Genomic DNA, 56766 nt, shown 5'->3' on the forward strand with positions numbered 1-56766 from the left:
TCGTGTAGGCGCCGATCTCGAGTTTCGCCTTGCGCTCGTTTTGAAAAATACGCTCCCGGGCGAGCTGCTTGGCCGCCTGCACGCCCCATCCCAGATCCGGGTGGCAAAGCTCCAGCAGATCCTCACCCAGCGTGCCGCTCAACAGCGCCTGTTCGTTTTGCACGAACACCGACGCCACTTCGTTGACTGCACGCTCCATGGCCGCCCCGCGTAAAAGCGCGATGCGCCGACGCTGCGAGACGTTGCGACTGAGCATATCGTCGTACTCCGGCGGAAACTCACCGGCGATCTGGCGCAGAATCTCCACGACCTCCTCGTAGCGCAAAATGCCCATCTCGAGGCCGTCTTCCAGGTCAAGCAGCGCGTAGCAGATATCGTCGGCGGCCTCGACCAGCCATGCCAGCGGATGGCGACACCAGCGCTGCTCGCCCTGGGGCAAGAGCCCCACCGCATTGGCCACTTCCGTAAGCAGCGCCTGCTCCGATTGATAGCAGCCGAACTTGCCCATGCGGCCGCCGTAGCGAACGGTCCAGGGATATTTCAACAGCGTGCCAAGGGTCGCCGCCGAGAGTCGCATACCGCCATTGAACTGGTTGTACTCGATCTGAGTAATGACACGAAAGCCCTGGGCGTTGCCCTCGAAGGTGAGCAAATCCTCACACTCTGCCTCGGAAAGCCCGTCGAGCAGCCCGCTTCCCTGGGCGCGGCGAAACCAGTCGCGAATGGCGTACTCGCCGGCATGGCCAAAGGGAGGATTGCCGATATCGTGGCCCAGGCAGGCAGTTTGCACGATCACGCCCAGATCCGCCGGGGTAATCCACTCGGGCAGCTGGTCGCTCAAGAGCTCGCCGACGATCATGCCGAGCGAACGGCCCACGCAGCCCACCTCCAGCGAGTGGGTCAGCCGAGTATGGATGTGGTCGTTCTCGGTGAGCGGATGCACCTGAGTCTTGCGACCCAGCCGACGAAACGAGCCGGAAAAGACGATGCGGTCATGATCCTTGTGAAACGGAGTACGCCCCATTTCACGGCCGGTGGTCGAACGCTTGTCGTGCAAACGACGGGGCGAGAGCAGCTGCTCCCAGCGCATGTGTGTCATGGCAATCCTCCTTGAGGCGTGCATTTTGACACAAAACGGGTAGTAGCGGGACGTGAGGTCGAGCGGGGTATAGTAAACGCAGATGTTGGCTAGCGTGCTGATTCTTTTCTGCACGCATAAAAAAATCCCCCGCCTCGGGGAGACGGGGGATTTTCGGGATGGGTGCCTGACGATGACCCGACCGGCGTCCCGGCGGCCGGCGCTCCGGCGGCCGGCGTCCCGGTACCCTCGCACGGGGGTCCTCATACGCCGCTGCCCTTTTCTCGCGCACACAAAAAACCCGGCCAGGGGCCGGGTTCTCTGCACAATAGGTGCCTGACGATAACCTACTCTCGCATGGGGAGACCCCACACTACCATCGGCGCGTTGCGGTTTCACTTCCGAGTTCGGCAAGGGATCGGGTGGTTCACGCAAGCCATGGTCGTCAGGCGTAACTTTCAATGTATATCGGCTGACGGTTTCGTGATCGTCTCGTTCGACATGAAGCCTTTCGCTTCATGCTCGTGCGTATCCGGTTCCTGCTTCGTTGTCACTGCGGGCCGAACCCCTTGGGTGTTATAGGGTCAAGCCTCACGGGCCATTAGTACACGTTAGCTCAACACCTTGCGGTGCGTCCACACCGTGCCTATCAACCAGCTGGTCTCGCTGGGCCCTTCAGGAGGCTCGAGGCCTCGGGGATGTCTCATCTTGAAGGGGGCTTCCCGCTTAGATGCTTTCAGCGGTTATCCCGTCCGCACATAGCTACCCGGCAATGCCACTGGCGTGACAACCGGAACACCAGAGGTGCGTCCACTCCGGTCCTCTCGTACTAGGAGCAGCCCTTCTCAAACATCCAACGCCCACGGCAGATAGGGACCGAACTGTCTCACGACGTTCTAAACCCAGCTCGCGTACCACTTTAAATGGCGAACAGCCATACCCTTGGGACCGACTTCAGCCCCAGGATGTGATGAGCCGACATCGAGGTGCCAAACACCGCCGTCGATGTGAACTCTTGGGCGGTATCAGCCTGTTATCCCCGGAGTACCTTTTATCCGTTGAGCGATGGCCCTTCCATACAGAACCACCGGATCACTAGAACCTGCTTTCGCACCTGCTCGACGTGTCTGTCTCGCAGTCAAGCACCCTTATGCTCTTGCACTCATTGCACGATGTCCGACCGTGCTGAGGGTACCTTCGTGCTCCTCCGTTACTCTTTGGGAGGAGACCGCCCCAGTCAAACTACCCACCACACACTGTCCTCGACCCGGATAACGGGTCGGAGTGAGAACACCAATGATGCCAGGCCGGTATTTCAAGGGTGGCTCCCTCCGAACTGGCGTCCGGAGTTCCTAGCCTCCCGGCTATCCTACACAGGCAACATCAGTATCCAGTGTGAAGCTATAGTAAAGGTTCACGGGGTCTTTCCGTCTAGCCGCGGGTACACCGCATCTTCACGGCGATTTCAATTTCACTGAGTCTCGGGTGGAGACAGCGTGGCCATCATTACGCCATTCGTGCAGGTCGGAACTTACCCGACAAGGAATTTCGCTACCTTAGGACCGTTATAGTTACGGCCGCCGTTTACCGGGGCTTCGATCAGGAGCTTCGCCCGAGGGCTAACACCATCACTTAACCTTCCGGCACCGGGCAGGCGTCACACCCTATACGTCCGCTTGCGCGTTGGCAGAGTGCTGTGTTTTTACTAAACAGTTGCAGCCACCTGGTATCTTCGGCCGGTTCGGGCTCGGGGAGCAAGTCCCTCTACCCTACGCCGGCGTGCCTTCTCCCGAAGTTACGGCACCATTTTGCCTAGTTCCTTCACCCGAGTTCTCTCAAGCGCCTTGGGATTCTCACCCTGACCACCTGTGTCGGTTTGGGGTACGGTCGCACATGATCTGAAGCTTAGAGGCTTTTCCTGGAAGCGTGGCATCAGTGACTTCCTGACCGTGGTCAGTTCGTCTCGCATCTCGGCCTTGAACGCCCGGATTTGCCTGAGCGTTCAGCCTACCTGCTTTCACCGGGACAACCAGCGCCCGGCTCACCTAGCCTTCTCCGTCCCCCCATCGCAATCATGTCCGGTACGGGAATATTGACCCGTTTCCCATCGACTACGCCTTTCGGCCTCGCCTTAGGGGCCGACTCACTCTGCTCTGATTAGCATCGAACAGAAACCCTTGGTCTTCCGGCGGGGGAGTTTTTCACTCCCCTTATCGTTACTCATGTCAGCATTCGCACTCGTGATACCTCCAGCAGACCTCTCGATCCACCTTCATCGGCGTACACGACGCTCCTCTACCGCTCATCCAGAGGATGAACCCGTAGCTTCGGTACCTGGTTTAGCCCCGTTACATCTTCCGCGCAGGCCGACTCGACCAGTGAGCTATTACGCTTTCTTTAAAGGATGGCTGCTTCTAAGCCAACCTCCTGGCTGTCTGAGCCTTCCCACATCGTTTCCCACTTAACCAGGATTTGGGGACCTTAGCTGACGGTCCGGGTTGTTTCCCTTTTCACGACGGACGTTAGCACCCGCCGTGTGTCTCCCACGCTGCACTCACCGGTATTCGGAGTTTGCCTCGGGTTGGTAAGTCGGGATGACCCCCTAGCCGAAACAGTGCTCTACCCCCGGTGGTGATACGTGAGGCGCTACCTAAATAGCTTTCGAGGAGAACCAGCTATCTCCGGGCTTGATTAGCCTTTCACTCCGATCCACAAGTCATCCAAATCTTTTTCAACAGATCCTGGTTCGGGCCTCCAGTTGATGTTACTCAACCTTCACCCTGCTCATGGATAGATCGCCCGGTTTCGGGTCTATATCCAGCGACTGGTCGCCCAGTTAAGACTCGATTTCTCTACGCCTCCCCTATTCGGTTAAGCTCGCCACTGAATATAAGTCGCTGACCCATTATACAAAAGGTACGCAGTCACAGAACGAGTCTGCTCCCACTGCTTGTACGCACACGGTTTCAGGATCTATTTCACTCCCCTCGCCGGGGTTCTTTTCGCCTTTCCCTCACGGTACTGGTTCACTATCGGTCAGCCAGGAGTATTTAGCCTTGGAGGATGGTCCCCCCGTCTTCAATCAGGGTTTCTCGTGCCCCGACCTACTCGATTTCACTGTGCTCGGATTTCGGCTACGGGACTATCACCCGCTATGGTCAGACTTCCCAGACTGTTCGCCTATCGATTGCACAACTTAAGGGCTGGTCCCCGTTCGCTCGCCGCTACTGGGGGAATCTCGGTTGATTTCTTTTCCTCGGGGTACTTAGATGTTTCAGTTCCCCCGGTTCGCCTCGTATCCCTATGTATTCAGGATACGATACCGACCTTGTGGTCGGTGGGTTTCCCCATTCAGAGATGTTCGGGTCGCAGGTCGTTTGCCACCTCACCGAACCTTATCGCAGGCTTCCACGTCTTTCATCGCCTCTGGCTGCCTAGGCATCCACCGTGTGCGCTTCATTGCTTGACCCTATAACCCGAAGGAGTCCGGGCCCGCAATGACAACGATTGCCGGATACGCTTGAGACGTATCACAAAACAATTGCGTATCGAGATCACGTCACGATTACAGGAGCCGAAGCACCCGTCACCGTATCGTCATCCGATACTGTCAGCATGATATACATTGTTAAAGAGCGACTGCCATAAGCAGTGACAAGACAACGCGTGGCGTCTGGCTTGTCACTGCTCATCAACAGCATCTGATCAGGCAATTCATTGTGGACGTTTACCGCGAGGATGACGCATCGTTTAAGGAGGTGATCCAGCCGCAGGTTCCCCTACGGCTACCTTGTTACGACTTCACCCCAGTCATGAACCACACCGTGGTGATCGCTTTCCCGAGGGTTAAGCTAACCACTTCTGGTGCAGTCCACTCCCATGGTGTGACGGGCGGTGTGTACAAGGCCCGGGAACGTATTCACCGTGGCATTCTGATCCACGATTACTAGCGATTCCGACTTCACGGAGTCGAGTTGCAGACTCCGATCCGGACTGAGACCGGCTTTTCGGGATTCGCTTGCTCTCGCGAGTTCGCTGCCCTTTGTACCGGCCATTGTAGCACGTGTGTAGCCCTGCTCGTAAGGGCCATGATGACTTGACGTCGTCCCCACCTTCCTCCGGTTTGTCACCGGCAGTCTCCCTAGAGTTCCCGCCATTACGCGCTGGCAAATAGGGACAAGGGTTGCGCTCGTTACGGGACTTAACCCAACATTTCACAACACGAGCTGACGACAGCCATGCAGCACCTGTCTCTGCGTTCCCGAAGGCACCCCGGAATCTCTTCCGGGTTCGCAGGATGTCAAGAGCAGGTAAGGTTCTTCGCGTTGCATCGAATTAAACCACATGCTCCACCGCTTGTGCGGGCCCCCGTCAATTCATTTGAGTTTTAACCTTGCGGCCGTACTCCCCAGGCGGTCGACTTATCGCGTTAACTTCGCCACAAGGTGCACAAGGCACCCAACGGCTGGTCGACATCGTTTACGGCGTGGACTACCAGGGTATCTAATCCTGTTTGCTACCCACGCTTTCGCACCTCAGTGTCAGTGTCAGTCCAGAAGGCCGCCTTCGCCACTGGTATTCCTCCCGATCTCTACGCATTTCACCGCTACACCGGGAATTCCACCTTCCTCTCCTGCACTCTAGCCTGACAGTTCCGGATGCCGTTCCCAGGTTGAGCCCGGGGCTTTCACAACCGGCTTGTCAAGCCACCTACGCGCGCTTTACGCCCAGTAATTCCGATTAACGCTTGCACCCTCCGTATTACCGCGGCTGCTGGCACGGAGTTAGCCGGTGCTTCTTCTGTGGGTGATGTCCTTCCTGACGGGTATTAACCGGCAGGCTTTCTTCCCCACTGAAAGTGCTTTACAACCCGAGGGCCTTCTTCACACACGCGGCATGGCTGGATCAGGCTTGCGCCCATTGTCCAATATTCCCCACTGCTGCCTCCCGTAGGAGTTCGGGCCGTGTCTCAGTCCCGATGTGGCTGATCATCCTCTCAGACCAGCTACGGATCGTCGCCCTGGTGAGCCGTTACCTCACCAGCTAGCTAATCCGACATGGGCTCGTCCGATAGCGGGAGCCGAAGCCCCCTTTCTCCCGTAGGACGTATGCGGTATTAGCCTGGGTTTCCCCAGGTTATCCCCCACTATCGGGTGGATTCCCATGCATTACTCACCCGTCCGCCGCTCGCCACCAGGAAGCAAGCTTCCCGTGCTGCCGCTCGACTTGCATGTGTTAAGCCTGCCGCCAGCGTTCAATCTGAGCCATGATCAAACTCTTCAGTTTAAAATCAGTGTGATTCTTGCCTGCCCCACATACGACGACATGACGCAGAGGCGAATCAATCCTGGCTCAAGGTTCAAACGAATTTACCGTGATACCTCGAAGGGTATCGCTGTGTTCGTCTGCCTTGATATAAGGTGACTTGTCACCCTCATCGGCAAACGCCCACATGAATTGCCTGATCAAATTGTTAAAGAGCTTTCGACGAACCGTTCGATGACCTGAACCGCTTGCCCGTCGAGGAAGGCGTATTCTACGCATTCCGGTGAATTTGTCAACCGCTGATTTCAGCGAGTGAAGCGAGCCATTCAAACCTGCCGAACAGTGCTCTAACTTCCTGACAAATCGAAGGTTTTCACCTTCATCCACCGCTGGAAACGTGGTCCGTCCCCGGCAGCGGATGCGTACTTTACGGATTTGGCCGGGCGAGTGCAAGCGGTTTTGTAAAAATATTTCACGGCTAATCGTCTGGCCTTTTCAAAGCATTTCGGCCCCGCCCCGGTTAACGGTTAAACTAGCGCTCTCGCCCACCATCTCCGAGGTCCTTGATGAGCCCCCACCTGCTATCCGTTGATTCATTGAACCGCGAAGGCGTCGATCATCTGCTGCGTGTGGCCGCGCAGATGGAGCCGATCGCCAGCCGCCAACAGGTCACCCGCGTGCTGGAAGGCGCGGTACTGGGCAATCTGTTTTTCGAAGCCAGTACCCGTACGCGCGTGAGCTTTAACGCCGCGTTCTGCCGGTTGGGCGGAAGCGTCTGTGATACCACCGGCTTTACCTTCTCCTCCATGGCGAAGGGCGAATCGCTTTACGATACCAGCCGCGTGATGAGTGGCTACTGCGATGCGATCGTGATGCGCCACCCGGAGCAGGGGTCGGTGGCCGAGTTCGCCGAGGCGACCAACGTGCCGGTGATCAACGGAGGCGACGGCCCGGGCGAGCACCCAAGCCAAGCGCTACTGGATCTCTATACGATCGATAAGGAGTTTCAGCGTCTGGGCAAGCGCCTCGAAGGCGCCCACATTCTACTTACCGGCGACCTGAAGTACGGGCGCACCGTGCATTCGTTGATCAAGCTGCTCTCGCTTTATGACCCGCTACGCATCACGCTGGTGTCGCCGCCGGGCCTCGAAATGCCGGCGCACCTTGTGGACCTGGTGACCTCGCGCGGCCACCGGGTCGAGATGCGCGAGCACCTGGGCACGGATTTCAGTGATCTGGACGTGGTGTACACCACGCGCATTCAAAAGGAGCGCTTCACCGAGGAGATGAACGAAAGCTTCAAGGGCGTCTCGAACGAATTCGTCGTCAACAAGGGCTTTCTCGATCGCCACTGCACAAGTTCCACGATCGTCATGCACCCGCTGCCCCGCGACAGCCGCCCCGGCGTGAACGATCTCAACGTGGACCTGAACGGTGACCCCCGACTTGCGATCTTCCGCCAGACCGACAACGGCATTCCAATGCGCATGGCGATTTTTGCCACGCTTTTGAAAGTCGACGATTTGATCGCCGAGGATCTGCGCCCGGTCCGCTGGTTCGTCCCCCATCAGACCGGCACGCTGGATCGCTAAGCAATAGAAGTAGAAAGGCTATAAAGAGACGTAGCGGTTAGAGCGAGAGACGCCCGCCGGGGAGCCCTTCCCGGTGGGCAAACCAGCCCTCCAGTATGAGCACGGCAGCGATGCCATCGACGCTCTCTTCACGGTAGTTGCCGCGGTGGCCGGCGTCGCGGGCGATGCTTTTGGCTTCCCTGGTAGAGCCGCGCTCGTCGACCATCTCGACGGGCTTGCCAAAACGCCCGTGAAGCCGATTGCCGAACTTGCGCGCGCGCCGGCTCATTTCCGATTCGCTATCGTCCATATTGAGCGGAAGCCCAACCACCAGCAGATCCGGCTGCCACTCTTTTAGCAGCGTCTCGACGCGCTGCCAGTCGGGGATGCCGTCGCGGGCGGTAAGCGGGTCGAGCTCGCGGGCGCTTTTCAAAAGCTCGTTGCCCACCGCCACGCCAATACGCCGCGTGCCGTAATCGAAGGCGAGCACCAGCCGCTGACCGGGCGTTGCCACTAGGCGTGCCCCGCGTCGCGGGTCATGAGGTTCAAATCCACGCCGAGGATGCCCGCCGCGCTCGCCAGCCGCTCGGCGGGGGGCGTGGCGAAAATCACGCGCTCGTCGCCTTCCACGGTCAGCCAGCTGTTCTCCTTGAGTTCGTCCTCGAGCTGCCCGACTTCCCAGCCGGCGCACCCCAAACAGACCAAAAACTGCTTTGGGCCTTCGCCGTCGGCGAGCGCCTTGAGGATATCCATCGAGGTGGTGAGCGCGACGTTGTCATCGACCTGAACGCTGGAGTCCCACTCCTGGCTGTCGCCGACATGCAGAATGAAGCCGCGGTCCTTGTGCGTCGGGCCACCGTAATAAACCGGCGCGTTGCGGTGCGGGCTCTCCTCACCGCCGAGCGAGAGCTGCTCGAACAGCGTGTCGAGGGTGATTTCAAGGGTGTGGTTGATGATCACACCCATGCAGCCGTTGTGATCGTGGTCGCACAGATAGATCAGACTGCCGGCAAAATTGGCGTCGTCGAGGTGCGGCATTGCCATTAAGAAGTGGTGTTTTAAGCTTTGCATGCGTCTCCTACGGCGCGCCGAACGTCAGCGCGCCTCGCTTGATAGGCAGTGAATGGCGCGGGTGACGCCTTCAGGCGCCAAGGCGGCGCTCGACGGCGTCCAGCAGGAGCCCGGCGATGTCGGTGCCGCGCTGATCGTCGATTTCGCGCACGCAGGTGGGGCTCGTGACGTTGATCTCGGTGATGTAGTCACCGATCACATCGAGTCCCACGAACATCAGCCCCTTCTCCTTGATGACCGGTTTGACCTGATCGATCAGCCAATGATCGCGAGCGGTGAGCTCGCGGGTGACGCCGCGCCCGCCGGCGGCCAGGTTGCCGCGGGTCTCCCCGGCGGAAGGAATGCGCGCCAGCCCATAAGGCACCGGCTCACCGTCGACCAGCAGAATGCGCGTGTCGCCATCCTTGATCTCGGGCAGGTAGCGCTGGGCCATGATCTGGCGCTGCCCGCGCAGGGTGAGCTGCTCGATCACGGCGCCGATGTTGCGCCCGCCGGGTTCGATATGAAAGATGCCGGTGCCGCCCATGCCGTCGAGCGGCTTGAAGATGACGTCGCCATGCTCGGCGTGGAAGGCGCGCAGTACGTCATCGCGGCTGGCGACGATGGTCGGCGCGCAGCACTCGGGAAACTGCTGGGCGAAGAGCTTCTCGTTGCACTGCAAGAGCGCCTGGGTCGGGTTAACGATCAGCACCCCTTCGCGCTCGGCAAAGCCCAGCAGGTGCACCGCGTTGATGAACTCGGCATCCACCGGCGGGTCCTTGCGCATCAGCACCGCGTCCAGGCTCGCAAGCGGGCGCGACTCGACCTCGCCCAGATCGAACCAGTGCGTCGGGTCGCGGTGAACGGTCAGCGCACGCATCCGGGCATGGGCCTTGCCTGCCTCCAGAAAAAGATCACCCTGCTCCATGTAGTACAGGGTATAGCCGCGCTCCTGGGCGGCCCACAGCATGGCCAGCGTCGTGTCCTTTTTGTAGGCAATGGCGCTGATGGGGTCCATTACGACGCCAAGCTGCAGATTCGGTTGACTCATCGGGGCACTATCCCTTCATAAACGGTATGAGAAGCAGTATGACGCACCTCCAAGGCGACGCAAACCTCACGGTCGATGCAAACCTCACTGGGTGAGCGCACCGGGCACCAGGCGGATCGCATCCGGGGCGAGGGTAATCAGCTGCTGCTTGTAAAGTCGGCCGATCGCCTGCTTGTAGGCGCTCTTGCTCACCCCGAGCCGCGCCTTGATGGCGTGGGCATCGCTCTTGTCGCCCAAGGGCAGATAGCCGCCGCTCTCTCTGAGTGCGGCGAGGATCGTCTCGCCCACCACGTCCAGGCGCGCAGCGCCCGGTGGCAGCAGCGAAATATTGACCCGGCCGTCGTCGCGGCGCTGCTTGACGTAGCCGGTCACCGACTGACCGCGACGCAGGGGTTTGGTGATGTCGTCCTGGTAGATCAGCCCCCAGTAGCGATGGTTGACCACGACCTTGAGGCCGAGATCGGTGCGGTCGGCGACGATAATGGCGACTTCCTCGCCGTTTTCAAGGCTCGAGGCATCGTCACTCAAGAAGCGGTCGAGGCGCTGCGAGGCAACCGGACGGCCGCGGTCGTCTTCATACAGCTTAACCAGCACGCGCTTGCCGGGGTCGGGGCGAAAGCGCTGCTCCCCATAAGGCAACAACACGTCCTTGGGCAGGCCCCAGCGCAGAAACGCGCCGGTGTCGTTGACGGTCACCACCGTCAAATAGGCCACTTCCCCGATGCGGGCAATTGCATCGCTTGCAGGCCCGGAGGTGGGGCGCGCGTCGTCAGCCATGAGCACTTCCTCGATAAATGAATCCTCATTATGAGCCCTGGGCCTGCCGGGGGCAAAGCGGGCGGCAGCGATGCGCCCGGCCTTGCGTTAAATGCGTTTAGGCCGAGCTGCTATGCTCAATGGGTCAATAAGAAATGGATCATTAAAAACGGATCACTCAAAACAGTTCATAAAAAAGGGGCGGCGGCATGGAAGGATTCACGCTGTTGGATACGGGGGTGCTGATCGGCTATATCGCGCTCATCGCCTGGATCGGCTCGCGCTTTGGTAAAAACCAGCACAGCCCTGAAGACTACTTTCTGGGCGGGCGCAGTATTCCCGGCTGGGCGATCGGGCTTTCGGTGATGGCCACCCAGGCCAGCGCCATCACCTTCATCGGCGCGCCGGGCTGGGGATTCGAAGGCGGCCTCGAGCGCCTGGTGACCTTTCTCAACGTGCCGCTGGCGATGATCGTGCTGATTCTGGTGCTGGTGCCGGTGTTTCACCGGGCGGGCATCTACAGCATCTACGAGCTTTTGGAGCGCCGCTTTGGCCCCAACACGCGCACGCTGACGGCGCTGTTGTTCTTGATCGCCCGCGGCCTTGCCACCGGCGTGGTGCTCTACGCTCCGGCGCTGGTGCTGGCGGTGGTCACCGGCTGGAGCGTGAATCTGACCATCGTCATCATGGCAGTGCTGGCGATCAGCTACACCGTGCTTGGCGGCATCAGCGCGGTGATCTGGACCGACGTCATCCAGATGTTCGTGCTCTGGCTCGGGGCGCTGTTGAGCGTCATCTTTCTGGTTACGAGCCTGCCCGGCGGCTGGGGCGATGTGTTCGCGTTTGGCGCCGAAAGCGGCCTGTTCAACGCCATCGACCTCTCACTCAACCCGAATGTGACCTACTCGCTGTGGGCCGGGCTTTTCGGCGGCTTTTTTCTTCACGTGGCGTACTTCGGCACCGACCAGAGCCAGATCCAGCGCGTGCTGTCGAGCCCCTCGGTGCCGGACGCCCAGCGCTCGCTTTTGATCGGCGGCTATCTGCTGATTCCCCAGATGCTGCTGTTTCTATTCGTTGGCATCATCCTGGCCACCTACTACCAGCAAAACGGCATGAGCGCGCCGGAGAACCTCAACGAGTTGCTGCCCCGCTACGTGGTCGAGACCTTTCCCTCCGGCATGGCGGGGCTGGTAATCGCCGGCGTGTTCGCCGCGGCGATGTCGAGCCTGGACTCGGCGCTCAACTCGCTCTCTGCCGTTTCGATACGCGACTTCTACAGCCGCTATATCAAGCGAGACGCCAGCGACGCTCATTATCTCAAGGCCTCGCGCTGGGCGACGGTCTTCTGGGGCGGCTACGCCACGCTGTTCGCGTTCTTCGCCGGCAACCTGGGCCCGGTGATCGAGGCGGTCAATCAGGTGGGCTCCTGGTTCTACGGGGCGCTTCTGGGCACCTTTTTACTGGCAATTTTCAGCCACCGCAGCAACGCCCGCGGGGCGATGGCGGGGCTGTGTACCGGCATGCTCGCGGTGTGGGCGACCACGGCTTTTCTAGATATCTCCTGGCTCTATAACAACACCGTGGGCGTGGTGGTCTCGGTCGCTATCGGGTATCTGGTGAGCCTGAGCGCGCCGGCGCCCAGCGCCGAGGCGCTGAGTGACGTGATCATCGACGAGTCCGCCCCGGACATGCAGGCCATTCTCACCGCCCGCGCCGGCAGCGCCCCGGAGGTTGGTCATGAGGCGCGCCTGACCCGGCGGCGCTGTTTGGGGCTGTTGGTCTGGTTCGTTTTGATGCTAATGATGCTCGCGCTGCTCCAGGGCTGGGCCAATGCCTGAGACCATCACGCTGGCCCGGCATATCGATGCCGAGGACGCGCGGGAGCGGCTCGCGCGGCTTGGGGGGTCGAACTTCGAGCCCGCCTGGATATCGCTTTGGGCGTTTGGTCTGGGCGCCTTGCACTGTGAGCCCGCCGCGTGGCTGCTGGCAAGCCAGGCGCTCGCCCGCCCGCTACTGCTTCCCCACACGGCGCTGACAGCGCAGGCCGAGAAGCCCTCGGACGAACTCACGCTCGACGGCGGCCAGCCGCCCGAGCACGCGCCGCTGTCCCGTCAGTGGTTTTGGGAGCGCATGGCCAGCCCCAAACGCTGGCCGCTGACGCTTAAGGAGTCGCCCCCGACCCTACTCTGGCTGCCCTGCTGGCTTGGCTATACCGCCCATCGCCAGCGCCGGCTGTTGGTGCTGAGCGGACTCTCGGGCCAGGCGCTGCCCCAGCTCAAGCCGCTGGTACTGAGCGCGCTCAAACGACGGGCGCGCGAAGGGCAACGTCAATCGGAAGGGGTGTTGGAGGAGAGCGGCGGTTAGCCGATATGGAAGGCGCCTGGCAGGTGAGTGAGCGCTTACAAATCGCCGAAATGGTGCTGTAGAAGCGTCAGCGCCACGACCGGCGCGGTTTCGGTACGCAGTACGCGCGGGCCCAGCGTCAGCGGCGTAAAGCCATGAGACTCGGCGGCGGCGATATCCTGCTCGGTCAGCCCACCTTCCGGGCCGATCAGAAGCGCGGCACTCGTCGGGCGCTCGGCGAGATCGAAGCGGTTACCGGTGGCCAGGTGCAGCATCAACTTTAGCGATTCATCGCGCGTGGCAAGCCAGGCATCAAGCGCCATGGGTGGATGCACCACCGGCACCGTCGCCCGCCCGCTCTGCTCGCAAGCGCTTTCGGCCACCGCCTGCCAGTGGGCGTGCTTTTTGGCTTCGCGCTCGTCTTTCAAGCGCACATCACCCCGCTCGGTATAGAGCGGGGTGATGGCGGCCACGCCAAGCTCCACGGCTTTCTGGATGGCGTAGTCCATCCGGTCGCCCTTGGAGACCGCCTGGCCCAGGTGAACCGAAAGCGGCGACTCGCCTTCGCCGGACCACACGCACTCGACCAGCACGACGCTACGCTTGCGCCCGGCCTCGACCAGGCGCACACCGGCCTCCTGGCCCTGACCGTCGAACAGCACCAGCGGCGCGCCCTCGCCCATGCGCAGCACGCGTGTGACGTGACGCGCCGGGCCTTCCGGCAGCTCCACCCGAGCGCCGACGCTGAGCGCGGCGGCAACGTACAGGCGGGGCATTTTACCGTTCAAGGCGTACCAGTCGGCTTTCATGACTTATGGGATATCCGGCTTAGTGGGTGTTTTCGGCCGCGCCCTGAGCCTGCTGCGCTTCACGCTTTTTGCGCTGGGCATACATGGCTTCGAAATTGACCGGCGCCAGCATCAGCGGCGGGAAGCCGCCCCGGTTGACCAGGTTGTCGACGCACTCGCGGGCATAGGGGAAGAGCAGATTCGGGCAGAACGCGCCGAGGGTCTGATCCAGCTGCGCCCCTTCGATGCCGGAGATACGGAAAAGGCCCGCCTGCTCCACTTCGGCCAAAAAGGACGTGGTGCCGGATTCGCTGTCGTTGACCTGGGCGGTCACCTTCACCACGACCTCGTACTGGTCGTCGTCGATTTTGGTGCTGGTGGTGTTCAAATCCAGATTGACCTTGGGCTTGAACGACTGCTTGAACACCGACGGCGAGTTCGGCGCCTCAAAGGAGATGTCCTTGACATAGATGCGCTGCAGCGAGAATTTCAGCTGCGGCTTTTCGCCTTCTGCCGCACCGGCGCCTTGCTGAGGGGCGTTGTTCTCTTCCGCCATGGGAGTACTCCTGGTCATTGTTACGTTGGATAAATTACTGCGTTGGATAAAGCGGCGCCGCAGCGCTTACTTTTTCACCACCGGCAGGCTGTCCGCCTGCCACTGCGCCATGCCGCCCTTGAGCTTGTTGGCATTGAAACCCGCCTTGGCGAGCTTGGCCTGCACCGCGCCCGCGCTCTGACCATGCTTGCACACCACGATGATGGGCTTGTCTTTCACTTTCTCAAGCTCGTTCATGCGGCTGTCCAGATTGGACTGCGGGATGTTGCGCGCGCCGGCGATGTGACCGGCCTTGAACTCCTTGCTCTCGCGCACGTCCACTATCACCGCGTCTTCCCGGTTGATGAGCTGCGTCGCCTCAGAGGAGCTCACCGCGTGGGTGGACGCGCTGCGGGTTTCATAGACGAGCCACGCCAGCAGCACCAGCAAAAATGCGCCCACCAGCAAAGGGTGGTTCATTACGAATTCGAACAGCTGATCGATCATCGCGAACACAATCTCTTGGTATATGCAAAAAAAGCGGCCAGGCCACCGTCAAACGCGACAAGTATACACGTCACGGGCGCCGACGCGCAGACCATGACGCCTAACGACTGGCTGCGTTATGATGCCCCAAGCGTACGCGGGTCGCGACCCCGACCAAAAGGGGGTATTCGAAAAGGAAACGACCCGCGCTCTTTTCGAACGCCTGGCTTGACTGGCGCGCTTTAAAACGACCACTTTGAACGACCATCCGATACGACGAGGCTTCAATGGCAACACAGACCCCGCGCCCGGTAGCGCTGATCATTCTGGACGGTTACGGCCATAACCCGGATGCCGCACACAATGCCGTGGCCGCCGCCAATACGCCGGTCATGGATGCACTTTGGGCCCAGCGTCCCCACGCTTTCGTACACACCGATGGCGAGCATGTGGGCCTACCCGACGGCCAGATGGGCAACTCCGAAGTCGGCCACATGAATCTGGGCGCGGGACGCGTGGTGTATCAGGATTTCACCCGCATCACCAAGGCAATCAAGGAAGGCGAGCTTGCGCGCATCGAGGCGCTCACCGCGCCCATCGATGAAGCAATCGCCCAGGGCCGCGCGGTGCACCTGCTGGGGCTTTTATCGCCCGGCGGCGTGCACAGCCACGAAGATCACTTTTTAGCGCTGGCCGAGCTTGCCGCCAGCCGCGGCGCCACGCGCATCTACGTGCACGCCTTTCTGGATGGCCGCGATACCGCGCCGAAAAGTGCGCTTTCGTCGATCGAGCGGGCTAACGCCAAACTGGCTGATCTGGTCGGTGCGGACAACGGCTTCGTCGCCTCGATCATCGGGCGCTTCTACGCCATGGACCGCGACAACCGCTGGGAGCGGGTCGAGAAGGCCTACCGCCTGCTTACCCAGGGCGATGCCGAGCACACCGCCGAAAGCGCCGAGGCGCTTTTGGAAGCCGCCTACGCTCGCGGCGAAACCGACGAGTTCGTCGAAGCCGGCCAGGTACGCAAGGAAGGCCAGGGCGTAGCGATTGCCGATGGCGACGCGGCGCTGTTTCTGAACTTCCGCTCCGATCGTGCCCGCGAGCTGACCCGCGCCTTCACCGACGACGCCTTCGACGGCTTTACCCGCGAGCAGCGCCCAAAACTGGCCGGCCAGGGCCTGGTGATGATGACCCGCTACGCCGCGGACATCGACGCCCCCGCCGCCTTCCCGCCGACGGATCTGACCGATACCCTGGGTGAAGTGGTCGCCAAGCGCGGGCTTTCGCAGCTGCGTATCGCCGAAACCGAGAAGTATCCCCACGTGACGTTCTTCTTCTCCGGCGGTTTCGAGGCCGAATACGAGGGTGAAGAGCGTATCCTCGTGCCCTCGCCGCGCGACGTGAAGACCTACGACGAGAAGCCCGAGATGAGCGCCTTCGAGATCACCGAGGCGCTGGTCGAGGCGATCGACGCCCACCGCTTCGATCTCATCGTGTGCAACTACGCCAACGGTGACATGGTCGGCCACACCGGCGACTTCGACGCCGCGGTGAAGGCGATCGAAACCGTGGACACCTGCGTGGGCCGCGTGGTCGAGGCGATCGAGCGCGCCGGCGGGGCCTGCCTGATCACTGCCGACCACGGCAACGCCGAGCAGATGATCCACCCGGAGACCGGCGCGCCGCAAACCGCGCACACCACCTTCGTGGTGCCGCTGGTGTATGTCGGTGAGCGCCCGGCGCGCCTCGCTGAAGGCCGGCTATGCGACCTGGCGCCCACGCTTTTGACCCTGATGGACCAAAGCGTGCCCGAGGCGATGACCGGCACGCCGCTACTTACCTTCGACGAATGAGGCCACGGCTCGCCAGGCGGGCGGCGCGCTGCGTTGCCCTGCTGAGCGCGCTAGGGCTCGCGGGCGGCGCGCTTGGCCAGGACGAGCGCGCCGCCCGCGAGCAGCTCGACGCCCTGGGCCAGCAGATCGAGTCGCTCAACACGCGGCTTTCAAACACCGGCCAGGCGCGCGACAGCGCCGAGCGCGAGCTTCAGGCGGTGGAAACCGAGCTTGCCCAGACCCACCAACGCCTCGATCGCCTGCAGGCCGAGCGGCGCACGCTCGACGACGAAACCCAAACGCTTCGCCGCCACCGCGACCGTTTGCAGGCCGAGCGCAGCGTCCAGGTTACCGCGCTGGCGCAGCAGTTCGCCGCGCTTTACCGCCTGGGGCCGACCCCGCAGCTGAAACTTCTGCTCAACCAGAGCGACCCGGCGGAGCTCGACCGCATGCAGGCGTACCTGAACCGTCTGACGCGCGCGCGCGAGGCCAAGCTCGATGAGCTCGCGCGCCTCGACACCGCGCTTGCCGACACGGAAGCCGAGCTCGACCAGCGCCAGAGCCAGCTGGCCACGCTTTCCGAGGAGCTCGAGACGCAGAGCGCGATGCTTGCCGAGACCAGCGCCGAGCGCCAGAGCGTGGTCGCCACGCTCGACGATCGCTACGAAAGCGAAGCCGACCGGCTGGCGGATCTCAATCAGACTCGCGAAGAGGCCGAGGCGCAGCTTCGCCGTATCCAGGCGGAAATGGCGCGGCTGGCCGAGGCCACGCCGACCACCCACATCGGCCGCACCCAGGGCGATCTGCCCTGGCCGGTTCAGGGCGCGATCAGCGCGGGCTTTCGCGGCCAGGACGGCGTCCACTATAACGGCATCGTCATCGAGGCCGGCGCCAACACGCCGGTCACCGCGGTGCATGAAGGCCGGGTGGTGTTCGCCGACTGGATGCGCGGCTTTGGCAATTTGTTGATCATCGACCACGGCGACCAGGTGATGACGCTTTATGCTCACCTGCAGCAGTTCAGCGCCCGGGCGGGCCAGGCCGTCGGCGCCGGCGAAGAGATCGGCCGCGTCGGAAATAGTGGCGGCCAGCGCCGCGCCGCGCTTTACTTCGAGGTACGAAACCGTGGCGAGCCGATTAATCCCGAGCGTTGGATTGCGCGCCGCTGACGGGATAAGCTGGCACGACACGATACGACGACACTTCACTACACGCGCTACCCCGGCGCCTTCTGCCTTGCGGAGTCTGCATGACGCTAACTGTGAACGAAGTACTGGCCCCCGCCAGGCGGCTGATAGCGCCCCTGCTTTCGCTTTCGCTGCTCGGCGCGCCGCTGCCGCTCTGGGCGCAGCCCGCCAACGGCGCGCCAGAGGCGCTGCCCCTCGAGGAGATCCAGACCTTCGCTGAGGTGTTCGAGCGCATCAAGCGCGGCTACGTCGAAGAGGTGGACGACGCAACGCTTTTGCGCAACGCCATGCGCGGGCTTTTGAGCGAGCTCGACCCGCACTCCGCCTACCTGGACGTCAACGAGTTTCAGAGCCTGCGCGAATCGACCGAGGGCGAGTTTGGCGGCATCGGCATCGAGGTGGGTAACGAGGATGGCCAGCTGATGGTCATTACGCCGATCGACGACACGCCCGCCTCCCAGGCCGGGCTGCTCGCCCGCGATCTGATCATTGCCATCGACGGCACGCCGACGGAGAGCCTGTCGCTGCAGGAGGCGGTCACGCTGATGCGCGGCGAGCCCGGAAGCGAGCTCACGCTGAGTATTCTGCGCGCCGGCGAGGACAGCCCGCGCGAAATCACCCTGGCCCGCGAAGTGATTCGCAGCGAAAGCGTCAAGCACGAGCTTTTAGAGCCCGGCTACGGCTACCTGCGTATCAGCCAGTTCCAGTCGCGCACCCCGGAGCAGGCCGCTGATGCGCTCTCACGCATGAGCCGCGAGCAGCCGCTTGCCGGGCTGGTGCTGGACCTTCGCAACAACCCCGGCGGCGTGCTGCAGTCGGCGGTGGGCGTGGCGGATCTGTTTCTCGACAGCGGGCTGATCGTCTACACCGAAGGGCGTCTGGCCAACACCGAGATGTCGTTCTCTGCCAACCCGGCAACACCTGCCCGCGATACGCCGCTGGTGGTGTTGATCAACGGCGGCAGCGCCTCCGCCGCCGAGATCGTGGCCGGTGCCCTGCAGGATCAGCGCCGCGGCATCATCATGGGTACCGAAAGTTTCGGCAAGGGCTCGGTGCAGCAGATCATGCCGCTGGGTAACGGCGAAGGCTTGAAGCTCACCACCGCGCTCTACTACACCCCCAACGGCCGCTCGATCCAGGCCCAAGGCATCGAGCCGGACGTCGAGGTCGTGCGCGGGCGGCTGGAAGTCGCCGAAGGGCGCCGCGAAATTCGCGAAATCGACCTCGACGGCCATCTGAATAACCAGGCCGGCGGCACGCCCGATCGCGGCGAGTTCTCCGAGCGGCTGCGCGACGACTACCAGCTCAGCGAAGCGCTGAATCTGTTGAAAGCGCTCAACGTGGTCGACCGGCGCCGCTAACCCTGCCGGGTTAGCGACATGAGCGCGGCAGGCGGCCGCGCTCGCCGGTGGCCTGACGCATGATCAGCCGCTTGAGCGGTATTGCCTGGCTCATCGCGCTCATGCCGAGGTTGCGCGCCAGCGTCAGGGCCGGCAAGCGGCTGCCAAAGAGCTGCTTGAACCCCTTCATCAAGGCGAGCATGGCGGCGTTGTCGAAGCGCCGCCGGCGCTCGTAACGCGCAAGCGTGGCGCGCTCCCCCCAGGGGGCGCCGCGCCGCCAGGCGTGCACCACCTCTTCGGCCAGCACGGCTGCATCCATCAACCCAAGATTCACGCCCTGGCCCGCCAGCGGATGTAGCGTGTGCGCAGCGTCGCCGACCAGTGCGAAGTGATCCAGCACGTAGCGTTTGGCGTGGCGCTGGATGAGCGCAAAGCGGTAAGCGTCGTCCAGTACCTCGATACGCCCAAGCGAGGGGCCGAACGTCTCCTGTAGTGCCTGGCCCAGCGCGTCGCGGGAAAGCTCCTGGAGCTGCTGCGCGTGCGCCGGCGTCGTCGACCAGACGATCGAGCAGTAGCGCGCGTCGTCGCCGTCGGTCAGCGGCAAAAAGGCCAATGGCCGCCCATCGACGAAGACCTGGCGGGCGGTGCCGCCGTGGGGCTTTTCGCAGCGCACGGTGGTCACCACCGCGTCCTGCTCCATGGACTCTTCTGCCACCTCGATACCGGCCAGCGCGCGAAGCGCCGAGCGGGCGCCGTCGGCGGCGATGACCAGCGGCGTATTGAGCTCGCGCCCATCCTTGAGCACCAGGCTGCGCCCTTTGGCCGTCGTTTGCAGCGCGGCAACCTCGGCGCCAAAAAAGAGGCTCAGCGTCGGAAGCCGCAGCACGTGGCGATTGAGCGCGGCCAGCGTCACGCCGTTTTCGACGATATGCCCAAGCACTGGCGTGCCCGCCTCGTCGGCACTGAAGTGGATGCTGCCGCTGCCCTCGCCGTCCCACACATGCATGTAGCGATACGGCGTTACCCGCGTGGCCGCCATGTCGTCCCAGGCGCCGAGATGTTTCAACAGCCGCTGGGACACCGGCGTTAGCGCGCTCACCCTTGGGGCGAGCGTGCGCGTGTCGAGGGTGCTCAACTCGAGCGGCGCAGCCTGCGACTCGACCAGCGCGGTGCGCATGCCGGCGCCGGCCAGAAGCCCCGCCAGCGCCGTGCCCACCATGCCGGCGCCGACGATGACGGCGTCAAACTGCTCGAAGGTACTGCCGGGTGACGCCTGTTGGGTCTGCATACCGCTTCCTGTCGTGAATCGTGAATCGTGAATCGTGAATCGTGAATCGTGAATCGTGAATGACGAGTATAAGCGCTAGCGCTCGAGGCCCATGGCGCGGCGCGCCAGCCCCCGGCGCAGCGGCCCGACCAAATTGAGGCCAATGAGCCCGGCGGCGCGGGCATGAGGCAAGAGCGGAAACGAGGCGCCGAACAGCCGCACCAGGCTATCGCTAAAGCGAATCACGTTGGCGCGATCCTTCGCCCGACGGCTCTCGAACGCGAGCAGCGTCTGCATGTCACCGAAGTCGCGGCCCTGCTCGCGGCCCTCTTCCAACGCCTCGACCAGGTCCATCACCGAGCGCAGCGCCAGGTTGAAGCCCTGGCCCGCCACCGGGTGCAGCGCGTGGGCGGCGTTGCCGAGTACCGCCAACCCCGGACGCACCGATTCACGAGCGGTGACCAGCGAGAGCGGATAGCTAAAGCGCTTGCCGACTTTGGTGAAACGCCCCACCCGGTCACCGAAAGCGCGCTGGAGCTGATCCAGAAACGCGCCGTCACCAAGCGAAAGCCTCGAGCGCTCCTCACCGCCCTGGTGGGTCCAGATCAGTTCCATCGCCTGGTGAGGCAGCGGCAATAGCGCAATCGGCCCTTCACTGGTGAAGCGCTCGAAGGCCACCCCCTTGTGCGGTTGGCTAATGCCGACGTGGGCGATCACTGCGGTCTGCTCGTAGGAGCGGCGCTCGCTCTGGATACCCAGCTGCTCCTTGAGCCCGGAACGGCCGCCATCGGCCAGCACGGTCAGGCGGGCATGGAGCCGATCCCCGGTGGAAAGCGCTAGGCAGTGGCCACCCTCGACGGCAGTCATGGTGTCGACCGTGGCCGGGCAGTACCAGTCGATGGAAAGCTCATTAAGCCGCTGATGCAGCACCTGCCCCATCCAGGCGTTGGGAATCACGTAGCCAAGCGCCTCGACCCCTACCTCGGCGGCGGACAGGCGAGTGGCGCCCAGGCGGCCGCGCTCGCTGATATGAATGCGCGAAATCGGTGAGGCTTCACGCTGCATCGCCGGCCAGACATCGAGCTCGCGAAAGCGCTGAGCGGAACCCGCGGCGATGGCGCTGGCGCGGGCGTCGAAGCTCGGCTGCCAGGTGAGCTCATCGGCTTTCGGCACCGCCGCGGCCTCCACGATCGCCACCCGCAGGGCAAAGCGTTCGATCAGCGGCGCCAGCGCGCAGCCAAGGCTTGCCCCCACCAGCCCGCCCCCCACGATCACGATATCGTAAGCAGCCGTTTTTAATGCATTTTCCGGCACATTCGCGGGCATCGAAAGCCTCCGTGATTAAATGTAATTTCGTAATCCTTTACATAACGGTATTTTTGGCATGTTAAAACTGATTACTTTTTAGCCATCAGCGCTTCGATTTCGTCTATCCGCTTGGGAACGTCACTGGTCAATATTTCACCGCCCTTCTCATTGACGGCCACGTTGTCCTCGATACGAATGCCGATGCCGCGGTAGGCGGCGGGCAGATCGTCGTCACTGGGAATATAGAGGCCGGGCTCGACGGTCACGACCATGCCGGGCTCGAGCGGGCGCGGCGTCTGCTCGTCGAGCCGATAGGTACCGACGTCATGAACGTCGAGGCCCAGCCAGTGGGACGTGGAGTGCAAATAGAAGCGCCGGTAGCTTTCATCGTCGATACGCGCCTGCACTTCACCGTCCAGAAGCCCCAGCTCGATCAGCCCGCGGGTGAGATCCTCGACGACACCCGCGTGGATATCGGCAAGCGTGGCGCCGGGCACCACGGCAGCGACGGCGCGCTGCTGGGCCCCCAACACCACCTCGTAAAGCGCGCGCTGAGCCTCGCTGAAACGGCCGCTGACCGGGAACGTGCGGGTGATGTCGCCGGCGTAAAGATCGAACTCGGCGCCGGCGTCGATCAGTACCAGCGCGTTCTTCTCGAGTGCGTCGGCGTTTTCAATATAGTGCAGCACGCAGGCGTTCGCGCCGCCGCCCACAATGGTGCTGTAGGCGGGACCGCTGCCGCCGTGCCAGAGAAATTCGTGCTCGAGTTCGGCCTGCAGCTGGTACTCGAAGAGCCCGGGGGCGCAGGTGCGCATCGCGCGACAGTGCGCGCGAGCGGAAATGCGACAGGCGTGGCGTAAAAGCGCAAGCTCCGCCGGGCTTTTGATCAACCGCAGCTCGTGGATCAGCGCGCGGCTGTCGAGCCAGCCCTTGAGCATCGGCTTGCCGCGGCGCTGGCCTTTTTGGGCCTGGGCAAGTGCCTCTTCGGCAATGGCCTGAGCCTCGGGGTGATCCAGCGGTGCGTAGAGCAGCGTGCGGCTTTCGAGCATTGCCAGCAGGAAGTCGTCGCGCTCGGCGTTTTCAAACGCCTGGTCGATACCGTGCTCGGCCATGACGCCCTCGGCGCCCAGCCGCCGCCCGGTCCAGGCCTCCATCGTTGGGTCGCGATCCTGACAAAACACGACGCTTTGACCCGCTTCACGGCCGGGCAGTAGCAGAAGTAGCGCGTCGGGCTCGTTGATGCCGGTCAGATAAAAAAAATCGCTTTGCTGGCGAAACGGATACTCGCTGTCGTTCGAGCGAGTCGTGAGCGAAGCGCCGGGCACGATCAGCGCTGCGCCGTCGGGTAATTTCGCCATCAGCGCCTCACGGCGGGCGCGGTACTCGTCAAGGGTGATCGCGGCGGGGCGCGAAAGCGTATCGAATGACATTGAAGCTCCTTTGAACGGCCGGAAAAACTCAGTGGACCGGGGCGTCGGTCTGCTCGACCTGGGGTTGGCCCGGGTGCTGCTCGGTGTAGAGCAGCATCGCGGCCATGCGCGCGTGCTCGGAGAGCGCGAACAGGTCGTTCTCGTTTTCCGGGCTGTCGTCGATGTCGGTCTCGATCTGGCCAAAGCTTGCGAGATCGTCGATGGCCTCCTTGAGCGGCTGCGACCAGCGCTTTTTCAGCGCCTCGTCGGCGACCTCCTCGATGACCTCGGTAAAGCCCAGCGCCCACTCCTTGAGTGCCTGAGCCTGCTCGCCGAGCGAGAAGAGCTCGTCGGGCAGCAGCGGGGCGTAGTTCAAGTCGTTGGCGCTGAGCGCGTCCAGGGTTTGCCGGCGCCAGCCGAGCAGGCGCTCGGCGCTCTGTGGATCCCTGGGCTGCTCGACGCCCAGGCTCATACAGACTTCCTCGAGCCAGCTTTCGGCGGTGACGTCACGAAGGGCTAGAAGCGCGCAGAGCCGGCCGTCGAGAAAGGCAGGCGACTGCATGCTGCCGTGAAGAAGAAAGACGTCGGCCACGTCGGAAAAGTCCTGGCGCTGCTCGATGAGGGACATGGGGGCTCTCGCTTTGGGCAGTGAACGAAGGGGTGTCGAAAAAGCGAAGGAGGATCGATGGGCGGCGCCTCGGCGGGAAAGCGCGTTGACCCCGCGCAAGCCGCTCTCTTATAGTGAACGCCGCCCCTCCTTTCTATACCGTGATGTTAACGCATTCGGGCCCTGACGTGCCCGTGCCGGAGTCTTCGATGAGTAACGCCAAGCGGCCAACCAAAGAAATTACCCTGCTGGGTCGCGGCTACATGATCGCCTGCGATACCGGCGAGCAGGCCAAGCTTGAACGCGCCGCTCGCTATCTGGACCGCGCCATGCAGGGCATTCATGCGCAAAGCAGCGTGCTGGGCAGCGAGCGCATCGCCATCATGGCGGCGTTGAACATCACCCACGAGCTTTTAGAGGCGCTCGACGAGCACCGCGCCGGCGAGGCGAGCCTTAATCGGCTGCACGACCGGCTGGAAAAAGCGCTGCAAAAAGCCCGCCCCGTCGAAAAATCCTGACGCCTTCGCACAAACCGGGCCCAAACCTATGGCATCGGCGCTCGCTCTGTTAAGATGAAGCGGTTCTCTGGAGTGTGCGCCAGTCGTTATAGTCCCTCGAGCCTATGCGCAGTACCCAGGGGGCCAAATGCTAGCCAGACCCGTGTGCATGTCCGTGCGTCGGAAAGCCTGACGGTTTGGCTGCGGCCACCCACTCTGAACCAGTAGGTTCAGGGCCAGAACGACAGCGGCACTCTGGGGAACACCATGCTTGATCCTTCCGTTACCGATACCGATCACCTCGACAAACGCGCCCTGCGCCGCGAGCTTCGCCGAAGGCGCCGTGCCTTGAGCGATGCCGAGCAGCAAACGGCGGCGACCTCGCTTTGTCAGCGTCTCAACACCCTTCCCGAGATTCAGCGCGCCAGGCGCGTAAGCCTTTATCTGCCGGTCGGCGGCGAAATCGACCCGACTCCGCTCCTTGGCTGGTTGCAACAGCGCCGGGTAACGGTTTATCTGCCGGTACTGCGCCCCTTGAGCCACAACGCGCTCTGGTTCGTGCGCTTTGACGACGACACCCCGATGGTCGAAAACCGCTTCGGCATTTCTGAGCCCTGCACGCGCTTTGGCGCGCGGCGACAAAACCGGATTCCCGCCTGGGCGCTGGATACGCTGATCGTGCCGCTGGTCGGCTTCGATGGAGAGGCCAACCGGATGGGCATGGGTGGCGGCTTTTATGATCGCACGCTCGCTTTCATGCGCCGCCCGGGCCCCAAACCCGCGCTGATCGGCGTGGCCCACGCCTGCCAGCAGGTGAATAAACTCGAACTCGAGCCCTGGGATATTCCGCTGGATGCGGTGGTGAGCGATCAGGGGATCGTTCGCCGCGGTAATGGCTGAACGCTTAATGAGCGCCACAAAAAAAGGGCCGATAGCGATCGGCCCTTTTTTTATATCGAGGTCAGCGCTGAAAGCGCCGCCCTTGCAACGATCAACTTCCTGCCAGCGCCTGTGCGTATCCGGTGACCAGTACCCCCAACAAAAAGACGACCGTCAACGCCATTACTACGTCAGGCTTCCTACGCCGCATGCCTTGTCTCCAACGTTTTTATGATGACCGATGCCCTAAAGCCAGTCATCAATAGGTGGTTTCAAGGATGGCTGGCTTGACTAATTTTCGAAGTCGACTATAGGGCCAATGGCGGGGCGTTGACAATAGCCTACGGCCCACTTTTTTGATCACCCCCCAGCATTTTCATGCACCAGAATAACGCGAACGGCGTGAAGCAGAAGGTTAGTGAGTGCTAACAAACTCAGGCCATGAAGAGCTTGTAGGCCGGGTTGTCGCTCTCCTGCCAGTAGCGGTAGCCGATGGCGTCGAGATACTCGGCCACGTGGGTGCGGTCATCGGCGGGCACCTGCATACCGACCAGCACACGCCCATAGGCGGCGCCGTGGTTGCGATAGTGAAACAGCGAAATATTCCAGTCGTGGGGCAGCTGGGTGAGAAAATTCATCAAAGCGCCCGGGCGCTCGGGAAATTCGAAACGGTAGAGCTCTTCCTCAAAGCGCTCGCTGGGGCGTCCGCCGCTCAGGTGGCGAATGTGCAGCTTGGCGAGCTCGTTATCGGTCAGGTCCTCCACCGGGTAGCCGCCTTCAACCAGCCGGTCGATGACGGCGCGGCGGTCCTCGCCGCCGGGTTTGATCTGTACGCCAACGAAGATGTGGGCATCGCTGTCGTCGGCGTAGCGGTAGCTGAACTCGGTGACCATGCGCCGGCCAAGCGTATGACAGAATTTCTTGAAGCTGCCGGGCTTCTCGGGAATGGTCACGGCGAGAATCGCTTCACGCTGCTCGCCAAGCTGGGTGCGCTCGGCAATATGCTGCAGCCGGTCGAAATTGGTGTTGGCGCCGGAGTTGATGCACAAAAGCGTCTGCCCTTCGGCGCCGGTTTGCTGAATGTACTTTTTCAAGCCGGCCAGCGACAGCGCTCCGGAGGTTTCCGATACCGCCCGGGTATCCTCGAAGATATCCTTCACCGCCGCGCAGATCTCGTCGGAGTTGACCGTGATGACGTCGTCGATCAGCGTTTTGGCCAGATTGAAGGGCACCTCGCCGATCTGCGACACCGCCACGCCCTCGGCGAAGGTGCCGACCTGGTCGAGCACCACGCGCTCGTCGGCGGCCAGCGCCGCCTTGAGGCAGGCGCTGTCCTCGGCCTCGACGCCGATCACCTTGATATCCGGGCGCAGGTACTTAACATAAGCGGCCACGCCCGCAATCAGCCCGCCGCCGCCGACAGGCACGAAGATCGCATCGAGGCGGCCGCTATGCTGGCGCAGAATCTCCACGCCAATGGTGCCCTGGCCCGCCACCACGTCGATATCATCGAAGGGCGGAATGTAGGTGTAGCCGTGCTCGGCGATCAATTCCTGGGCGTGGGCGGCGGCGTCAGAAAAGGCGTCGCCCTTGAGCACCACGCGCGCCCCGCGCGAGCGCACGCCCTGCACCTTGATCTCCGGGGTACTACGCGGCATCACGATGGTCGCCTTCACCCCCATCAGCTTCGCCGCCATGGCCAGCCCCTGAGCGTGGTTGCCGGCAGAGGCGGCGATCACGCCTTTCGCTTTCTGCTCCTCGGAAAGCTGAGCCATTTTGTTGTAGGCGCCGCGAATCTTGAACGAGTAAACCGGCTGCAGGTCCTCGCGCTTGATCAGAATCTGGTTGTGAAAGCGACGCGACAAAAAGGGGGCGGGTGAAATGGGGGTCTCGCAGGCCGCTTCGTACACGCGGGCCTGGAGGATCTTTTTGACGGTAGCTTCGAGCATGCGGATATCCAGACGGTAAAAAGGCCCAGGGGCCGAGAGAAAAGCCTTTATTGGTAGCAGATCGCACCTGGTCGCGTCCAGCGTTATAGGCGCGCATCAACAGATCGCGCCAGAAACGCTATACTGGCGCCGCCTATCACTGCCCGGAGCCTTTCATGACCCAGGACGAACTCAAAGCCGCCGTCGCCGATGCCGCCATCGACGAAATCACCCCGCACCTCGAAGCCAACACCGTGCTGGGGATCGGTACCGGCTCGACGGCGAATCTTTTCATCGACCGCTTGAAACCGCTGCGTGATCGCTTCAAGGGGGCGGTGGCAAGCTCGGACGCCTCGAAAGCGCGCCTCGAGGCGCTCGGTATCGAGGTATTCGAACTCAACGAAGTGGGATCGGTGCCCTTTTATATAGACGGCGCCGACGAAGTGAACGCTCACTTTCACATGATCAAGGGCGGCGGTGCGGCGCTGACGCGTGAAAAGATCGTGGCCGCCTGCGCCGAGCGCTTCATTTGCATCGCCGACGGCTCCAAACGCGTCGAGACGCTGGGGCGCTTTCCGCTCCCCATCGAGGTGATCCCCATGGCGCGCTCGTACGTCGCTCGGGAACTCGTCAAACTGGGCTTCGACCCGGTGTATCGTCAGGGCGTAGTGACCGATAACGGCAACCAGATCATCGATGGCTATGATCTGGCGATCGACGACCCGGTCGCGATGGAAGCGCGCCTGAACGCCATCGTCGGCGTGGTTACCAACGGCTTGTTCGCCGCTCGCGGCGCCGACGTGCTGCTGCTGGGCACCGACAAGGGCGTCGAGCGAAGCGAGCGCTAACTCACCGGGCCTTCACCATCCCGAGAAAGCAGCGCGTCGAGCCCCTTTAACGTGCGCGACAGCGCCCCCTGATGGTCGCGAATGACCTCAATGCCGGCCTGGCCCCGCGCGTTGGCAAGCGCGGGATCGTTTAGCAGCGCCGCGACCGCCGATGCCAACGCCGCCGGCGTCTCGACCTGCTCGAGCGCCCCCGCCTGCAAAAGCGGCTCGGCCACGTCGATGAAGTTCTCGAGCGACGGCCCGCAGAGCACGGGCCGGCCCAGGGCGGCGGGTTCGAGTACGTTGTGCCCGCCAAGCTTTACCAGCGAGCCGCCCACGAACGCCACGTCCCCCGCCGCGTAAAGCGTGGCGAGCTCGCCCAACGTATCGCCCAGATAGACCGCGACGTCATCAGCAACAGCGGCGTTCTCGCTTCGCCGCGCCGTTCTCCAGCCTTCTTGCTCGCAAAGCGCGGCCACCTCGTCAAAGCGCTGAGGGTGGCGCGGCACAAGAATCAAAAGCGCCTGTGGAAAACGCTGGCGCAGCGCCCGGTGGGCGCCCAGGATGAGCGCCTCCTCGCCGTCCCGGGTCGAGCCCGCCACCCATACCGGGCGGTCGCTCTTGCCAAGTAGTGAGCGCTTACTCTCTTCAAGACGGCTATCGCTGACGGCCACGTCGAACTTGAGCGAGCCGATCACGCTGACGCGCCTGGGTGCGCCCAGGGCCTGGAAGCGGTGGGCATCGGCGACGGACTTCGCCGCTAGCCAGTCGACGTTAGCAAGGGCGCCGGCCATCAGCGGGCGAATGCGGCGATAGCGCGAAAACGCTCGCTCCGAGAGGCGCCCGTTGACCACCGCCACCGGCACGCCGCGCCGGGCGCAGGCGTGAAGCAGGTTCGGCCAGAGCTCGGTTTCGAACATCAGCGCCATCGCCGGCTTCACGCGGGCGACAAAGCGCCGCGCCGCGCCGGGAAAATCCAGCGGTAGAAAGCGGTGGGCCAGCCGCGGCCGCGTTGTCTCGGTTTGAGCATCGATCAGCGCCTGTACCTGGCCGGCGCCGGTCGCAGTCATGGTGGTGATCAAAAGGCTGTGGCGCGGGTAGCGCGCCAGCAGCGCCTCGATCAAGGCTTTTGCGGCGCGCACCTCGCCAACGGAGGCGCAGTGCAGCCAGATCCTGGGGGTGGGCGGGAGCACGCCCAGGCCAAAGCCCAGGCGCTGGCGGCGCGGGTGAGTGGGCACTTGCTCACGCCAGATACGCCGAAAAATCAGCGGAGAGAGCGCGTAGAGCGCCGCCGAATACAGCCCCCGCGCCAGCCGCTGACGGGCGCCGGACTCGGTCGGCGGCGCGGGCATCAGCGCTCGCGCTCGAGGATGGTGTCGATCATGGCGGAGGTGGAGACGCCGTCCTCGAAGCCGAGCACTTTCACTTCGCCGCCGTTGGCCAGCACCGCCTGATGGCCGGCGATCTCGTCCACGCGGTAGTCGCCGCCCTTGACCAGAATGTCCGGCAGCACCTCCTCGATCAGCGCCTGCGGGGTGTCCTCGCTAAAGGGCACTACCCAGTCCACCGCGCCGAGTCCGGCCAGCACCTGCATGCGCCGCTCGAGCGGATTGATCGGGCGCTTCTCGCCTTTCAAACGGCGAATGGAGGCGTCGTCGTTGACCGCAACGATCAGCCGGTCACCCAGCCGCTTGGCCTGTTCCAGGTAGCTGACGTGGCCGGCGTGCAGAATATCGAAGCAGCCGTTGGTCATCACCACCCGCTCGCCGCGGCCGTGGGCGGCGCGTACGGCCTCGCAAAGCGCCGTCTTGTCGGTCACGCCGAACTCGGCGGGCCGGTCGCCGTAGTGGGCGCGCGAAAGCTCCTCGACGCTGAGCGTGGCGGTGCCGGGCTTGGCGACGACGAGCCCCGCGCCCAGGTTGGCCAGCATCATCGCGTCCGGAAGTGTACTGCCCGCCGCCAGCGCCAGCCCTAAAAGCGCGATCACGGTGTCGCCGGCGCCGGTCACATCGAACACCTCCTGCGCCCGGGTGGGCAGGTGCAGAGGCGCTTGGTCGCGGCGAATCAGCGTCATGCCTTTTTCACTGCGGGTGATCAACAGCGCCTCGAGTTCGAGCTCGGCGCGCAGCGCCTCGCCCCGGCGCTCCAGCGCCTCATCCGAATCGCACACCCCGGCCACTGCCTCGAACTCGCCCAGGTTGGGCGTGATCAGACTCGCCCCGCGGTATTTGGTGAAATCGACCCCCTTGGGGTCGATCAGCACCGTCTTGCCCAACCGGTTGGCCATCTGGATCAGCCGCTCGACCTGGTTGAGCGTGCCCTTGCCGTAGTCCGAGAGGATCATCACGTCGACGTCCGCCAGCGCCGCCTCCACCCGCCCAAGCAGCTCGTCGGTGTCGGTACCGGCCAGCGTTTGTTCGAAATCGAGGCGAATGAGCTGCTGGTTGCGGCTCATGACGCGCAGCTTGGTGATGGTGGGAAGCGCCTCGCTTACCTGGAAGTGAGTGCTCACACCAGCATCAGACAACGCATTGCGGAGCAAAATGGCGTGCTCGTCGCGGCCCACGACGCCGGCAAGCGACACCTGGGCGCCGAGCGAGGCGACGTTGAGCGCGACGTTGGCCGCCCCGCCCGGGCGGTCGTCGGCGCCGTCCACGCGGACCACCGGCACCGGCGCCTCCGGCGAGATACGCGAGGTGCTGCCGTGCCAGTAGCGGTCGAGCATGACATCGCCCACGACCAGCACGCGGGCGCGGGCAAGCGCGTTGAGATCAACTTTCATTGGTAGGCCCCGTGGTGGTGGGTCGGGTGTGCTCGAGCAGCGCGTCGAGCTTTTCGATAACCTCGTCGGTTCTGATCAGGTCCATGGCGTCGGCGTGACGTACGCGCTGACCCCAGCTCACCTCTCCCACCGATTTATTCAGATAGGCACGCACCGCCTGGGGGTAGGCGTTGACGGCGAAATCGCGCCACAAATAGGGCGCGGCGCGCTGCGGATTGGTCGTGGCGTAGAGCCCGAGGGTCGGCGTGCCCAAGGCGTTACCCATGTGCGCCGGGCCCGTGTCCGGGGCGATCACCGCGCACGCCTCATCGATCAGCGCCAGCACCCCTTTCAAGGAGGTGCCGCCGATCGCGTTGACGACGCTGCCGGGCTGGCAGAGCGCCTCGATCGCATCCCCCATTTCACGCTCGGCGGCGCTGCCGCCGCCAGTCAGCACGCTTTTCAAGCCGTGGTGGGTAAAGGCGTGCTCGATGACGCTGGCATACCCTTTCACCGACCAGTTGCGAAAATTGCGCAGCCGCGGGTTGCTGCACGGGTTGATGACGATATAGGGCGCCTCGCCCGCCAGCGCCCGCGCCTCCTGGTAGGCGGTGTCGGGGATGGCCAGATCCCACATCAGGCGGTCGTCACTGACGCCGAGCAGGCGGGCGAAATCCATGAAGGATTCGAGCACGTGAGGATTGTTGCGAGGTGTGATCTGGCGCTGGGTGAACCAGTGCTGGAAATCCTTGGCGCGGGCCTTGTCAAAGCCCACGCGGACCTTCGCCTTGAGCCCGAGCGACAACACGCTTGCGCGAATCGCCTGCTGCATGTGCAAAAGCACATCGAAACGCGTATCGGCGAGCTCGCGCCAGATCCGGCGCATGCCGGCCAGACCCGTGGCCTTGTCGAAGACGACGAACTCGACCCCGGACAGGCCCGCCAGTAGACTGTGCTCGCCTTTACCGATGATCCAGGTAATGCGCGCCTTTGGCCATTGGCGCTGCAGCGCGCGCACCGTGGGCACGAGATTGCACACGTCGCCCAGCGCGGAAAGGCGCAGGATGGCAATATGACGAGGATCCTTGGGCAGAGAGGGCTTCATGCGCTTAGCGGCACTCCGGCAAAAAAATTGGCTGATTCTACACGATGTGGACAGTTTAAGTGACGACGCGGCGCCACACCAACCCGGGCCCGCGCTCTTCGACGGGCAAGCGTGGCGCCGGGCGGGGCTGGTCACCGGCGAGGCGCCGGGGCGCGGCGAAAGCCTGTTCATCGACCGCGGCAACGAGCAGTGGGTGCTGCGCCCTTACCGGCGCGGCGGGCTCGTCGCCCATCTGTGCCAAAAGCGCTACCTGTGGCTCGGCGTCGAGCGCACCCGCGCCTTTCGTGAACTGCGCCTGACCGCCGCGCTTTATGATCAGGGCCTACCGGTGCCCCGCCCGGTGGCCGCCGGGGTGAAGCGCGAAGGTCTCGTCTACCAGGCCGCGCTGATCACCGTGCGCATCGAAGGCGCCCGGGCGCTGGCGTCGCGCCTGTCCGAGGAAAGCGTCGATGAAGCCCTGCTCGAACGGGTGGGTGAGATGATCGCGCGCTTTCACAAGAGCGGGCTCGACCACGTCGACCTCAACGCTCGTAACATCCTGATCGACGAAGAGAATACGCCTTGGCTGATCGACTTCGACCGCTGCCGGTTTCGCCAGCCGGGCAGGTGGCAGACGGACAATCTCGAACGACTGGCGCGCTCGGTGGCCAAATTCAGCGCAGCGACCGACGCCGTTCTGGCGGCGATTTCGGCGGGCTACGCCAGCGCGTCGTAGTAGCCCATCAAGCGTTTGACGTGCTGCCTGTTGCTGAAGTGGCGCTCGACCCGTGTACGCGCCGCCGCCCCCATCGCCCGGCGGCGCGCATCGTCTTCAATGAGCGCGGCCATGGCGCGTTGCCAGGCGTCGACATCGAAAGGCCCCACCAGCACGCCCGAGTCCGCGTCGACGAGTTCGGGCAGCGAGCCGGTATTGGAGCCGATGATCGGCATGGCGCACGCCATGGACTCGATGATCGTCAGGCCAAACGCCTCGTTTTCCGAGGGAATGCACACCAGATCGAGCACCGGCAGGATCTCGGTGAGATCCGAGCGGTGGCCTAAAAAGCGGATTTTGTCGGCAAGCGGTGTGCCGTCGATCAGCTCCACGAGCGTTTGATAGAACTCCTCGGTGCCGCCGGAGGCGTAGTCGGTCCCGCCAATCGAGACCGCGAAGAAGTCGAGCTCCTGGGGTAGCGCCAAAAGCGCCTTCACCCACACGTCCTGCCCCTTGCCTGGCGTCACCCGCCCGGGCAGCCCGATCGCCACCGCTGATTCGGGAATGCCGAGTTCGGCGCGTTTGGCGGCGATGCTCGCCCTATCCGTTACCGGGTGGTAGGTATCGATATTGACGCCGTGGGGCAGGCAGATCACGCGCTCGCGCGGCACCGGCAGGTTGTTGACGTTGCGTGCGTGGGTTGCCTGACTGATGGAGAGCACGTAGTCGACGTTTCGATAGGCGAAGCGGTGATAGGGGCTTTTCTTGGCGCGCTGGCCGCCCACGTGGTCGGTATAGAGTACGCGAAGGTTCGGCAGCAGCAGCTTCAAAAGGGCGGTCAGGCGCAAGTCGCTCGACTTGTGACAGTGGACGATGCGTACGTTTTCATCGATCAGCCAGCGGCGGATACGCCAGACACTTTTCAGCGCATCCAGGTTGCTCGAAAACGCCTTGAAGGCCACGCCGTGTCGCTGGAAGTAGGTTTCGATACGGGTCTGGCGCAGGCAGATGCCGATGACCTCGACCCCTTCTGCGTGCAGATCCTCGATGACCCGGTCGACGTAGAGCTCCATGCCGCCCTTACCATCCGACATGCAAAGCTGTAGCACCTTCGCCGCTTTTCCACCCGCCGGGTGGTCGCCCTCTGTGTTTGCACCGCCAGCTTCTACACCGTCAGTTTCTAAACCCTTGGCCATTACGCCCCGCCTTCTCTGCGCCGTTCAACAAGTTCTCGGTTGTCTTGTAGTATACAGGCTGCAATTAACGGGGTATTCACCATGGCGCAGAAAGTGCTGGTCGTGCGTAACGACAAAATCGGGGATTTCATGCTGGCCTGGCCGGCGCTTGCCTGCCTGAAAAGCGCCTCGCCGACACCACACGTCAGCGTGCTGGTGCCGGCCTACACCGAGGCGTTGGCCCGCGCCTGCCCCTGGGTGGACGAGGTGATCGTCGACCCGGGCAAGCGTGGTGGCAAGCGCGCGCAAAAGGCGCTGCTCGATACGGTCAAGGCCGCCCGCTTCGATGCCCTGCTGACGCTTTTCTCGACGCCGCGTGTTGGCCTTCTTGGCTGGCGGGCGGGCATACCGCTACGTTTGGCGCCCGCGACCAAGTGGGCCCAGATGTTCTACAACGCGCGGGTGACCCAGCGCCGCTCGCGATCAATAAAGCCCGAGTATCAGTACAACGTCGATCTGGCCTGCGCACTGCTGGAGCGGCTTTCGCTCAAGCTCGCTCGTTTGCCCGCGCCGCCTTTCTGGCCATTGGAGCGCGAGGTGGTCGCGCGCCAGCGAAAGGCGCTGGCGATGGACGCAACTGCCTGCGCGGTCATCGTTCATCCGGGCAGCGGCGGCTCGGCGGTGAATCTCTCGCTCGAGCAGTACGCCGCGCTGATCGCGAAGGTAAACACACGAACCGATGCCGCCCCCGCCTGGTGGATCAGCGCAGGGCCGGGAGAAGAGGCCCAGGCCGATGCCCTGATCCAGGCGCTGGCCACGCAGGGCATCGCGGCCAAGCGGCTCACGCCGAGTGAAAGCGTCGAGGGGTTCGCCTATCAGCTTGCCGGCAGTGATCTCTTGATCGCCGGCTCCACCGGGCCTCTGCACATCGCCGGGTGTCTGAACATCGCCACCGCCGGTTTTTATCCGGCCAGGCGCTCGGCCACGCCGCTTCGCTGGCAAACCTGCAACGACGCCGACAAGCGCTTGGCGTTCAGTCCGCCGTCGAGCGCCGGCGAGCAGGAGATGACGGCCATCGAACTCGACGCCGCCGCCGGCGAGATATCAGCGCTTCTCGACACCCTGCTTGCTGCGCACCCAGAGCGCGGCGTACTTGTTGAAGGTGGAGTGGGCGGAGAGAATGGCGAGCAGTAGCCCCTGTGCGCCGTCGCGAAAGCCCGCCTTGAGCAGATACATCTTGAGAAAACAGCCCAGCCCATGCATCACCCCCTGGCCGAGGGAGGCGCTCTTGCCCCGGGCGGCGCGCTGTTCGGCCCAGGCATCGGCGTAGTGGGCGGACTTTTCCAGGTAGTGGCGCACGTCGCGGTAGGTGTAGTGCAAAAGATCACCGCCCAAGGGAAGTATCTTGAGCGAATCCGGCACGACGAGCTTTTCGTGCACCAGCGCGGCGTTATAGGAAGCTTCCCCCTTGGGATAAAGGCGCAGCACCCGATCCGGGTACCAGCCGGAGTGGCGGATGAAGCGGCCAAAGCACCAGGAGAGCCTGGGCAGACTATATACCGCGGGCCCGTTTTCGACCGCTTTCAGGATGCTCTCTCTGAGCTCGTCGGTAACGCGCTCGTCGGCATCTATCATCAAAATCCAGTCACCGCGGGCCAGGGCCTCGGCGCGCTGGCGCTGAACGCCAAAACCCTGCCAGTCGGCCTCGACGCTGACGTTGTCGGTGAACTCCCGGGCAATGGCGAGCGTTTCGTCCTGGCTTCCGGCGTCGAGCACGGCGATGTCGTCGACGAAGGTGAGGGTTTCCAGGCAGGCGCGCAGGTGGTGCGCTTCGTTTTTGACGATCAGTACGGCGGAAATGGCCACAAATTACCCTTGTGCGTTCGAAGGCCGCGACCCGGCCGCCTTCGTTGGACTCATTCATCATTACCCGGACGGGAATCTGCCACCCGCGCACGACACATTTGGTAAGCTAGCATACTCATTTGGTTAAGGATGGAAAGGGATATGGCATGGCGTTGATAAGGAGCTATCGACTCACCCCTTGGCTGCCGCTTTTGATCGTTGGCGCAAGCCTTGGCTACGCCGTGACGGTGGTCACCCGCCTGCCCTGGTGGACACTTTTCCCCATCGCGGCGCTTTGGCTCACCCTGGGGCTCAAGCTTCGCTGGGGCGCACCCCAACGCGAGCGCTACAAACCGGTATGGCCCTGGTCGCTCGTGCCCTTGAGTCTTCTGGGTATCTACGTGTATCTCGCCGACAGCTTCGGCAATGTGGATCTCGGCGCGGTGTTTTTCCATCTGCAGGCGGGCATGACCGACCACGGCGGTGGGGGCAAGATGGTCATCGCCGCGCTCTACGTGCTGACCATGCTCGCGCTGTTAATTTCGATCACGTGGATGGCCCGCCGCGACCCGCGCTGGCGGCTGACGGAGCGCTTTTTCGCGCTGGCGCTGTTGGCCATCAACCCGCTGCTTTATGGCCTCGGTCAGCGCAGCGCAGCAATCGTCACCGACGACGGTGAGTGGCTCGACCGGCGCTACGTGGCCCCGCCCACCGCAATGCGCTCCGACGACCCGCCCAATTTGCTTTTGATGTACCTGGAGAGCCTGGAGCGTACCTACTCAAGCGACATCTTCGGCGACGCCTACGCCGACCTGGAGGCGCTGGGCGAGCGCGGCTGGGTGTTCGAAGGCGTGCGCCAGATGGACAACACCGGCTGGACCATGGCCGGCATGATCGCAAGCCAGTGCGGCGTGCCGCTGATGCCGGCGGGGCTTTTACACGACACCCAGTTCGAGCCGCTCACGCAGGTGGTGCCCGGGGTGAACTGCCTGGGCGACGTGCTGGCAGGCCAGGGCTACCGGCTGAGCTACCTGGGCGGGGCCAGCTCGCAGTTTGCCGGCAAGGGGCTTTTCTACAACGGCCACCAGTTCCAAACGGTCAAGGGCAAGGAGGACTGGCTCGCCAAGCTCGACGACCAGCAGTACGTCAACAGCTGGGGCGTTTATGACGACACCCTCTACAGCGAAACCGAGCGCGAGATTCGACGGCTCGAAAATGAGGACGACGGCCCCTGGGCGGTGGTCAACCTGAGCCTGGCCGGCCACTCCCCCCACGGTTTTCCGTCGCAAACCTGCATCGACCGCCAGGGCGACTTCGACGGCCAGGACATTCTCTTCTCGGTGAAGTGCTCCGCCTGGCAGGCGCGGGATTTGATCGAGCGCCTCGAGGCCGAGGGCCTTTTGGACAATACGCTCGTCGTGCTCCAGAGCGATCATTTGACCATGCGCGTGCCGGTGTGGGACCAGCTCACCGCGCTCGACCGCGACAATACCCTGATCATGCTCGGTGACGGGCTAGAGCCCCGGCGTATCCGGCGAAACGCCACCATGCTCGACGTTTTCCCGACGCTTCTGGAGGCGATGGGTATGACGCTGGATGAGCACCGCGCGGGGCTTGGAGTATCGCTTTTGGGCGACCGCTCGACGCTTACCGAGACGCACGGGCTCGACGTGCTCAACGAGCGGCTGCGCGAGGAAACCGCGCTGCAGCACCGGCTGTGGGAGGGCCTTGCCCCGCAGCGCCAGAACGCGACGCCCTCCCCCACCGAGCAGGTCGTCGAAACGCCGTCCGACGCCCCGCTGGAAGTGGAGAACGTCAGCCGCTGACGATCACGCCGGGCGTGCCGGACTGCACCGCGCCCACGGCCTCGAAAACGCTCGCCTCGGTCAGCTGGTTCAAACAGTTGGTATGCCCCAGCGGGCAGACCCGCTTGAAACAGGGCGAGCACGAAAGGCCCAGGTAGTGCACCGTGGCGCTGTCGGTCAGCGGCGGCGTGTAGCGCGGCGACGACGAGCCGTAGAGCGCGTGGATCGACACCCCCACCGCCGCGGCCACGTGCATAAGCCCGGAGTCGTTGGTGACCACCTGGCGGCAGTCAGCGAGCAAATCCACCGCATCGGCGAGCGCGGTCTGCCCGCACAGGTTGTGAACGTGGCCAAGCCCTGCGCTGATTACCTCCCCCACCGCGTGATCCTTCGGCCCGCCGAAAATACGCACCTCGAACCCCTCCTCCACCAGCCGTTTGGCCAGCCCATGAAAGTACTCAGGCGGCCACTGCTTGGCCGGGCCATACTCCGCGCCGGGCATCATGCCGATCGCCGGGCGCGACGACAGCGCAAGCTTCAGGCGCAGATTCACCAGATTGTCGTGATCCACCGAAAGGCGGGGCGCAGTGATGGGAAAATCGCCGCGCCGCGCTTCATCCCTGGAGACACCCAGCGAGACGAAGCGCTTCACGGTCTGGTCGAGCACGCGCTTGTCGAGCTTTCGCGCCTCGGTCAACAGCCCATAGCGGTACTCGCCGAGAAAGCCGACCCGCGTTGGAATGCGCGCCAGAAACGGCACCAGCGCCGCCTTCCAGGAGCGCGGCAGCACGATGGCCATATCGAACCGGCCTTTCAAGCGCGCGGCCAGCTCGCGGCGGCTTTTGAGGCCAAACTCGCCGTGACCCACGCCCAGAGGCAGCACCTCGTCGACCTGGGGCATGCGCGCCAGAATCGGCTGCGACCACCCGGGAGCGACCACGCTCAAGGTCGCCCCTGGATGGCGCGCCTTGAGCTCGATGAACAGGCTCTGGGCCATCACCATGTCCCCCACCCAGGAGGGCCCCACGACCAGAAGCCGCTTGGCGGTGTCAGCCATTGAGCCACTCCAGGTACGCCTTCACGCCCTGAGCCACGGTCTTGAATTCGATGTCGCAGCCGGCGTCGCGAAGCCGCGATATATCCGCGCGGGTGTAGCTCTGGTAGCGCCCCTTGAGCTCGTCGGGAAAATCGATGTAGTCGATCTGGCCCTGGCCGTAGTAGTCGATGACCGCCTCGCCAATCGCCTTGAACGGCTCGGCGCGCCCGGTGCCCAGATTAAAAATGCCGGAAACGCCGGGGTGATCGAGAAACCACAGGTTAACGTCCACCACGTCGCCCACGAAAACGAAGTCGCGGCTCTGCATGCCCGCCTCATACCCGTCGAATGCGCCGAAGAGCTTCAGCGTCTGGCCATTTTTGACCTGGCCGTGGTTGTGAAACGCCACGCTCGCCATCTTGCCCTTGTGCTGCTCACGCGGGCCATAGACGTTGAAGTAGCGAAACCCGACGACCTGAGTGGTGAGCGTCGGCATGCGCGCGCGCACGTGCTGGTCGAACAAGAGCTTCGAGTAGCCGTAAACGTTGAGCGGCTTTTCGAACTCGGGCGACTCCTTGAATACTTCGCTACCGCCGTAGGTGGCCGCCGAGGAGGCGTACAAAAAGGCGATGCCGTGCTGCTCGCAGTACTCGAGCAGTACCTTCGAGTAATCGAAGTTGTTCTCCATCATGTACTGGCCGTCCCACTCGGTGGTATCCGAGCAGGCGCCTTCGTGAAAGATCGCCTCGATCGCAGGCAGATCACACGGCTCACCGCGCAAGGATGCCTGCACTTCCATCAGGAAGGCGTCCTTGTCGCGATAGTCATACAGCGTGCAGTCGACCAGGTTGACGAACTTGGTGCCGTCAGACAGATCGTCCACCACGATGATGTCGGTGCGCCCGCGTGCGTTGAGCGCCTTGACGATATTGGCGCCGATAAAGCCGGCCCCACCGGTCACTACGATCATAAGAACTCCTTGAAAAGCGCTCTGGTTGGCTTTGGTGCCTATAACCCATCTGCCTGGGATTGTATACTTGACGGCTTCTGAATTCATGGCCAATGGTGCTTTTTGCGATGAGTGTCTCGACGAACCAATCGACGCCGGATGTGTCGACCTTTCAAGGCTTGATCCTTGCGCTGCAGCAGTACTGGGCGGAACAGGGCTGCGTGATTCTTCAGCCGCTGGACATGGAAGTGGGTGCGGGCACGTTCCACCCGGCCACCTTCCTGCGCTCGATTGGTCCGGAAACCTGGAACGCCGCGTACGTACAGCCGTCCAGGCGCCCCACCGACGGGCGCTACGGCGAAAACCCGAACCGCCTGCAGCACTACTACCAGTTCCAGGTCGTGATGAAGCCCTCGCCGAAAAACTTCCAGGATCTGTACCTGGGCTCGCTCAAGCGCCTGGGACTCGACCCGCTGGTGCACGACGTGCGCTTCGTCGAGGACAACTGGGAGTCGCCGACGCTCGGCGCCTGGGGGCTTGGCTGGGAGATGTGGCTCAACGGCATGGAAGTGACCCAGTTCACCTATTTCCAGCAGGCCGGCGGCATCGAATGCTACCCGGTAACCGGCGAGCTCACCTACGGGCTCGAGCGCATCGCCATGTACCTGCAGGACGTGGACAGCGTCTATGACCTGGTCTGGGCGATCGCCCCGGATGGAAGCAAGGTCAGCTACGGCGACGTTTATTTGCAAAACGAGCGCGAGCAGTCGACCTACAACTTCGAGCACGCCGACGTCGACCAGCTCTTCGCCAACTTCGACCACCAGGAGAAGGAGTGCGCAAAGCTTCTGGAAGCGAAGCTGCCGCTGCCCGCCTACGAGCAGGTGCTCAAGGCCTCGCACACCTTCAACCTGCTGGATGCCCGCCACGCGATCTCGGTGACCGAACGTCAGCGTTTTATTCTGCGCGTGCGCACCATGGCCCGCGACGTGGCCCACGCTTATTTTGAGTCGCGCAAGGCCGAAGGCTTTCCGATGGCAAGCGAGGCGCTTCGCCGTGAACTACTAGACGACCAGGGAGACGCCTGAATGGCCGCTGATACGCTGTTACTCGAACTCGGTGCCGAGGAGCTTCCGCCGACTGCGCTGGACGCGCTCTCGGACGCCTTCGCCGACGGTATCGAAAAAGGCCTGCGTGAGGCCGAGATCGCCTTCGATAACGTGATCGCCTACGCCACGCCGCGCCGGCTCGCCGTGCGCGTCGAGGGGCTCGCCGACAAGCAGCCCGACCGCGAAGTCGAAAAGCGCGGCCCGGCGCTGGCGGCCGCCTTCAAGGACGGCGCCCCCACCAAGGCCGCCGAAGGCTTCGCTCGCTCCTGCGGGGTCAGCGTCGACGAGCTGATTCATCTGGAAACCGACAAGGGCACCTGGCTTGGCTATCGCGAGCATCAGGCCGGTGAAAGCGTTCAGGATCTGCTGCCAGCGCTGTTGCGCAAGACGCTGGGGGCGCTGCCGGTGCCCAAGAACATGCGCTGGGGCAGCTCGCGCATCGAATTTTCTCGCCCGGTTCACTGGCTGCTCGCGCTTTACGGTAGTGACGTGATCGCCGCCGAGGCGCTGGGTCTCGAGGCGAGCCGCACGACCTACGGCCACCGCTTCCACGCCCCGGACGCGATTCAGCTTACGCACGCCGACGACTACCTCGAGACGTTGGAGAACGCCTACGTGCTGGCGGATCGCACCCGGCGCCGCGAGCGTATTCGCGAGCAAGTGCTGGCGGAAGCCGAAGTGCACAACGCTACCGCGGTGATCGACGAGGATCTTCTGGTCGAAGTGAGCGGTCTGGTCGAGTGGCCGGTGGCGCTGACCGGCACCTTCGACGAGCGCTTTTTGAAAGTGCCCGGCGAGTGCCTGATTTCTTCGATGAAGGCAAACCAGAAGTACTTCCACCTGCTGGATGACGATGGCGCGCTCAAGCCGCTGTTCATTACCATCTCCAACATCGAGAGCCAGGATCCGCAGCAGGTCATCTCGGGTAACGAAAAGGTGATTCGCCCGCGCCTGGCGGATGCGGTGTTCTTTTATGACACCGATCGCAAGCAGAGCCTCGCCTCGCGCATTCCCCAGCTCGAAAGCGTCGTCTTCCAGCAGCAGCTCGGCACGCTGGCCGACAAGGTGCGCCGTAGCACCGCGATCGCCACTTACATCGCCCAAAAAATCGGCGGTGACACCGGCCACGCCCAGCGCGCGGTAGCACTGGCCAAGTGCGATCTGGTGACCGAAATGGTGCTCGAATTCCCCGAGCTTCAGGGCATCATGGGCCGCTACTACGCCGAGCAGGACGGTGAGCCCGCCGAGGTCGCGCAAGCGCTCGAAGAGCAGTATCTGCCCCGCTTCGCCGCGGACGATATTCCGCAAAGCCAGGCCGGCCAGGCGCTGGCGCTGGCGGACCGCCTCGATACGCTGGTAGGCATCTTCGCCATTGGCCAGCGCCCGACCGGCGCCAAGGACCCGTTCGCCCTGCGTCGCGCCTCCATCGGCGCGCTGAACATTCTGGTCAAGGGCGAGCTCGACCTGGATTTGCGCGAGCTTCTGAGCGTGGCCGCCGAGCAGCATCGCGAGCTTGCCAAGGACGGCCTGGTCGACGACGTATTGACCTATATGCTGGATCGCTTCCGCGCCTGGGGTCAGGACGAGGGCATCAGTGCCGAGATGTATCTGGCCGTTCGCGCCCGCCCGGTGACCAGGCCGCTGGACTTCGCCCGCCGCCTGCGCGCGGTCAAGGCCTTCACTCAGCGCGAGGAAGCAGCGGCGCTGGCCGCAGCTAACAAGCGCGTCTCCAACATCCTCGCCAAGCAGGAGCACGACGGCAGCACTCGGGTCGATGAAGCGCTGCTGCAGGAAGACGCCGAGCGCGCGCTGTATGAGGCGGTCGCCCAGAGCCAGACACGGGTCGCCCCGCTGTTTGCCGAAGGCCACTACCAGCAGGCGCTGGACGCGCTCGCGGAGCTTAGAGCCCCTGTCGACCGGTTCTTCGACGAGGTAATGGTCATGGCAGAAGATTCAGGCGTGCGCCAGAACCGTTTGGCGCTGCTGGCGAGCCTTCAAGCACTCTTTTTGGAAGTGGCGGATATTTCACTACTGCCGCAGTAACTTCCTTGAAACGCGATGTCGAGAGGGGCGCCTTGCGCCCCTTTTTTTATGATTACCCATATCTCTTGAGCCCATTTTTCAAGCGCCGTGTTTCACGTGAAACACTTTTAAACCGCGTGCTAAACTCACCGGCATTAGCGCTATGCTGCGACGTTTTCATTGTGGTAAAGGTGATCGCGGCCTACCGAGAACATATATGTATGACGAGTTTTTAAAGCAAGCCTACCCCCACCAACACGCCTCGATGGCTTACCATCAATTGGGTGAAGAGCGGGTTTGGCTCAAGCGAGCCGTAAAACGCAACGGTCGCTTTGCCTATACGCCGCTTAATCTGTTTGCTCGCGTGCTCAAGGTCGAAGCGCTCAAGCCCGTACCAAATCCAGGCGGTGAAAAAAGCATCCAAACGGAAGTAGCCCGCCTTGAAGCGCTCGACGCCGCCGGCATTCCTGTACCACGGCTGCTCGCGTTTAATTCTCAGGCGCTGCTGCTGGCGGACGCGGGTACGCCGGAAGCCCCCGCCTCGACGCTGCTGCATTGTTTGAAGCGAGCCGAGTCGCCGGAAGATGTCGACCGTCTTCTGCGGCTGGGCATCGAGGCGCTCAACGATGTCCATCGTCGCGGCTTTTACTTGAGCGAGGCCTTTACGCGCAACATCCTGGTCGTGAACGGGCGCCACATCGTCTTCATCGATTTCGAGACCGACCCGGGTGACATACACACGCCGCTCGATTGTATGGTACGCGACTGGTACTGCTTTATTTTCTCGCTCTACGGCAAGCTGCACACTTCACCGCTTCAACGTGAACGCCTGACCCCGGCATTGATCGAAGGGCTCAATCGTACCCGCAGTGACGTCTCCACCGCTTTCAAGGCGGCCCTGACGCCGCTTCTTCGCCTGCAGCGTATTCCGTTCAAGCGCTTCGGAAGCGACGGTAGAAAAATTCATTCAACCCTGCAATCGCTCGCCATTTTGCAGCGACGTATTGCGTGAGACGTATTCACATGCCTTTTACTGCCAAAAAACTGGTGATCCTCGATCGTGACGGCGTGATCAACCAGGATTCCGATCATTACATCAAAACCCTCGACGAGTGGGTGCCCTACCCCGCTTCGATCGCCGCCATCGGCGAGCTGACCCGCGCGGGCTATACCGTGGCGCTGGCCACCAACCAGTCCGGCCTCGCTCGAGGCTACTTCGATGAAGCGACCCTCACTGCCATGCACGAAAAGCTCGAACGGCTGGTTGAAAACGTAGGGGGAAAGATCGCGCATATCGCTTTTTGTCCCCACGGGCCTTCCGACGACTGTAGCTGCCGTAAGCCGCTACCGGGGCTGCTCCTCGAAATACAAAGCGCGCTCGACCTGGATTCGCTCGACGGCAGCTGGATGGTGGGCGATAGCCTGCGCGATCTGCAGGCCGGTGAGGCAGCGGGGAGCCAGCCGGTACTGGTCAAAACAGGGAAGGGGCAAAGAACACTGGAGAAGAACGAAGGGCTCGATAACGCGCGCATTTTTGACGATCTCGCTGCGTTTACCCGCTGGCTGCTGAAAGAGTGCGCTCACTGATTACCGTGGCTTCAACCCGTATAAAAAAAACGCCGCGATCTTTCGCGGCGTTTTTAGTTTGCACTGTTTCACGTGAAACACGTGGTATCAGATGTCCAGGTTGGCGACCAGCGCGTTGGTTTCGATAAAGTCGCGGCGCGGCTCGACTTCGTCGCCCATCAGAGTGTTGAACATGATGTCCGCCGCGACGGCGTCCTCGATGGTCACGCGCAGCATACGACGACTGTCCGGGTCCATGGTGGTTTCCCAAAGCTGATCCGGGTTCATCTCGCCCAGCCCCTTGTAGCGCTGGACGGAGAGACCACGCTGACCTTCGTGCATCAGCCACGCCAGCACCTCGGAGAAGTCCTGAACCGGCTTCTGGCGCTCGCCACGGGCGATGAAGGCGCCCTCTTCCAGCAGATTGTTGAGCGTTTCACCCAATGCCGTCATGGCGCGGTAATCCGTGCTTTCGAAGAAATCGAGCCCCCACACGTACTCGGTGGTCACGCCGTGAGCGATCAGCGACACCGTGGGCAGCATCAGGCCGCGCTCGCTATCCTCTTTCAGGTAGAAGTGGTAGCGCGGGCCGCCTTCGTAGGCCACACGTTCGTCCATGGTGGTTTGCAGCTCGGCAATCCAGTTCTCCATGGTGACGCGATCCTTGAGGCTCGCCTCGCCCTGCAGCGCGCTTGCGTAAACCGCCTGGCGCAGTACTTCGATGGGGAACACGCGACCGAGCCGGTCGATACGCTTCATGACGTTACGGTACTGATTCACCAGCGACTCGAGCTGCGAGCCGGTGATCGCCGGTGCGTCGGCGTTGACGTGTAATCCGGCGCCGTCGAGCGCGGTGGTGGTCAGGTAGTCGACCATCGCCTGCTCATCCTTCAGGTAGAGCTCCTGCTTACCGCGCTTGATCTTGTAAAGCGGCGGCTGGGCGATGAAGACGTGACCGCGCTCGATCAGCTCCGGCATCTGGCGGAAGAAGAACGTCAACAGCAGCGTACGGATGTGCGAGCCGTCGACGTCGGCATCGGTCATGATGATGATCGAGTGATAGCGCAGCTTGTCCGGGTTGAACTCCTCGCGGCCGATCCCGCAGCCCAGCGCAGTAATCAGCGTGCCGACCTCGGCAGAGGATAGCATCTTGTCAAAGCGGGCCTTTTCGACGTTCAGGATCTTGCCCTTCAGCGGCAGGATGGCCTGAGTGCGGCGGTCGCGCCCCTGTTTGGCGCTACCGCCGGCAGAGTCGCCCTCCACCAGGTAAAGCTCGGACTGACTCGGGTCCTTCTCCTGGCAATCCGCCAGCTTACCCGGCAGGCCGGCAATATCCAGCGCACCCTTGCGACGCGTCATGTCGCGCGCCTTACGCGCCGCTTCCCGAGCGCGGGCGGCGTCGAGCATCTTGTTGACGATCGCTTTCGCTTCGTTGGGCTTCTCGACCAGGTACTCGGCCAGAAGCCGCCCCATCTCCTGCTCGACGGCCGTCTTGACCTCGCTCGAGACCAACTTGTCCTTGGTCTGGGACGAGAACTTGGGATCCGGTACCTTTACGGAAATGATCGCCGTGAGGCCTTCGCGGGCGTCATCACCGGAGGTGGCGACCTTGGCTTTCTTCAAAAGCCCTTCCGCTTCGATGTAGTGGTTCAGCGTGCGCGTCAATGCTGCACGAAAGCCGGCCAGGTGCGTACCGCCATCGCGCTGAGGAATGTTATTGGTGTAGCAATAGATGCTTTCGGTAAAAGCGTCGCTCCACTGCATCGCCACTTCCACCTCGACGCCATCGTCGCGCACCGCGTTGAAATGAAACACCGGGTTAAGCGTCGACTTGTTCTTGTTGAGGTGATTCACGAACGCCTTCAAGCCGCCTTCGTAGTGAAACAGCTCTTCACGGCCATCGCGCTCGTCCATCAAACGAATCGCCACGCCGGAGTTCAAAAACGATAGCTCGCGCAGACGCTTGGCCAGAATGTCGTAGTGGAACTCGATATTGGCGAAGGTGTCTGGCGACGGGCGAAAATGCACCTTGGTGCCACTTTTCTCCGTTTTACCGACCACGCCCAGCGGCGCCTGAGGCACGCCGTGCTGGTAGTGCTGCTCGAACACGTCGCCTTGCCGCCAGATGGTGAGTTTTAGCTCGGAGGAGAGCGCGTTGACCACCGACACGCCAACGCCGTGAAGCCCGCCGGAGACTTTATAGGAGTTGTCATCGAACTTACCGCCGGCGTGCAGGACGGTCATGATGACCTCGGCGGCGGAAACGCCCTCCTCCTTGTGCAGCTCGGTCGGGATACCGCGACCGTTGTCGCTCACCGTGATGGACTCGTCCGGGTGGATCACCACGCGAATTTCACTGCAGTGGCCCGCCAGTGCTTCATCGATGGAGTTATCCACCAGCTCGAAAACCATATGGTGCAGCCCGGTGCCATCGTCTGTATCGCCGATGTACATCCCCGGACGCTTGCGTACCGCATCGAGCCCCTTGAGCACCTTGATGCTTGATGAATCGTAAGCCTGCTCGCTCATTGACCACTCCGTCGTGAAGTCTGTCTCGTTCCGTGTCATCTATCCGGTTGGGGCTAGCCGACCGAGACCCTGTTCGTCGTGTTTCACGTGAAACATTCGAATTTGAGTCGCTGGCTGCCACACATCGCTGAGTACGTCCGGATCGACGCTGGTGATGAATACCTGACACTGCATCTCTTCGAGCAGCGCGCAAAATAGCTTGCGGTGTTCGAAATCGAGCTCGGCCGGTAGATCGTCTATCAGATAAATGCATTGCCGTTTGGCGCTGCTTTCCAGAAGCCGCCCCTGGGCAAGCTTCAATGCGCTAACCACCAGCTTCTGCTGGCCTCTGGAAAGCACTTCGATTGCTGGCTGTTTGCCTAGCCGTATTCGCAGGTCCGCCCGTTGTGGCCCCTGCTGGGTAAAGCCCATCTGCTGGTCCGATGCGCGGCTGGCTTTCAGTACGTCTGCAAGCGAGCGTTTGACGTCCCAGCCCCGGGCATAGCGCAGGGTAAGCCCTTCGATGGGCAACAGACGCTCAAGCGTTTGTTCGAACACGGGTAAAAAGGCACTAAACCATGTATGACGCAGCGCATCCATTCGCTCGCCGGACTCGCAAAGCTCTTGCTCCCACACCGCGATTTCCGCATCGGTTATTCTACCACGCCTTAGCAGCGCATTCCGATGTTTCACCGCGCGGCGAGCGCGTTTCCACGCATGTAAAAAATCATGTTTCACGTGAAACACGCCCCAATCCATAAACTCGCGCCGACCGGCGGGTGACCCCTCCAGCAAGCGAAAGGCATCCGGATTGATGAGCTGAAGCGGCATGGCATCGACCAGCTCTGCCAGACGCACGCCTTTTTGCCCCTTCAAACGCAGCTCCAGCTCACGCTCGGCACGAAGACGGCGTACCCCCAGGGCAACCTCCGGATCACCGGCCAGACGGCCGTAGAGCGTCATGGCGGGGGCTTCAAACTGGATGGCGTGCTTGAGCTGGCGAGTACGAAACGAGCGCCCCATACCGAGGATGTGGATGCCTTCCAGCAGGGTAGTCTTGCCGCTGCCGTTCGCACCGTGAATCAGGTTGATGTGGGGCGACGGCGCAAGCTCTACCGCGGCCAGGTTTCGAATGCCTTGAAAGTTGAGCTGGGTCAGGCTCATTTCGGGATCACCCTGTCAATGCGTGAAAAAAACGGCGCCTGTGAGGCGCCGCCTTGCGGGGTGATATCAAAGCCGCATGGGCATGACCACGTAGAGGGCATCGCCGCCGCCGGGCTCTTCCAGCAGCGCGCTGCTGTTCGGGTCGGCCAGCGTCATCTGCACACGGTCCTCGTTGAGCACCGCCAGCACATCGACCAGATAGCCAACGTTAAAACCGACTTCCATGGCGGGACCGGTGTATTCGATCGCCACGTTCTCTTCGGCTTCTTCCTGCTCCGGGTTGTTGGCCATCACCTTGAGGTTGCCTTCTTCCAGATACAGGCGCACGCCACGGTACTTCTCGTTGGAAAGAATCGCGGTACGCGACAGCACCTGACGCAGCTCGGCGCGCTCGGCGATCAACACCTTGTCACCGTTTTTGGGCACCACGCGCTCGTAGTCGGGGAACTTGCCGTCGATCAGCTTCGAGGTGAAAGTGAAGTCGCCGGTGTGAGCGCGCAGGTGGGTCGCCCCCAACGTCAGGCTCACCGGCTCATCGCTGTCGTCCAGAAGGCGCGAAAGCTCGAGGATGCCTTTACGGGGCACGATCATTTTCTGGCCCTGTTCGATGCTGACATCGACGTCTCGTGAGCACATCGCCAGCCGGTGGCCGTCGGTGGCGACGGCGCGCAGCAGCTGATTCTGGATATCGAGCAGCATACCGTTGAGGTAGTAGCGTACATCCTGCTGCGCCATGGCAAAGGAGGTCGCCTCGATCAGATGCTTGAGCGTGCCGCGCGGGATGCTCAGCTCCTGACTACCTTCGCCATCCTCGATGTTGGGGAACTCCGCAACCGGCAGGGTCGATAGCGTGAACCGCGAGCGGCCGCTGCGAAGTACCGCTCGCCCCTCTTCGAGGGCCAGCTGGATCTCGGACTGATCCGGCAGCGATTTACAGATGTCCATCAACTTGCGCGCGGGAACGGTCGCGCCGCCCTCCTGCTCCACCTGGCTTGCCACCGTACGGCCGACCAGCTCGACCTCGAGGTCGGTGCCGGTCAGCGCGACCTGATCGCCCTCGACCTGAATCAGCACGTTGGAGAGCACCGGCAGCGTTTGACGGCGCTCGACCACGCCGGCTACCAGCGTGAGGGGACGTAGCAGCGCCTCTCGGGAAATTGAAAACTTCATCACTACTCCGGGTTAAAGGATCAATGGCCGCATCGGCTCGTCGAACATCTATGTATGAACAGGCGCATTGCGAAGGCTCAACTGGTGAGCAGGCGCATGAGGTTTTTGTAATCCTCGCGAATGTCGGCGCTCTCTTCCTGCAGCGCTTTGACCTTGCGACAGGCGTGCAGCACCGTCGTATGGTCGCGCCCGCCAAAGGCATCGCCGATTTCCGGCAGGCTGTGGTTGGTCAGCTCCTTGGCCAGCGCCATCGCCACCTGGCGTGGCCTCGCTACCGAGCGCGAACGGCGCTTGGAGAGCAGATCCGCCACCTTGATCTTGTAGTACTCCGCCACCGTGCGCTGGATGTTGTCCACGCCCACCTGCTTGTCCTGAAGCGCGAGCAGATCCTTCAGCGATTCGCGGATGAAATCCTGGGTAATCGGCTTGCCCATGAAGTGAGAGTCGGCGATGACTTTCTTGAGCGCGCCTTCGAGCTCGCGCACGTTGGAGCGAATCTTTTGGGCGATGAAGAACGCCGCATCATGCGGCAAATCGACGCTTGCCTGGTCGGCCTTTTTCATCAGGATCGCCACGCGGGTTTCAAGCTCTGGCGGCTCGATGGCCACCGTCAACCCCCAGCCAAAGCGCGATTTCAAGCGCTCTTCAACGCCGTTGATCTCTTTGGGATAGCGATCCGAGGTCAGAATCATCTGCTGACCGCCTTCCAACAGCGCGTTGAAGGTGTGGAAAAACTCCTCCTGCGAGCGCTCCTTGCCGGCAAAAAACTGAATATCATCAATGAGTAGCGCGTCGACGCTACGGTAAAAACGTTTGAAATCGTTGATTGCGTTGAGCTGCAGCGCCTTGACCATATCGGCGACGAAGCGCTCGGAGTGCAGATAGACCACGCGGGCGTTTTCACGCTTGCCCGCCAGGGCATTGCCCACCGCGTGCATCAAGTGGGTTTTACCCAGGCCCACTCCGCCATAGAGAAACAGCGGATTGTAGGCGCCGCCCGGGTTTTCCGACACCTGCCGGGAGGCCGCGCGGGCGAGCTGGTTCGACTTACCCTCGACAAACTTGTCGAAAGTGAAGTTGGGATTGAGGCCGCTTGCGTGCTTGAGGCTGCCCTCGACCTGTACTTGACGCTCGCCGGTACGCTTATTTGCAGACTCCTCGCGCTCGGCATCGATTTCGCGCTCGTCGGCGATATCGCCACGCGGTGGGGTATGAACCGCCGGCGCAGCAGGGCGTTGGGGTGCGGCCGACACCGGGTTACCCAGCTCTCGCGGTTGGGGGGCGGCCGCACGGCGACTACCAACGGTCAGACTCACCTTGGGCGGCTTTGCCGGTGATAGCTCGCGGATCAGCTCACTGATGCGCTTGGCGTATTTATCGCTCACCCAGTCGCGCACGAAACGGTTCGGCGCCAGCAAGCAGAGCTCGTTGGCGCCTCCCTCTTCGGCCTGCAAGGGGCGAATCCATGTATTGAACTGCTGGGAGCTTAGTTCGTCCTGCAGATAATCCAGGCACTGCTGCCAAAGCGCGAGTGACACTCATCTCACCATCAGTTGAAAACGGCCGACTATTGTAGCGCTCAGCCTTCCTGTTATCCACACGTGCAAGGGCTCCTTTTTGGCCTGTGGACAACTTGGCGCGAGCTATCGGGAAAAGTTCGGTGGGATATGGGGACAGTTCGCTCAACGGTGTTTTTCTCCGGCAGTATCCACACCCCTTTCACATCTTTCAAGCCGCTTTTCGACCGCTTATGCACACATTTTTTATAGTTTTAACCACCTGTTAATAAAATATAAAAAACACTTATCCACAAATAGTATCCCCACCATTAATAACAGCAGGTTTAAAATAATTTCATTAGTAATAGTAGTGTCTCGATGCGCGCGCTTTAAGGACACGTTGCGAGGCGTTAGGAGGTTTTTAGCGCTTTTTGTACGCAGAAAAATTGCACCGGAGGCGCGAAGTCTCTACAATTTCCGGTCTTGAATTGGATCTCCCCGGCTAGTTGCTCACTGGACCGGGTCGTTTGGAATTCACTTTCGTCCTAAACCACGTGGGAATAACGAGTTATGAAACGCACTTTTCAACCCAGCGTTCTCAAGCGCAAGCGCGCGCATGGCTTCCGTGCTCGTATGGCAACCAAAAACGGCCGTGCCGTTATCAATCGCCGTCGCGCCAAGGGCCGCAAGCGTCTGAGCGCCTGATTTCAGATTGCGTGTGTCGCATCAAGGCTTTCCCCGGGATTTACGTTTACTGAATGCCGGGGATTTCAGCCACGTATTCGAGCAGGCAGACCTCAAGGTCCACGGCAAAGGCATGATGGCGCTCGCGCGCTTTTCGCCTCGAGGTCATCCTCGCGTTGGTTTTGTGGTCAGTAAGAAGAACGTCAAGCTCGCCGTCGATCGTAACCGCTTCAAGCGTCTTGTTAGAGAATCCATTCGACTTCGCCAGCACCGCCTTCCCTCGATGGACATCGTGGTATTGGCTAAGCGTGGCGTACAGGATATCGATAATGACACTCTTGCCCGCCAGCTACACGGCATGTGGAAACGACTCGCCCGAGAGGCAACGGCCGCCACACCGCCTTCCCCGCTTGAAAACGCTACGCATGGCGCTTGATTCAATACGTCGCAGCTCGACCCGGGCCTGCCTTCTGGCAGGCTTTCGTGTGTCTTGGGCCGAGTAAACGGCGCTGCGCCATTGGCATGTTCACCACCCATCGGGCAGACCCCTCATGGACGTAAAACGACTTTTATTGCTGATTCCACTGGCCATACTGGCCTATCTACTGGTGATCCAGTGGAATCAGGACTACGGGCAAACCAGCTTCGAATCGACGCCGGAAATCACCCAGCGCGAAAACAACTCGGCCAATGACGGCGCGGGCCGCGACAACTTGACCGTACCCAGCAGCGGTGCCCCGCAAGGCAGCGCCGACGAAGGGCTACCGGCGGAGTCGTCAAGCGATGCTGCCAGCCGCGATTTCATCGCCGTTACCACCGACGTGCTGGACGTGCGCATCGACCCTTACGGCGGTGATATCGTCTTTGCCGCCCTGCCCCAGCACGAAATGACGCTGGATTCCGAACGCAACTACGTGCTGCTCTCGGACAACGCCACGCGAAGCTATGTCGCACGCTCGGGCATTCAGCTCGATGGTCAGGCCAGCCGTATCGCCTTTACGCCGGAGCGCACCGAGTATCGCCTGGGCAACGACGAGCAGACGCTCAACGTCGACCTGACCGCCGACGTCAACGGTGTCGAAGTCACCAAGCGGCTGACCTTCGAGCGCGGCGACTACGCGGTCGACGTCAACTACTTCGTGGCGAACAACACCGATGCACCGGTCAGCGCCCGCTTCATCGGTCAGCTCGCTCGCGATAACAGTCCCGACCCCTCCAGCGGCGTGACGCTGGGCATGAACTCCTACATGGGCGCGGCGTACTCCACGCCAGACACGCGCTACGAAAAAATCGATTTCGAAGATATTCAAAATCGTAATTTCCAGAATCAAGAAGCCGAAGGCGGCTGGATCGCCATCATCCAGCACTACTTCGTTTCCGCCTGGGCGCCGAAGCAGAACGAGCAAAACCTTTTTTATGTCACCACCGACGCGCGCGATCGCAACGTGGTCGCCTTTGCCGGCCCGACCAGCAGCGTCGCGGCCGATGGCGAAGCCACTCTGGGTGCCACGCTCTACATGGGCCCGAAGGTGCAGGACTATCTGGAACAGGTCGCCCCCAACCTTCAGTTGACCGTGGATTACGGCTGGCTCTGGTTCATCGCCAATCCGCTGTTCTGGCTTTTGGATCATATCCAGAACATCGTCGGCAACTGGGGCTGGTCGATCGTGCTGCTGACCGTGCTGGTCAAGGCCGTACTCTTCCCGCTGTCCGCCAAGGCTTACAAGTCGATGGCGCGGATGCGCAAGCTCGGCCCGGAGATGCAGCGTCTTAAAGAGACCTACGGCGACGATCGCCAGAAGATGTCTCAGGAGATGATGAAGTTCTACCAGAAAGAGAAGATCAACCCGCTCGGCGGCTGTCTTCCGATCGTGGTACAGATGCCGGTGTTCATCGCACTGTACTGGATGCTTCTGGAGTCCGTGGAGCTTCGCCACGCGCCGTTCATCTTCTGGATTCAGGATCTCTCGGTGAAGGACCCCTACTTCATCCTGCCGATTCTGATGGGTGTGTCGATGTTCGTGCAGCAGATGCTCAACCCGACACCTCCCGATCCGATGCAGGCGAAGATCATGCGGCTGTTGCCGATTATCTTCACCTTCTTCTTCCTGTGGTTCCCGGCGGGTCTGGTCATCTACTGGGTGGTCAACAACATCATCTCGGTGGCGCAGCAGTACTTCATCACCAAGCGCATCGAGAACGACCCAAGCGTTGGTAAAGGGATGCGAACCAAGTAATCGCTCCCCTTGCTCGACTTACCAGACCCCCGCCCCGTGCGGGGGTCTGGCGTTTTGGGCGCCGCGAATTCACACTATCGCCATTCATTCAAGAGACGCGCCATGGCTTCAACACTCTACACCCAGGACACGATCGCCGCACTAGCCACCCCGCCCGGGCGCGGCGGTGTCGGTATCATTCGGGTCTCCGGGCCCGCCTGCGGCGATATCGCCACTGCCCTGCTGGGGCGATGCCCGCCAGCCCGCTACGCCCACTACGGGCCGTTTCACGGCGAGCACGGCATCATCGACGAAGGCATCGCGCTGCGCTTTGAGGGCCCGAACTCCTTTACCGGGGAAGACGTGCTCGAGCTTCAGGGCCATGGCGGGCCGATCATCATGGACATGCTGCTCGAGCGCTGCGTTGCGCTCGGCGCGCGTCTCGCCCGGCCCGGCGAGTTCTCCGAACGCGCCTTTCTCAACGACAAGCTGGATCTCGCCCAGGCCGAGGCGATCGCCGATCTGATCGACGCCACCTCGCGCTCGGCCGCCGAAAACGCCGTGCGCTCGCTGCAGGGCGAGTTCTCGAATCGGGTGTCGACGCTTGTCGAGCGGCTGATTGCGCTGCGCGTTTATGTCGAGGCCGCCATCGACTTCCCCGAAGAAGAGATCGACTTTCTCGCCGACGGGCACGTGGCTACACGGCTTGCGGGCGTACGCGAGGAGCTGGAGTCGGTACGCCGCGCCGCGGGCCAGGGGGCGCTGTTGCGCGAAGGCATGAGCGTGGTAATTGCCGGTCGACCCAACGCCGGTAAGTCGAGCCTTTTGAACGCTCTGACCGAGCAGGAGACGGCAATCGTCACCGACATCGCCGGCACCACCCGCGATGTGCTGCGCGAGCATATCCATATCGACGGCATGCCGCTGCACGTCATCGACACCGCCGGGCTCCGGGACACGCCGGACGCGGTAGAGAAGATCGGCGTGGCCCGCGCCTGGGCGGAAATCGAGAAAGCCGATCGGGTGCTGCTGATGGTGGACGCCGCGACCACCGAGGCCACCGACCCGATGGCGATCTGGCCGGAGTTCGTCGAGCGCCTGCCGGATCGATCGCGGCTGACGCTGGTGCGCAACAAGATCGACGAAAGCGAAGAAGCCGCGGGTATTGATTTATCCACAGCCACCCCGACGCTGCGCCTGTCGGCGAAGACTGGGGCGGGTGTGGACAGTTTGAAAGAGCATTTGAAGAGCGTGATGGGCTTTGCCGCCACCACCGAGGGACGTTTCTCGGCGCGCCGGCGCCACCTGGACGCGCTGGATAGGGCGCTGGCCGCGCTGGAGGCCGGCCGCGCTCAGCTCGAAGGCCCAAGCGCCGGCGAGCTGCTCGCCGAAGACCTGCGCGACGCCCAAGGGGCGCTTGGCGAGATCACCGGCGAGTTCAGCGCCGATGATCTGCTGGGTGAGATTTTTGGCAGCTTCTGTATCGGGAAGTAGCGATGGTCACTCATGTGAGTAAGTGCTTACTTCTATAGCAGTACCCCATTAAAGCCTCTATCCGTCTCTATTCACCCCAGACGTCGCGGGCGATGTCGACCACCAACTGGAGCTTGGCCTGCTGCTCGGCTTCACTGATCGCATTGCCCTCTTCGGTCGAGGCGAAGCCGCACTGGGTGCTCAGGCAAAGCTGCTCGAGTGGCACGTAGCGCGCCGCCTCCCGGATGCGTGCCTTGATCGTTTCCGGGTCCTCGAGCTCGCCGGTCTTGGTGGTCACCAGGCCCAGCACCACCTTTTGATGGCCGGGCTTGATGAAGCGCAGCGGGGCGAAGTCGCCGGCGCGGTCGGAGTCGTACTCCAGAAAGAACGCATCGATATTCACCGAGCCAAACAGCCGCTCGGCAACCGGCTCGTACCCGCCCTCGGAAATCCACGTGGAGCGGAAGTTACCGCGGCAGACGTGCATGCCGATCACCAGATCCTCGGGTTTGTTCTCGAGCGCCTGGTTAATTACCCGGGCGTAGGTGCGCGCGAGCGCGTCCGGGTCTTCGCCGCGCGCGACGACCTGGGCGCGCTGCTCATCAGAACAAAGATACGCCCAGACCGTATCGTCGAGCTGCAGGTAGCGACAGCCGGCGTCGTAAAAAGCCTGAACCGCCTCCTTGTAAACCCGGGCGAGGTCGTCGAAGAAGTCGTCGATATGGGGGTAGGCATCCCTGCTGACCACGTTCCGACCGCCGCGAAAGTGCAGCACGCTGGGGCTGGGGATGGTCATCTTGGGCATGGCGCCCCCGCTGATGCTGGCGAGATACTTGAAGTCCTCGAGCATCGGGTGCGCGCCAAAGCCGAGCTTGCCCGTCACGCGAACGTTGCGCGATTTGGTCTGCACCCCGCTGAACTGGATGCCCTGCTCGGCGTCGATCCCCTCGACGCCTTCGAGCCCCTCGAAGAAATCGAAGTGCCACCAGGCGCGGCGAAACTCACCGTCGGTGACCACTTTCAAGCCGCACTGGCACTGCTCCTCGACCGCGTGCTTGATCGCCGCATCTTCTATCCGGCGAAGGTCGTGATCGCTCTTTTCACGGGCATTCTTGATCGCCGTTGGACGCAGCAGGCTACCCACGACATCGGCGCGAAAGGGGGCGGTTTGATCGCTCATCGTACTCTCCTGCTCTGTTACACGTGACTCGATAACCTTCATGCTCGCGCAAACCAGGGCTCGGCAAAAGTGATCATTTTTTGATGTCAGGTGAATCATTTTAATGGCCGCGCCGACGTATCGGCCAAAACCCTTGCCGGCCTCGACTCATACCGAGCACGCCTTCCACGCACAAAACGAGAACGGCCAGCCAGATGGCGATATAGGTTGGCCACTCGTTGGGGGCGACCGACTCGCCAAGCCAAAGCGCCACCAGAAACAGCAGCAGAGGCTCTACATGGACCAGAAGGCCGAAAAGGCTAAGGTTCAAAAGCGGCGCCGAAAGCGCCTGAAACACCAGCGCCAGCGCGCTCAACAGCCCAAGGCCAAAGACCAACCCCGCGAATTCGATGCTCGGCGCGCCGATCACACCGCCTTCTTTGATGACGAAAAAGAGGCTGACCGGCAGCGCCAGCAGCATGTCGAACCAGAGCCCGCCGATGTGGTTGGTATCGGTCGCCCGGCGCAGCCAAAAGTAGAGCGGATAGCCCAGACAGACCACAAGCGCGGCCAGGTGATCACGATTTTCGTCGAGGTGCGCGCCGACAAGACCCACGCCGCCGACCTGGAGGCGCTCAAGGCGCGCTTTTCCGGCCCGGAGATTCAGCAGTGCTACTACGTGACCGGCGAGGCGGACTTCATGCTGGTGCTGTTGGTACCCAGCATGCGCCGCTTCCAGGCGATCTGCGATGCGCTGTTTCACAAAAACCCGAACGTGAAATGGTTTCGCACGCTGGTCGCACTGGACCGGGTCAAGACCTC

At 62.4% G+C, this 56766-nt stretch carries 47 protein-coding genes, 3 rRNA genes and 1 other RNA gene (2 of these 51 cut by a window edge); 22 read left to right on the forward strand and 29 right to left on the reverse strand.

The features are described from left to right. From RN347_RS16695 to RN347_RS16710, 4 genes are all read right to left on the reverse strand, one after another. On the reverse strand, positions 1 to 1099 hold the 5' portion of the coding sequence (locus RN347_RS16695) for a deoxyguanosinetriphosphate triphosphohydrolase (RefSeq protein WP_263585729.1). It extends 233 nt beyond the left edge of the window; only the first 1099 of its 1332 coding nucleotides appear in the window; the start codon lies at positions 1097 to 1099; its stop codon lies off the left edge, out of view. 313 nt (positions 1100 to 1412) lie between these two features. Next, positions 1413 to 1528, reverse strand: a 5S ribosomal RNA gene (rrf, locus tag RN347_RS16700). Positions 1529 to 1658: 130 nt separating this feature from the next. Next, positions 1659 to 4547 (reverse strand): 23S ribosomal RNA (locus RN347_RS16705). Between the two features lie 282 nt (positions 4548 to 4829). Further along, positions 4830 to 6364, reverse strand: a 16S ribosomal RNA gene (locus RN347_RS16710). Together the 16S, 23S and 5S rRNA genes form the textbook arrangement of a ribosomal RNA operon. Positions 6365 to 6909: 545 nt before the next feature. Between RN347_RS16710 and pyrB the strand changes: the two genes are divergently transcribed. Then, positions 6910 to 7935 (forward strand): aspartate carbamoyltransferase, encoded by a 1026-nt coding sequence (pyrB, locus tag RN347_RS16715; protein WP_263585728.1) that lies wholly within the window; start codon positions 6910 to 6912, stop codon positions 7933 to 7935. A gap of 37 nt (positions 7936 to 7972) precedes the next feature. Here pyrB and ruvX read toward each other — a convergent pair whose 3' ends face one another. The 4 genes from ruvX to RN347_RS16735 form a co-directional block, all read right to left on the reverse strand. Beyond that, positions 7973 to 8428 carry a Holliday junction resolvase RuvX gene (gene ruvX, locus RN347_RS16720; protein ID WP_263585727.1) on the reverse strand — a complete coding sequence of 152 codons (456 nt, stop codon included), beginning with the start codon at positions 8426 to 8428 and terminating at the stop codon, positions 7973 to 7975. Further along, positions 8428 to 8985 carry a YqgE/AlgH family protein gene (locus tag RN347_RS16725; protein WP_311958971.1) on the reverse strand — a complete coding sequence of 186 codons (558 nt, stop codon included), beginning with the start codon at positions 8983 to 8985 and terminating at the stop codon, positions 8428 to 8430. The genes ruvX and RN347_RS16725 overlap by 1 nt, the downstream gene beginning before the upstream one ends. Positions 8986 to 9055: 70 nt before the next feature. After that, entirely contained in the window at positions 9056 to 10015 is a 960-nt protein-coding gene (gene gshB / locus RN347_RS16730) for a glutathione synthase (RefSeq protein WP_311958972.1), read from the reverse strand. Between the two features lie 84 nt (positions 10016 to 10099). Beyond that, on the reverse strand, positions 10100 to 10792 hold the full coding sequence (locus RN347_RS16735; protein WP_311958973.1) for a S1-like domain-containing RNA-binding protein: 693 nt from the start codon (positions 10790 to 10792) through the stop codon (positions 10100 to 10102). A 188-nt stretch (positions 10793 to 10980) separates the two neighbouring features. On the opposite strand from RN347_RS16735, the gene RN347_RS16740 reads away from it, so the two are divergent. Then, positions 10981 to 12609, forward strand: a complete 1629-nt coding sequence (locus RN347_RS16740) for a sodium:solute symporter (RefSeq protein WP_311958974.1) — start codon at positions 10981 to 10983, stop codon at positions 12607 to 12609. Further along, positions 12602 to 13135 (forward strand): hypothetical protein, encoded by a 534-nt coding sequence (locus tag RN347_RS16745; protein ID WP_311958976.1) that lies wholly within the window; start codon positions 12602 to 12604, stop codon positions 13133 to 13135. The genes RN347_RS16740 and RN347_RS16745 overlap by 8 nt, the downstream gene beginning before the upstream one ends. 35 nt (positions 13136 to 13170) lie before the next feature. Here RN347_RS16745 and RN347_RS16750 read toward each other — a convergent pair whose 3' ends face one another. The 3 genes from RN347_RS16750 to RN347_RS16760 form a co-directional block, all read right to left on the reverse strand. Next, positions 13171 to 13923, reverse strand: a complete 753-nt coding sequence (locus RN347_RS16750) for a 16S rRNA (uracil(1498)-N(3))-methyltransferase (protein WP_311958978.1) — start codon at positions 13921 to 13923, stop codon at positions 13171 to 13173. 19 nt (positions 13924 to 13942) lie between these two features. After that, positions 13943 to 14458, reverse strand: a complete 516-nt coding sequence (gene secB, locus RN347_RS16755) for a protein-export chaperone SecB (protein ID WP_263585720.1) — start codon at positions 14456 to 14458, stop codon at positions 13943 to 13945. Positions 14459 to 14524: 66 nt separating this feature from the next. Beyond that, positions 14525 to 14944: a rhodanese-like domain-containing protein gene (locus RN347_RS16760; RefSeq protein WP_263585719.1), complete on the reverse strand. Its 420-nt coding sequence runs from the start codon at positions 14942 to 14944 to the stop codon at positions 14525 to 14527. A 266-nt stretch (positions 14945 to 15210) separates the two neighbouring features. Here RN347_RS16760 and gpmI point away from each other — a divergent pair, with 266 nt between their 5' ends. From gpmI to RN347_RS16775, 3 genes are all read left to right on the forward strand, one after another. Then, complete coding sequence (gene gpmI, locus RN347_RS16765; protein ID WP_311958980.1) at positions 15211 to 16776, forward strand: 2,3-bisphosphoglycerate-independent phosphoglycerate mutase; 1566 nt, start codon at positions 15211 to 15213, stop codon at positions 16774 to 16776. Next, positions 16773 to 17924: a peptidoglycan DD-metalloendopeptidase family protein gene (locus tag RN347_RS16770; protein WP_311958983.1), complete on the forward strand. Its 1152-nt coding sequence runs from the start codon at positions 16773 to 16775 to the stop codon at positions 17922 to 17924. The genes gpmI and RN347_RS16770 overlap by 4 nt, the downstream gene beginning before the upstream one ends. Before the next feature lie 80 nt (positions 17925 to 18004). Beyond that, entirely contained in the window at positions 18005 to 19303 is a 1299-nt protein-coding gene (locus tag RN347_RS16775) for a S41 family peptidase (protein WP_263585716.1), read from the forward strand. A 10-nt stretch (positions 19304 to 19313) separates the two neighbouring features. Here the strand turns inward: RN347_RS16775 and RN347_RS16780 are convergent, their stop codons facing one another. The 4 genes from RN347_RS16780 to RN347_RS16795 form a co-directional block, all read right to left on the reverse strand. Continuing rightward, complete coding sequence (locus RN347_RS16780) at positions 19314 to 20570, reverse strand: UbiH/UbiF/VisC/COQ6 family ubiquinone biosynthesis hydroxylase (protein WP_311958987.1); 1257 nt, start codon at positions 20568 to 20570, stop codon at positions 19314 to 19316. A 75-nt stretch (positions 20571 to 20645) separates the two neighbouring features. Continuing rightward, entirely contained in the window at positions 20646 to 21875 is a 1230-nt protein-coding gene (gene ubiH / locus RN347_RS16785; protein ID WP_311958989.1) for a 2-octaprenyl-6-methoxyphenyl hydroxylase, read from the reverse strand. 71 nt (positions 21876 to 21946) lie between these two features. Continuing rightward, positions 21947 to 23287 (reverse strand): Xaa-Pro aminopeptidase, encoded by a 1341-nt coding sequence (pepP, locus tag RN347_RS16790; RefSeq protein WP_311958992.1) that lies wholly within the window; start codon positions 23285 to 23287, stop codon positions 21947 to 21949. Positions 23288 to 23315: 28 nt separating this feature from the next. Beyond that, positions 23316 to 23894: a YecA family protein gene (locus RN347_RS16795; RefSeq protein WP_263585712.1), complete on the reverse strand. Its 579-nt coding sequence runs from the start codon at positions 23892 to 23894 to the stop codon at positions 23316 to 23318. A 188-nt stretch (positions 23895 to 24082) separates the two neighbouring features. Here RN347_RS16795 and RN347_RS16800 point away from each other — a divergent pair, with 188 nt between their 5' ends. The 3 genes from RN347_RS16800 (at position 24083) to RN347_RS16810 (ending at position 25270) form a co-directional block, all read left to right on the forward strand. Continuing rightward, positions 24083 to 24391, forward strand: coding sequence for a cell division protein ZapA (locus tag RN347_RS16800; protein WP_263585711.1), 309 nt, complete (start codon positions 24083 to 24085; stop codon positions 24389 to 24391). A 61-nt stretch (positions 24392 to 24452) separates the two neighbouring features. Continuing rightward, a non-coding RNA gene (gene ssrS, locus RN347_RS16805) (6S RNA) lies at positions 24453 to 24636 on the forward strand. Between the two features lies 1 nt (position 24637). Next, positions 24638 to 25270, forward strand: coding sequence for a 5-formyltetrahydrofolate cyclo-ligase (locus RN347_RS16810; RefSeq protein WP_311958998.1), 633 nt, complete (start codon positions 24638 to 24640; stop codon positions 25268 to 25270). A gap of 413 nt (positions 25271 to 25683) precedes the next feature. Here the strand turns inward: RN347_RS16810 and ilvA are convergent, their stop codons facing one another. Further along, positions 25684 to 27198, reverse strand: a complete 1515-nt coding sequence (ilvA, locus tag RN347_RS16815) for a threonine ammonia-lyase, biosynthetic (RefSeq protein ID WP_311959000.1) — start codon at positions 27196 to 27198, stop codon at positions 25684 to 25686. A 155-nt stretch (positions 27199 to 27353) separates the two neighbouring features. Between ilvA and rpiA the strand changes: the two genes are divergently transcribed. Beyond that, positions 27354 to 28025, forward strand: coding sequence for a ribose-5-phosphate isomerase RpiA (gene rpiA / locus RN347_RS16820; protein ID WP_263585708.1), 672 nt, complete (start codon positions 27354 to 27356; stop codon positions 28023 to 28025). Here rpiA and waaA read toward each other — a convergent pair. From waaA to RN347_RS16835, 3 genes are read right to left on the reverse strand one after another with little or no spacing between them, the layout of a single operon-like run. Then, on the reverse strand, positions 28022 to 29356 hold the full coding sequence (gene waaA, locus RN347_RS16825; RefSeq protein WP_311959002.1) for a lipid IV(A) 3-deoxy-D-manno-octulosonic acid transferase: 1335 nt from the start codon (positions 29354 to 29356) through the stop codon (positions 28022 to 28024). The two genes, rpiA and waaA, sit on opposite strands and share 4 nt — an antisense overlap. Then, entirely contained in the window at positions 29356 to 30786 is a 1431-nt protein-coding gene (hldE, locus tag RN347_RS16830; protein WP_311959004.1) for a bifunctional D-glycero-beta-D-manno-heptose-7-phosphate kinase/D-glycero-beta-D-manno-heptose 1-phosphate adenylyltransferase HldE, read from the reverse strand. Before hldE ends, waaA begins: the two co-directional genes overlap by 1 nt. Further along, positions 30776 to 31870: a glycosyltransferase family 9 protein gene (locus tag RN347_RS16835; protein WP_311959007.1), complete on the reverse strand. Its 1095-nt coding sequence runs from the start codon at positions 31868 to 31870 to the stop codon at positions 30776 to 30778. The genes hldE and RN347_RS16835 overlap by 11 nt, the downstream gene beginning before the upstream one ends. On the opposite strand from RN347_RS16835, the gene RN347_RS16840 reads away from it, so the two are divergent. Further along, positions 31869 to 32585, forward strand: a complete 717-nt coding sequence (locus tag RN347_RS16840) for a 3-deoxy-D-manno-octulosonic acid kinase (RefSeq protein ID WP_311959009.1) — start codon at positions 31869 to 31871, stop codon at positions 32583 to 32585. The genes RN347_RS16835 and RN347_RS16840 overlap by 2 nt on opposite strands. On the opposite strand, the gene RN347_RS16845 is transcribed toward RN347_RS16840, so the two are convergent. Beyond that, positions 32567 to 33760: a glycosyltransferase family 4 protein gene (locus tag RN347_RS16845; RefSeq protein WP_311959011.1), complete on the reverse strand. Its 1194-nt coding sequence runs from the start codon at positions 33758 to 33760 to the stop codon at positions 32567 to 32569. The genes RN347_RS16840 and RN347_RS16845 overlap by 19 nt on opposite strands. 81 nt (positions 33761 to 33841) lie before the next feature. On the opposite strand from RN347_RS16845, the gene RN347_RS16850 reads away from it, so the two are divergent. After that, positions 33842 to 34933 (forward strand): glycosyltransferase family 9 protein, encoded by a 1092-nt coding sequence (locus RN347_RS16850; protein ID WP_311959013.1) that lies wholly within the window; start codon positions 33842 to 33844, stop codon positions 34931 to 34933. Here the strand turns inward: RN347_RS16850 and RN347_RS16855 are convergent. Then, positions 34844 to 35605: a glycosyltransferase family 2 protein gene (locus tag RN347_RS16855; protein WP_311959015.1), complete on the reverse strand. Its 762-nt coding sequence runs from the start codon at positions 35603 to 35605 to the stop codon at positions 34844 to 34846. The genes RN347_RS16850 and RN347_RS16855 overlap by 90 nt on opposite strands. Before the next feature lie 146 nt (positions 35606 to 35751). Here RN347_RS16855 and RN347_RS16860 point away from each other — a divergent pair, with 146 nt between their 5' ends. Continuing rightward, complete coding sequence (locus RN347_RS16860) at positions 35752 to 37410, forward strand: sulfatase-like hydrolase/transferase (protein WP_311959018.1); 1659 nt, start codon at positions 35752 to 35754, stop codon at positions 37408 to 37410. Here the strand turns inward: RN347_RS16860 and waaF are convergent. Together waaF and rfaD are read right to left on the reverse strand one after the other, a co-directional pair. After that, positions 37400 to 38446, reverse strand: a complete 1047-nt coding sequence (gene waaF, locus RN347_RS16865; RefSeq protein WP_263585699.1) for a lipopolysaccharide heptosyltransferase II — start codon at positions 38444 to 38446, stop codon at positions 37400 to 37402. The genes RN347_RS16860 and waaF overlap by 11 nt on opposite strands. Beyond that, positions 38439 to 39395: an ADP-glyceromanno-heptose 6-epimerase gene (gene rfaD / locus RN347_RS16870; RefSeq protein ID WP_311959021.1), complete on the reverse strand. Its 957-nt coding sequence runs from the start codon at positions 39393 to 39395 to the stop codon at positions 38439 to 38441. The genes waaF and rfaD overlap by 8 nt, the downstream gene beginning before the upstream one ends. 107 nt (positions 39396 to 39502) lie before the next feature. On the opposite strand from rfaD, the gene glyQ reads away from it, so the two are divergent. The 4 genes from glyQ to gmhB all read left to right on the forward strand — a co-directional run bounded on the left by glyQ (position 39503) and on the right by gmhB (position 44092). Further along, positions 39503 to 40462 (forward strand): glycine--tRNA ligase subunit alpha, encoded by a 960-nt coding sequence (gene glyQ, locus RN347_RS16875; protein WP_263585697.1) that lies wholly within the window; start codon positions 39503 to 39505, stop codon positions 40460 to 40462. Next, positions 40463 to 42526 (forward strand): glycine--tRNA ligase subunit beta, encoded by a 2064-nt coding sequence (glyS, locus tag RN347_RS16880; RefSeq protein WP_311959024.1) that lies wholly within the window; start codon positions 40463 to 40465, stop codon positions 42524 to 42526. 196 nt (positions 42527 to 42722) lie between these two features. Continuing rightward, positions 42723 to 43517, forward strand: coding sequence for a hypothetical protein (locus tag RN347_RS16885; protein WP_311959026.1), 795 nt, complete (start codon positions 42723 to 42725; stop codon positions 43515 to 43517). Between the two features lie 11 nt (positions 43518 to 43528). Next, positions 43529 to 44092: a D-glycero-beta-D-manno-heptose 1,7-bisphosphate 7-phosphatase gene (gmhB, locus tag RN347_RS16890; protein WP_311959028.1), complete on the forward strand. Its 564-nt coding sequence runs from the start codon at positions 43529 to 43531 to the stop codon at positions 44090 to 44092. Positions 44093 to 44179: 87 nt separating this feature from the next. On the opposite strand, the gene gyrB is transcribed toward gmhB, so the two are convergent. From gyrB to dnaA, 4 genes are all read right to left on the reverse strand, one after another. Continuing rightward, a complete protein-coding gene (gene gyrB, locus RN347_RS16895) occupies positions 44180 to 46600 on the reverse strand; it encodes a DNA topoisomerase (ATP-hydrolyzing) subunit B (RefSeq protein WP_263585693.1) in 2421 nt (806 codons plus the stop codon). Positions 46601 to 46639: 39 nt separating this feature from the next. Continuing rightward, positions 46640 to 47743, reverse strand: a complete 1104-nt coding sequence (gene recF / locus RN347_RS16900; protein ID WP_311959030.1) for a DNA replication/repair protein RecF — start codon at positions 47741 to 47743, stop codon at positions 46640 to 46642. Positions 47744 to 47809: 66 nt separating this feature from the next. Then, entirely contained in the window at positions 47810 to 48913 is a 1104-nt protein-coding gene (gene dnaN, locus RN347_RS16905; protein WP_263585691.1) for a DNA polymerase III subunit beta, read from the reverse strand. Between the two features lie 77 nt (positions 48914 to 48990). Further along, positions 48991 to 50451, reverse strand: a complete 1461-nt coding sequence (gene dnaA, locus RN347_RS16910; RefSeq protein ID WP_311959033.1) for a chromosomal replication initiator protein DnaA — start codon at positions 50449 to 50451, stop codon at positions 48991 to 48993. 531 nt (positions 50452 to 50982) lie between these two features. On the opposite strand from dnaA, the gene rpmH reads away from it, so the two are divergent. The 4 genes from rpmH to mnmE all read left to right on the forward strand — a co-directional run bounded on the left by rpmH (position 50983) and on the right by mnmE (position 54806). After that, positions 50983 to 51117 (forward strand): 50S ribosomal protein L34, encoded by a 135-nt coding sequence (gene rpmH / locus RN347_RS16915; RefSeq protein ID WP_227391295.1) that lies wholly within the window; start codon positions 50983 to 50985, stop codon positions 51115 to 51117. A 13-nt stretch (positions 51118 to 51130) separates the two neighbouring features. Continuing rightward, entirely contained in the window at positions 51131 to 51532 is a 402-nt protein-coding gene (gene rnpA, locus RN347_RS16920) for a ribonuclease P protein component (RefSeq protein WP_263585689.1), read from the forward strand. A gap of 115 nt (positions 51533 to 51647) precedes the next feature. Then, a complete protein-coding gene (gene yidC, locus RN347_RS16925) occupies positions 51648 to 53333 on the forward strand; it encodes a membrane protein insertase YidC (protein ID WP_311959038.1) in 1686 nt (561 codons plus the stop codon). 102 nt (positions 53334 to 53435) lie between these two features. Then, positions 53436 to 54806, forward strand: coding sequence for a tRNA uridine-5-carboxymethylaminomethyl(34) synthesis GTPase MnmE (gene mnmE / locus RN347_RS16930; protein WP_311959040.1), 1371 nt, complete (start codon positions 53436 to 53438; stop codon positions 54804 to 54806). 67 nt (positions 54807 to 54873) lie between these two features. Here mnmE and RN347_RS16935 read toward each other — a convergent pair whose 3' ends face one another. Together RN347_RS16935 and RN347_RS16940 are read right to left on the reverse strand one after the other, a co-directional pair. Then, a complete protein-coding gene (locus tag RN347_RS16935) occupies positions 54874 to 55965 on the reverse strand; it encodes a cobalamin-independent methionine synthase II family protein (protein ID WP_311959043.1) in 1092 nt (363 codons plus the stop codon). Between the two features lie 100 nt (positions 55966 to 56065). Next, positions 56066 to 56560 carry a hypothetical protein gene (locus RN347_RS16940; protein WP_311959046.1) on the reverse strand — a complete coding sequence of 165 codons (495 nt, stop codon included), beginning with the start codon at positions 56558 to 56560 and terminating at the stop codon, positions 56066 to 56068. Here RN347_RS16940 and RN347_RS16945 point away from each other — a divergent pair. Continuing rightward, on the forward strand, positions 56519 to 56766 hold the 5' portion of the coding sequence (locus RN347_RS16945; protein ID WP_311959049.1) for an Lrp/AsnC ligand binding domain-containing protein. The gene runs 22 nt beyond the window's last position; 248 of the gene's 270 nt are visible here — the first part of the coding sequence; its start codon is at positions 56519 to 56521; its stop codon lies beyond the right edge, outside the window. The two genes, RN347_RS16940 and RN347_RS16945, sit on opposite strands and share 42 nt — an antisense overlap.

The organism is Halomonas sp. PAMB 3264, from assembly GCF_031954245.1.
In the GTDB taxonomy this organism is placed as follows: domain Bacteria; phylum Pseudomonadota; class Gammaproteobacteria; order Pseudomonadales; family Halomonadaceae; genus Vreelandella.

What these genes read in the sequence shown, in the direction of transcription:
- RN347_RS16750 (WP_311958978.1), bottom strand. Translation starts at nt 13,923, where the DNA reads ATGAAAGCCGACTGGTACGCCTTGAACGGTAAAATGCCCCGCCTGTAC.
- glyS (WP_311959024.1), top strand. Translation starts at nt 40,463, where the DNA reads ATGGCCGCTGATACGCTGTTACTCGAACTCGGTGCCGAGGAGCTTCCG.
- RN347_RS16850 (WP_311959013.1), top strand. Translation starts at nt 33,842, where the DNA reads ATGGCGCAGAAAGTGCTGGTCGTGCGTAACGACAAAATCGGGGATTTC.
- RN347_RS16795 (WP_263585712.1), bottom strand. Translation starts at nt 23,894, where the DNA reads ATGTCCCTCATCGAGCAGCGCCAGGACTTTTCCGACGTGGCCGACGTC.
- RN347_RS16735 (WP_311958973.1), bottom strand. Translation starts at nt 10,792, where the DNA reads ATGGCTGACGACGCGCGCCCCACCTCCGGGCCTGCAAGCGATGCAATT.
- hldE (WP_311959004.1), bottom strand. Translation starts at nt 30,786, where the DNA reads ATGAAAGTTGATCTCAACGCGCTTGCCCGCGCCCGCGTGCTGGTCGTG.
- rpiA (WP_263585708.1), top strand. Translation starts at nt 27,354, where the DNA reads ATGACCCAGGACGAACTCAAAGCCGCCGTCGCCGATGCCGCCATCGAC.
- waaA (WP_311959002.1), bottom strand. Translation starts at nt 29,356, where the DNA reads ATGCCCGCGCCGCCGACCGAGTCCGGCGCCCGTCAGCGGCTGGCGCGG.
- RN347_RS16835 (WP_311959007.1), bottom strand. Translation starts at nt 31,870, where the DNA reads ATGAAGCCCTCTCTGCCCAAGGATCCTCGTCATATTGCCATCCTGCGC.
- waaF (WP_263585699.1), bottom strand. Translation starts at nt 38,446, where the DNA reads ATGGCTGACACCGCCAAGCGGCTTCTGGTCGTGGGGCCCTCCTGGGTG.
- pepP (WP_311958992.1), bottom strand. Translation starts at nt 23,287, where the DNA reads ATGTCATTCGATACGCTTTCGCGCCCCGCCGCGATCACCCTTGACGAG.
- ubiH (WP_311958989.1), bottom strand. Translation starts at nt 21,875, where the DNA reads ATGCCCGCGAATGTGCCGGAAAATGCATTAAAAACGGCTGCTTACGAT.
- dnaN (WP_263585691.1), bottom strand. Translation starts at nt 48,913, where the DNA reads ATGAAGTTTTCAATTTCCCGAGAGGCGCTGCTACGTCCCCTCACGCTG.
- RN347_RS16775 (WP_263585716.1), top strand. Translation starts at nt 18,005, where the DNA reads ATGACGCTAACTGTGAACGAAGTACTGGCCCCCGCCAGGCGGCTGATA.
- RN347_RS16740 (WP_311958974.1), top strand. Translation starts at nt 10,981, where the DNA reads ATGGAAGGATTCACGCTGTTGGATACGGGGGTGCTGATCGGCTATATC.
- RN347_RS16800 (WP_263585711.1), top strand. Translation starts at nt 24,083, where the DNA reads ATGAGTAACGCCAAGCGGCCAACCAAAGAAATTACCCTGCTGGGTCGC.
- mnmE (WP_311959040.1), top strand. Translation starts at nt 53,436, where the DNA reads ATGGCTTCAACACTCTACACCCAGGACACGATCGCCGCACTAGCCACC.
- RN347_RS16860 (WP_311959018.1), top strand. Translation starts at nt 35,752, where the DNA reads ATGGCGTTGATAAGGAGCTATCGACTCACCCCTTGGCTGCCGCTTTTG.
- rpmH (WP_227391295.1), top strand. Translation starts at nt 50,983, where the DNA reads ATGAAACGCACTTTTCAACCCAGCGTTCTCAAGCGCAAGCGCGCGCAT.
- RN347_RS16935 (WP_311959043.1), bottom strand. Translation starts at nt 55,965, where the DNA reads ATGAGCGATCAAACCGCCCCCTTTCGCGCCGATGTCGTGGGTAGCCTG.
- RN347_RS16780 (WP_311958987.1), bottom strand. Translation starts at nt 20,570, where the DNA reads ATGCAGACCCAACAGGCGTCACCCGGCAGTACCTTCGAGCAGTTTGAC.
- RN347_RS16725 (WP_311958971.1), bottom strand. Translation starts at nt 8,985, where the DNA reads ATGCAAAGCTTAAAACACCACTTCTTAATGGCAATGCCGCACCTCGAC.
- RN347_RS16745 (WP_311958976.1), top strand. Translation starts at nt 12,602, where the DNA reads ATGCCTGAGACCATCACGCTGGCCCGGCATATCGATGCCGAGGACGCG.
- glyQ (WP_263585697.1), top strand. Translation starts at nt 39,503, where the DNA reads ATGAGTGTCTCGACGAACCAATCGACGCCGGATGTGTCGACCTTTCAA.
- gpmI (WP_311958980.1), top strand. Translation starts at nt 15,211, where the DNA reads ATGGCAACACAGACCCCGCGCCCGGTAGCGCTGATCATTCTGGACGGT.
- recF (WP_311959030.1), bottom strand. Translation starts at nt 47,743, where the DNA reads ATGAGCCTGACCCAGCTCAACTTTCAAGGCATTCGAAACCTGGCCGCG.
- RN347_RS16810 (WP_311958998.1), top strand. Translation starts at nt 24,638, where the DNA reads ATGCTTGATCCTTCCGTTACCGATACCGATCACCTCGACAAACGCGCC.
- gmhB (WP_311959028.1), top strand. Translation starts at nt 43,529, where the DNA reads ATGCCTTTTACTGCCAAAAAACTGGTGATCCTCGATCGTGACGGCGTG.
- gyrB (WP_263585693.1), bottom strand. Translation starts at nt 46,600, where the DNA reads ATGAGCGAGCAGGCTTACGATTCATCAAGCATCAAGGTGCTCAAGGGG.
- pyrB (WP_263585728.1), top strand. Translation starts at nt 6,910, where the DNA reads ATGAGCCCCCACCTGCTATCCGTTGATTCATTGAACCGCGAAGGCGTC.
- RN347_RS16760 (WP_263585719.1), bottom strand. Translation starts at nt 14,944, where the DNA reads ATGATCGATCAGCTGTTCGAATTCGTAATGAACCACCCTTTGCTGGTG.
- rfaD (WP_311959021.1), bottom strand. Translation starts at nt 39,395, where the DNA reads ATGATCGTAGTGACCGGTGGGGCCGGCTTTATCGGCGCCAATATCGTC.
- ilvA (WP_311959000.1), bottom strand. Translation starts at nt 27,198, where the DNA reads ATGCTCGAAGCTACCGTCAAAAAGATCCTCCAGGCCCGCGTGTACGAA.
- RN347_RS16840 (WP_311959009.1), top strand. Translation starts at nt 31,869, where the DNA reads ATGCGCTTAGCGGCACTCCGGCAAAAAAATTGGCTGATTCTACACGAT.
- secB (WP_263585720.1), bottom strand. Translation starts at nt 14,458, where the DNA reads ATGGCGGAAGAGAACAACGCCCCTCAGCAAGGCGCCGGTGCGGCAGAA.
- yidC (WP_311959038.1), top strand. Translation starts at nt 51,648, where the DNA reads ATGGACGTAAAACGACTTTTATTGCTGATTCCACTGGCCATACTGGCC.
- RN347_RS16770 (WP_311958983.1), top strand. Translation starts at nt 16,773, where the DNA reads ATGAGGCCACGGCTCGCCAGGCGGGCGGCGCGCTGCGTTGCCCTGCTG.
- RN347_RS16845 (WP_311959011.1), bottom strand. Translation starts at nt 33,760, where the DNA reads ATGGCCAAGGGTTTAGAAACTGACGGTGTAGAAGCTGGCGGTGCAAAC.
- RN347_RS16885 (WP_311959026.1), top strand. Translation starts at nt 42,723, where the DNA reads ATGTATGACGAGTTTTTAAAGCAAGCCTACCCCCACCAACACGCCTCG.
- gshB (WP_311958972.1), bottom strand. Translation starts at nt 10,015, where the DNA reads ATGAGTCAACCGAATCTGCAGCTTGGCGTCGTAATGGACCCCATCAGC.